This is a genomic window from Oryzibacillus soli (assembly GCF_051594765.1).
GTDB lineage: Bacteria > Bacillota > Bacilli > Paenibacillales > NBRC-103111 > Paenibacillus_AR.
The window spans coordinates 286,467-344,137 of the sequence record NZ_JBPPGJ010000004.1 but is presented as its reverse complement, the minus strand read 5'-3'; the positions used below and the strand labels follow the sequence as shown (position 1 = coordinate 344,137).

General features: G+C 56.4%; 42 protein-coding genes (2 of these 42 cut by a window edge). 28 read left to right on the top strand and 14 right to left on the bottom strand.

The window, feature by feature from the left end; translation table 11 throughout:
* The 3 genes from ACSEXW_RS07460 to ACSEXW_RS07450 form a co-directional block, all read right to left on the bottom strand.
* Positions 1–1,343, bottom strand: the 5' portion of a protein-coding gene (locus ACSEXW_RS07460; RefSeq protein ID WP_438445478.1) for a family 43 glycosylhydrolase. The gene continues 70 nt to the left of window position 1, outside the view; 1,343 of the gene's 1,413 nt are visible here — the first part of the coding sequence; the start codon lies at positions 1,341–1,343; its stop codon lies beyond the left edge, outside the window.
* Positions 1,344–1,438: 95 nt separating this feature from the next.
* A complete protein-coding gene (locus ACSEXW_RS07455) occupies positions 1,439–3,067 on the bottom strand; it encodes a response regulator (RefSeq protein WP_438445477.1) in 1,629 nt (542 codons plus the stop codon).
* Positions 3,064–4,863, bottom strand: a complete 1,800-nt coding sequence (locus ACSEXW_RS07450) for a cache domain-containing sensor histidine kinase (RefSeq protein WP_438445476.1) — start codon at positions 4,861–4,863, stop codon at positions 3,064–3,066. Before ACSEXW_RS07450 ends, ACSEXW_RS07455 begins: the two co-directional genes overlap by 4 nt.
* A gap of 117 nt (positions 4,864–4,980) precedes the next feature.
* On the opposite strand from ACSEXW_RS07450, the gene ACSEXW_RS07445 reads away from it, so the two are divergent.
* From ACSEXW_RS07445 to ACSEXW_RS07430, 4 genes are all read left to right on the top strand, one after another.
* On the top strand, positions 4,981–5,859 hold the full coding sequence (locus tag ACSEXW_RS07445; RefSeq protein WP_438445475.1) for a carbohydrate ABC transporter permease: 879 nt from the start codon (positions 4,981–4,983) through the stop codon (positions 5,857–5,859).
* Positions 5,859–6,695 (top strand): carbohydrate ABC transporter permease, encoded by an 837-nt coding sequence (locus ACSEXW_RS07440; protein WP_438445474.1) that lies wholly within the window; start codon positions 5,859–5,861, stop codon positions 6,693–6,695. The genes ACSEXW_RS07445 and ACSEXW_RS07440 overlap by 1 nt, the downstream gene beginning before the upstream one ends.
* A 107-nt stretch (positions 6,696–6,802) precedes the next feature.
* Positions 6,803–8,149 carry an ABC transporter substrate-binding protein gene (locus ACSEXW_RS07435; protein ID WP_438445473.1) on the top strand — a complete coding sequence of 449 codons (1,347 nt, stop codon included), beginning with the start codon at positions 6,803–6,805 and terminating at the stop codon, positions 8,147–8,149.
* A 154-nt stretch (positions 8,150–8,303) separates the two neighbouring features.
* The gene (locus ACSEXW_RS07430) at positions 8,304–9,740 is read left to right on the top strand and encodes a S41 family peptidase (protein WP_438445472.1); all 1,437 of its coding nucleotides are present in this window, start codon (positions 8,304–8,306) and stop codon (positions 9,738–9,740) included.
* Between the two features lie 7 nt (positions 9,741–9,747).
* Here the strand turns inward: ACSEXW_RS07430 and vanX are convergent, their stop codons facing one another.
* The 6 genes from vanX to vanR all read right to left on the bottom strand — a co-directional run bounded on the left by vanX (position 9,748) and on the right by vanR (position 15,148).
* Entirely contained in the window at positions 9,748–10,356 is a 609-nt protein-coding gene (gene vanX, locus ACSEXW_RS07425) for a D-Ala-D-Ala dipeptidase VanX (protein WP_438445471.1), read from the bottom strand.
* 5 nt (positions 10,357–10,361) lie between these two features.
* The gene (vanA, locus tag ACSEXW_RS07420; RefSeq protein ID WP_438445470.1) at positions 10,362–11,393 is read right to left on the bottom strand and encodes a D-alanine--(R)-lactate ligase; all 1,032 of its coding nucleotides are present in this window, start codon (positions 11,391–11,393) and stop codon (positions 10,362–10,364) included.
* Complete coding sequence (gene vanH / locus ACSEXW_RS07415; protein WP_438445520.1) at positions 11,386–12,357, bottom strand: D-lactate dehydrogenase VanH; 972 nt, start codon at positions 12,355–12,357, stop codon at positions 11,386–11,388. Before vanH ends, vanA begins: the two co-directional genes overlap by 8 nt.
* Positions 12,358–12,359: 2 nt before the next feature.
* Positions 12,360–13,190 (bottom strand): glycopeptide resistance accessory protein VanW, encoded by an 831-nt coding sequence (vanW, locus tag ACSEXW_RS07410; RefSeq protein WP_438445469.1) that lies wholly within the window; start codon positions 13,188–13,190, stop codon positions 12,360–12,362.
* A gap of 148 nt (positions 13,191–13,338) precedes the next feature.
* Complete coding sequence (gene vanS, locus ACSEXW_RS07405; RefSeq protein ID WP_438445519.1) at positions 13,339–14,469, bottom strand: vancomycin resistance histidine kinase VanS; 1,131 nt, start codon at positions 14,467–14,469, stop codon at positions 13,339–13,341.
* Positions 14,453–15,148, bottom strand: a complete 696-nt coding sequence (vanR, locus tag ACSEXW_RS07400; RefSeq protein WP_438445468.1) for a VanR-ABDEGLN family response regulator transcription factor — start codon at positions 15,146–15,148, stop codon at positions 14,453–14,455. The genes vanS and vanR overlap by 17 nt, the downstream gene beginning before the upstream one ends.
* 250 nt (positions 15,149–15,398) lie before the next feature.
* Here vanR and ACSEXW_RS07395 point away from each other — a divergent pair, with 250 nt between their 5' ends.
* The gene (locus ACSEXW_RS07395) at positions 15,399–15,833 is read left to right on the top strand and encodes a hypothetical protein (RefSeq protein WP_438445467.1); all 435 of its coding nucleotides are present in this window, start codon (positions 15,399–15,401) and stop codon (positions 15,831–15,833) included.
* A gap of 78 nt (positions 15,834–15,911) precedes the next feature.
* Here the strand turns inward: ACSEXW_RS07395 and ACSEXW_RS07390 are convergent, their stop codons facing one another.
* Positions 15,912–16,580, bottom strand: a complete 669-nt coding sequence (locus ACSEXW_RS07390) for a deoxynucleoside kinase (protein WP_438445466.1) — start codon at positions 16,578–16,580, stop codon at positions 15,912–15,914.
* 234 nt (positions 16,581–16,814) lie between these two features.
* Here ACSEXW_RS07390 and ACSEXW_RS07385 point away from each other — a divergent pair, with 234 nt between their 5' ends.
* Complete coding sequence (locus ACSEXW_RS07385; protein ID WP_438445465.1) at positions 16,815–17,303, top strand: hypothetical protein; 489 nt, start codon at positions 16,815–16,817, stop codon at positions 17,301–17,303.
* Positions 17,304–17,337: 34 nt separating this feature from the next.
* On the opposite strand, the gene ACSEXW_RS07380 is transcribed toward ACSEXW_RS07385, so the two are convergent.
* Together ACSEXW_RS07380 and ACSEXW_RS07375 are read right to left on the bottom strand one after the other, a co-directional pair.
* Positions 17,338–19,086: an ABC transporter ATP-binding protein gene (locus tag ACSEXW_RS07380; protein WP_438445464.1), complete on the bottom strand. Its 1,749-nt coding sequence runs from the start codon at positions 19,084–19,086 to the stop codon at positions 17,338–17,340.
* Positions 19,083–20,828 (bottom strand): ABC transporter ATP-binding protein, encoded by a 1,746-nt coding sequence (locus tag ACSEXW_RS07375; RefSeq protein ID WP_438445463.1) that lies wholly within the window; start codon positions 20,826–20,828, stop codon positions 19,083–19,085. Before ACSEXW_RS07375 ends, ACSEXW_RS07380 begins: the two co-directional genes overlap by 4 nt.
* 147 nt (positions 20,829–20,975) lie before the next feature.
* Between ACSEXW_RS07375 and ACSEXW_RS07370 the strand changes: the two genes are divergently transcribed.
* From ACSEXW_RS07370 to ACSEXW_RS07330, 9 genes are all read left to right on the top strand, one after another.
* Positions 20,976–21,845 (top strand): LysR family transcriptional regulator, encoded by an 870-nt coding sequence (locus ACSEXW_RS07370; protein WP_438445462.1) that lies wholly within the window; start codon positions 20,976–20,978, stop codon positions 21,843–21,845.
* Between the two features lie 113 nt (positions 21,846–21,958).
* Entirely contained in the window at positions 21,959–22,462 is a 504-nt protein-coding gene (locus tag ACSEXW_RS07365; protein ID WP_438445461.1) for a hypothetical protein, read from the top strand.
* Between the two features lie 194 nt (positions 22,463–22,656).
* Entirely contained in the window at positions 22,657–24,426 is a 1,770-nt protein-coding gene (locus ACSEXW_RS07360) for a sensor histidine kinase (protein ID WP_438445518.1), read from the top strand.
* A complete protein-coding gene (locus tag ACSEXW_RS07355; protein WP_438445460.1) occupies positions 24,410–26,065 on the top strand; it encodes a response regulator in 1,656 nt (551 codons plus the stop codon). The genes ACSEXW_RS07360 and ACSEXW_RS07355 overlap by 17 nt, the downstream gene beginning before the upstream one ends.
* Positions 26,066–26,180: 115 nt before the next feature.
* A complete protein-coding gene (locus ACSEXW_RS07350) occupies positions 26,181–27,605 on the top strand; it encodes an ABC transporter substrate-binding protein (protein ID WP_438445459.1) in 1,425 nt (474 codons plus the stop codon).
* 90 nt (positions 27,606–27,695) lie between these two features.
* On the top strand, positions 27,696–28,598 hold the full coding sequence (locus ACSEXW_RS07345) for a carbohydrate ABC transporter permease (protein ID WP_438445458.1): 903 nt from the start codon (positions 27,696–27,698) through the stop codon (positions 28,596–28,598).
* Between the two features lie 45 nt (positions 28,599–28,643).
* Entirely contained in the window at positions 28,644–29,510 is an 867-nt protein-coding gene (locus ACSEXW_RS07340) for a carbohydrate ABC transporter permease (protein WP_438445517.1), read from the top strand.
* Between the two features lie 24 nt (positions 29,511–29,534).
* The gene (locus tag ACSEXW_RS07335; protein ID WP_438445457.1) at positions 29,535–31,463 is read left to right on the top strand and encodes an alginate lyase family protein; all 1,929 of its coding nucleotides are present in this window, start codon (positions 29,535–29,537) and stop codon (positions 31,461–31,463) included.
* A 66-nt stretch (positions 31,464–31,529) separates the two neighbouring features.
* Positions 31,530–35,192 (top strand): 3-keto-alpha-glucoside-1,2-lyase-like domain-containing protein, encoded by a 3,663-nt coding sequence (locus tag ACSEXW_RS07330; protein ID WP_438445456.1) that lies wholly within the window; start codon positions 31,530–31,532, stop codon positions 35,190–35,192.
* A gap of 73 nt (positions 35,193–35,265) precedes the next feature.
* Here ACSEXW_RS07330 and ACSEXW_RS07325 read toward each other — a convergent pair whose 3' ends face one another.
* Positions 35,266–37,065, bottom strand: coding sequence for a cache domain-containing sensor histidine kinase (locus ACSEXW_RS07325; RefSeq protein ID WP_438445455.1), 1,800 nt, complete (start codon positions 37,063–37,065; stop codon positions 35,266–35,268).
* Between the two features lie 46 nt (positions 37,066–37,111).
* The gene (locus ACSEXW_RS07320; RefSeq protein WP_438445454.1) at positions 37,112–37,876 is read right to left on the bottom strand and encodes a response regulator transcription factor; all 765 of its coding nucleotides are present in this window, start codon (positions 37,874–37,876) and stop codon (positions 37,112–37,114) included.
* 252 nt (positions 37,877–38,128) lie between these two features.
* On the opposite strand from ACSEXW_RS07320, the gene ACSEXW_RS07315 reads away from it, so the two are divergent.
* The 13 genes from ACSEXW_RS07315 to ACSEXW_RS07255 form a co-directional block, all read left to right on the top strand.
* Positions 38,129–39,058 carry an ABC transporter permease gene (locus ACSEXW_RS07315; RefSeq protein WP_438445453.1) on the top strand — a complete coding sequence of 310 codons (930 nt, stop codon included), beginning with the start codon at positions 38,129–38,131 and terminating at the stop codon, positions 39,056–39,058.
* Between the two features lie 20 nt (positions 39,059–39,078).
* Positions 39,079–39,960 (top strand): carbohydrate ABC transporter permease, encoded by an 882-nt coding sequence (locus ACSEXW_RS07310; protein ID WP_438445452.1) that lies wholly within the window; start codon positions 39,079–39,081, stop codon positions 39,958–39,960.
* 78 nt (positions 39,961–40,038) lie between these two features.
* On the top strand, positions 40,039–41,598 hold the full coding sequence (locus tag ACSEXW_RS07305) for a DUF3502 domain-containing protein (protein ID WP_438445451.1): 1,560 nt from the start codon (positions 40,039–40,041) through the stop codon (positions 41,596–41,598).
* 72 nt (positions 41,599–41,670) lie between these two features.
* Positions 41,671–44,673 carry a glycosyl hydrolase gene (locus tag ACSEXW_RS07300; protein WP_438445450.1) on the top strand — a complete coding sequence of 1,001 codons (3,003 nt, stop codon included), beginning with the start codon at positions 41,671–41,673 and terminating at the stop codon, positions 44,671–44,673.
* A gap of 12 nt (positions 44,674–44,685) precedes the next feature.
* The gene (locus ACSEXW_RS07295) at positions 44,686–49,260 is read left to right on the top strand and encodes a discoidin domain-containing protein (RefSeq protein WP_438445449.1); all 4,575 of its coding nucleotides are present in this window, start codon (positions 44,686–44,688) and stop codon (positions 49,258–49,260) included.
* Positions 49,261–49,374: 114 nt separating this feature from the next.
* Positions 49,375–49,770: a GNAT family N-acetyltransferase gene (locus ACSEXW_RS07290; RefSeq protein WP_438445448.1), complete on the top strand. Its 396-nt coding sequence runs from the start codon at positions 49,375–49,377 to the stop codon at positions 49,768–49,770.
* 190 nt (positions 49,771–49,960) lie between these two features.
* Positions 49,961–50,767 (top strand): class I SAM-dependent methyltransferase, encoded by an 807-nt coding sequence (locus tag ACSEXW_RS07285; RefSeq protein ID WP_438445447.1) that lies wholly within the window; start codon positions 49,961–49,963, stop codon positions 50,765–50,767.
* 16 nt (positions 50,768–50,783) lie between these two features.
* Positions 50,784–51,419: a DNA-3-methyladenine glycosylase I gene (locus ACSEXW_RS07280; RefSeq protein WP_438445446.1), complete on the top strand. Its 636-nt coding sequence runs from the start codon at positions 50,784–50,786 to the stop codon at positions 51,417–51,419.
* A 268-nt stretch (positions 51,420–51,687) separates the two neighbouring features.
* The gene (locus tag ACSEXW_RS07275) at positions 51,688–52,848 is read left to right on the top strand and encodes an LLM class flavin-dependent oxidoreductase (RefSeq protein WP_438445445.1); all 1,161 of its coding nucleotides are present in this window, start codon (positions 51,688–51,690) and stop codon (positions 52,846–52,848) included.
* A gap of 14 nt (positions 52,849–52,862) precedes the next feature.
* Positions 52,863–54,182: an ABC transporter substrate-binding protein gene (locus ACSEXW_RS07270; RefSeq protein WP_438445444.1), complete on the top strand. Its 1,320-nt coding sequence runs from the start codon at positions 52,863–52,865 to the stop codon at positions 54,180–54,182.
* Between the two features lie 3 nt (positions 54,183–54,185).
* The gene (locus ACSEXW_RS07265; RefSeq protein WP_438445443.1) at positions 54,186–55,058 is read left to right on the top strand and encodes a carbohydrate ABC transporter permease; all 873 of its coding nucleotides are present in this window, start codon (positions 54,186–54,188) and stop codon (positions 55,056–55,058) included.
* A 16-nt stretch (positions 55,059–55,074) separates the two neighbouring features.
* Entirely contained in the window at positions 55,075–55,890 is an 816-nt protein-coding gene (locus tag ACSEXW_RS07260) for a carbohydrate ABC transporter permease (protein WP_438445442.1), read from the top strand.
* Between the two features lie 42 nt (positions 55,891–55,932).
* On the top strand, positions 55,933–57,671 hold the 5' portion of the coding sequence (locus ACSEXW_RS07255; protein ID WP_438445441.1) for an aminoglycoside phosphotransferase family protein. It continues 49 nt past the right edge of the window; only the first 1,739 of its 1,788 coding nucleotides appear in the window; its start codon is at positions 55,933–55,935; the stop codon falls past the right edge of the window.

Below are 57,671 nucleotides of genomic sequence, written 5' to 3'. Positions count from 1 at the left end.
CCCTTGTTCAGGTGAACGGCCGTCGCATACATTCCCCAATGATTTCTGCCGGAGAAGTTCACGAATACATCGTTCTCCTGCTTATCGTTCACGCTCAGGCTCAGTGAGGCGGGCGCCAGGCTCGACGTTCCGTTGCATACGCGGAAGGACAAGACATAATCCCCGGCTTCCGAAGCATTCACCGTCCACTGGAGGCTTCCTTTCCCATCCTCGAATCTCACCTTCGCTCCTCCCGAAGCGGTGTCCTCTTGCTCTGCAACGGCCCCTTCGGAGAGCTTCGCTTCCTCCGCTTCATATCTTGTCCGTTTCGGTTCTCCCGAGGGCAGAGGAATGGGGGAATCGGGGGGGACGGGTGCCCCAAAATTCGGCGTATCATCCGAATTCCAGGTGAATTTCTGCGCGCGAACGTTGCGGGTCCAGCCGGCTCCCTGCCACCGAGCCGTATGGTAGACGATCCAGTCCTCGCGGCCATCCGGGGACTGGGTCAAGCTGTGGTGCCCGGGGCCGTAGATCCCGCCGCTGCTGGCGAAGAGAGGTTCGCTCCTCTTGGTCCACGAAGCGGGGTCCAGCAGATTGGCGGTGACCGGAGCCGTGACGAGTGCAAGGCAGTAGCCGTCAGTCCAGCTTCCGCTGGCGGAATAGACCAGATTGATGGTACCGTTGCGTATGGTCAATTCCGGCCCCTCGTTCACCTGGGGGGAGGTGTTCGTCTCCCAATCGTACCGGGGAGTGGAGATCATGGTACGGGCAGAGCTGATGGTCCATGGATTGCTCATCTTCGCAATGTACAGATTCTGCTTGTCATTTACTGTCTCTTCCCATCCGGACCAGACGAAATACCGGTCCTTCCCAACCGTCAGCACGGTGCCGTCAATGGCCCAACTGTCGGTGGCGTCGGCTATTTTTCCCTTGAAGGTCCACTCTCCGGTCATAGGGCTGCTGCTTGGGTTCTCCAGCACATACATCCGGTGGTTCTCGTTCGTGCCGTCATCCGCGGCAAAATAGATGTACCACTTCCCGTCCAGATGGTGCAGCTCCGGAGCCCAGAGGTTGGAGCTGTACATCGTTCCGGGGGGAGGCGTCCATATGGTCTTGGACTCGCCCGCACCGATGCCGGTCAAGGTCCTTGCACGCCAGAGCTTCACATTTCCCCCCGTGGTTTGGGTGTAATAATAGTACCCGTCCGTGTGCTTCACCATCCACGGATCCGCTCCGTCCTGCATCACGACATTATAGAAATCCGCAGCCTTATGGCCGTTTGTATCCGCGCCGCTCCTAAGCTGTACCACCGTCATCACCGACCCAACCGCCAGAATGGCCATACCGATAATGAAATACAACATTCTCCTTGTTCTTCGCATTATGAATGTCTCGACTCCTCTCACATTCGCCGGATGCTGCGCAGGCCTGTTCACGCACCAACCGGGAATGCCCTGGTTCAGGACATTCCCATCGACATTTTGTGTTGTCGGAATTGATTCGGAGAAAGGCCGACGTGCTTTTTAAATACCTTGTAGAAGTACTTCTCATCCTCGAAGCCGACCCTCTGTGCGATCTCGGAGATTCGCAGGTCAGGATTGTGCAGCATGACCTTCGCTTTCTCCATTCTCATCCGGGTCAGGTAATCGGGAATGGTCTCCCCGTATTCCAGCTTAAACAGCCGGGAGATATAGCCTTTACTAAGGAAAAATTTGGCAGAAATAACCTGCAGGGAGATGTTCTCCTCACAGTTGTTTTGGAGGTATGCAGCAATCTGATGGGCCACGCCCCGGTGCTCCATATTCATCTGTTTGGCGGAACGAATGATGCGGATCAAGTCGTGGGCCAGCTGTTCGGACCACTCGGTCAAGGCAAAATCGCCGTTGCTGTGATGCGGCAGCGACATACGCATGACCAGAATGGAGTCCGGGATCTCCATATATTTCTCCAGCAGCCATCGTTTCAGCAGAAGCTTGAATTCGAGTATCCAATCCTCCAGCATCCGGTACGAGAGATAGCCGGAGGCATGCAGATGCTCCACCCATTGATGGAACACCTGCCGGATCTGTCCTTCATTCTCGGAATCGACAGCGGCTCTCATGCCCGCCTCGAAGGCGAAAAAGTAAAGCGGTCTGTGTCCGGCACCGCCCGCCATATCTTCCAAAGGATCATCTGCCCGAATCCATGCAGGGGAGGGCGAGAGAAGATTACGTTCTCGAAGCAGGTTCTTGACTTGGGATTTCAGAAGATGGATGCCGGACGGGAATGGGCCGCGATGGCTTACCGCAATCAGGCAGGAGGCGCCCAATACAAGCTCCATCCCTTCCCGGACGGAGCGCAACATCGCTTCCTCTGCGCTGTCGGAGTCGCGAAACACGATGATGTAGATGGAGGAGGGCTCTTGAACGGATTGGAACACATACCCTTGGCCGTCAGGAAGAACCTCCGCACAGATATTCATGACCGTAAACGGCAGGAGGTCGGGATTGGCGGCGTACTTGATGCGGATCGTCTCGTTGAAGGTTCCGGTATCGAGCAGGATAAGTCTGCATGCCGTCTCCGGTTCAGATAAGCCGAACTCTTGCTTGATCTCACGGACGAGGGCGGGGGTGGGCTGGGAATCTAGAATGGAGGACAGCAGATTGGTTCGGTAGATGGAGTTGAAGGTGCTGAGCTTCAGATTCCGCTGATTGGCTTCCAGCTCCATAGCCCGGTCTCCTTGAATGGACTTGACGGCCCTGCGGATGGTGTCCTCCATCTGGGAAGCGACGATGGGCTTCAGGATATAGTCGATCCCTCCATACTTCATCGTCTCCCGGACCAACTGCATGTTGCTGTACCCGCTGATGACGATGACCCGAATTCCAGGATGGTGGTCGGCAATCCAGGTCATCAGGCCGATTCCGTCCTTCATCGGCATCATCATGTCCGTAATGACCAGGTTCGGCTTATCCGACCGGATGAGCTCGATCGCCTCATCCCCGTTGGAGGCCTCCCGGATGGAATGGAACCCGAAGGCTTCCCAGTCCATCAACAGCCGAACGGCCCGTCTTACTTTGCGCTCGTCATCTACAATCAAGAGTTTCATGCGATATTCTCCTTCCCGGATACGGGGATCATCAGGGTGACTTCCAGGCCGGATGGAATATGGTGCTCCAGACGGACGGTTACTTCGTTACCGAAGAACAACCGCAGCCTGCTGCAGACATTCATCAGACCGATATTCTGCTTCATCCCGATCTGCGGGGTGGTCTCTTGTCCCAGCAGGTGCTGCAGCTCCAGACGCTTGATTTCGGAGAGCCCCTTGCCGGAATCGATGACCGACAGCACCAACCCATGGTTCATCAGACGGCAGACAATCCGGATGGTACCCGGGATACCGTCGCCCAAGTATCCGTGCTTGAAGCAGTTCTCGACCAAGGGCTGCAGGATCATCTTCGGAACCCGAATATCAAGGGCAGCCTCGTCCAGCTCGTACTCGACCTGCAGCTTGTCTTCAAACCGGTGCTCTTGTAGCAGCAGATAATTGGCGATATGCTCGATCTCTTTGCGGAGTGGTACGTCGTTTTCCTCCAGATCCATATGGTACTGCATCATCTGCCCCAGCTTGGAGATGAGGTCATACACCGGTTTGGCGTCGTGATCCAAGGCGGTGGTGCCGATGGTCTGAAGGGCATTGTTGATGAAGTGGGGATGGATCTGCGCATGCAGCGCTTTCAATTGGTTCGATGTATTGGCTAGCTTCAGGTGGTATTCCTTCAGGATCAGGTCCTGAATCCGGTCCATCATCTGTTTGAAGTGATGGGCCAGCAAGCTCAGCTCGTCATTCGGCTTCACGGGAGAGTCGATGGGTGTCAAGACATCGCCGGACTTTACGGAACGGATCACTTGGATGAGCCGCGCAATGGGCTTGGTGAAGTGCCGGTTGGACAGATACAGGGTCGCGGTAATAATGACCAGATGCAGGATGAAGCTGATCCATCCGACCAGCTCTGCGGTATGCCGAGCGTCCTTGTAGAGAGCTTGGTAAGACACCATCTTCACCAGGGTCCAATCCAGGAAATCCTTCCGGTTCCGTTCATAGAACAGCAGCCCGGAAAAGTGAGAGTCCTTCCACTCCATATAGCCACGGCTATCCTTCCGCGAGCCCAACATGGACAGCCATTCGTCCTTCACCCGGTCTCCGGCTTGCAGCTCCCGTTCCGAGTCATAGTACAGGGTGCCTTTCTGGTCGAAGATCGACACGCGGTTCTGTTCCCCTGACAAAAGAGGGTCGGCAATGGATCGGATGCCGTCCAAGCTGACATCAACGGAAAAGTAACCCAGCATCCTTGTGTTGGGCAAGTTGTAGATCGGCATATGCACCGAGAAGACGAGGGGCTTGTCCACCTCCGTCGTTAACAGGTTCAACCCGTAGTCGTGAGCCAGATGGGGTGGTTCCACCTCCGTATAGAAGTCCGGCCGATGGAAGACAGGCACTTGAAAGGCCGTTTCCTGCACGGTTTGGGTCAGTCTGTTCACGACATAGGCGTACTGATCCGCCTCCCGGTACAGATACATCTGGTAGATCTGGGGCGTGTTGATCCGGGTTCCCTGCAGGGCCGCCAGGATGCTGGTGTAGGCCTCGTAACCGGTTTTCTCCTGAATGACGTACTGCTGCAAGGTGGGCAGGGCATAGACGGACATGGTGGACTGATAGATCTCCCGCATGTGGTGGGACATGTTCATGCTGCCTTGCGCCAGCAGGTTGCTGTTCTCCGTAATGGCCTTCTTGACCAAGGTATCCTTCGTCAAAGAATAGGTGGCGAAGACGGAGAAGATGGAGGGTATCAAGGTCAGCAGAAGGATCAGAATGAGCTTGGTGCGCAAATTCAATCTGAACATGTTCAGTTATTCCACCTTTTAGGATGAGATTGTAGGTAGGTCCCGGATGTCCGATTCTTTATCATTACGGGTAAGAGGAGCCGTTGATAGCATCATCTTAAACAGGAGGAATGAAACGTGTCAACGAAAAAAAAGAGGGCGGAGCTGTTCCACCAGTCCCTGTTCCTAGGGCCTGCGATGGTGTTCTTCTTGATCATCGTCATCATCCCGTTCATCTTGGGGGTCTACTATTCCATGACGAATTGGAATGGCGTTTCCAGCGAATCGAGCTGGGTAGGCTTGGACAATTACGTCTATTTGTTCACGGATGATGAGGAATTTCTGAAGTCATTCAACTTTACCTTCCGGTTCACCTTGGTCTCAGGAATCATTAACAATGTGCTGGGACTAGGGTTTGCCCTGCTGCTGACCCAATCCATCAAGCTGAAGAATCTGTTCCGACCGATTCTCCTTCTGCCTAACGTCATCGGGGGGGTCATTCTGGGCTTTATCTGGAACTTTATCTTCGTTGCGGGCTTCGGCGGGATTGCAGAGGCAACCGGGTGGTCCTTCTTCTCAGGCTGGCTGGGGGACAGCATGACCGGCTTCTGGGGAATCGTCATCGTATCGGCCTGGCAGGGGTCGGGGTATCTGATGATCATCTATATCGCGGCATTGATAGGGGTTGAGAGGGATCTGGTGGAGTCGGCCCGGATCGACGGGGCCAGCGGCTTCAAGCTGTTCCGGCATATCCATCTGCCCTTGATCATGCCTGCGGTCACGATATGCGTATTCATGGTGCTGACGGGAGGTCTCCGGATCTTCGACGTGGTCTTCTCCCTGACCTCCGGGGGTCCCTTCGGTTCCACGAAGTCGGTCGCCTACGACATCTGGGATGACTTCTCCGGAGTCTATTACGGCTTAGGCACGGCCAAGTCGGTGGTATTGTTCCTGGCGGTGGCCATCGTGAGCGTCGTTCAGGTCCTGCTGATGAAGAAAAAGGAGGTGGCTTCCTAATGCAAGAATCCAATCGCTACACCTGGAGGCTGTTCCTGGTTGAGGCGGCCTCGACGCTTATTGTCCTGCTGTTCCTGGTGCCGTTCTATTACATTCTGGTGAACTCCTTCAAGAGCTATAAGGATATTCTTCTGGACCCTTCCGCTCTGCCGAAAGAGCTTGTGATGGAGAATTACCGGACCGCATGGGACCGGATGCATTACATCCAATCGTTCGGCAACTCCCTATTCATCACGGTGCTCAGTATCGCAGGCATCCTCCTGATCAGCTCCATGGGGGCCTACCGCATCAGCCGTTACCCCACCCGGTTGAACCGCTTCATCTTCACGCTGGCCATCGCCTCCATGATCATTCCATTCCAGGTGCTCATGATTCCGCTGGTGAAGATGCTTCAGAACCTGAAGCTGATCGGTACGCCGATCGGGGTGATCATATCCTACTTCGGCTTCTTCTTCGCCTTCTCTGCCTTCCTGCTGCACGGGTTCCTGCAGTCTGTTCCCCGGGAGGTGGAGGAAGCCGGTATTGTGGATGGCTGCAGCCAGACGGGGGTATTCTTCCGCATCGTCGTTCCGCTGCTGCGGCCGATTTTTGCCACGTTGATCATCCTTCATACCTTGGCGATCTGGAACGACTTCCTGCTGCCCTATATCGTTCTGACGGACCGGACCTACTGGACGATCCCGCTGCACATCTATCAGTTCTTCGGCGAGTACACGAAGGAATGGAACTACGCCTTGCCTGTGCTGGTATTGGGAATTACCCCTATGGTGGTCTTTTTCATCTTTTTGCAAAAGCACATTGTCCGGGGCATCGCCTCCGGTGCGGTGAAAGGTTGAGATTGTAGAGGGAACAGGTTCAGTTCATCTGTAGTTCTTCAGAATTAAGGCTCACTATAATAAAAGGCGTAAGGACGTTCGATAAGAATATAGGGAGGGTATTAGAAATGAATGCATCGTTCAGCAAAACCGGCAAGCTGGGGGCGCTGCTCCTTGTATCGGCACTGATGGGCTCCACATTGGCCGGGTGCGGCGGGGACAGCAAGGAAACGTCGGCGAGTGCTTCCGCGCCTGCGGCTTCTACGGAAGCGGGGAAGAAAGAGGAGAAGAAGGAAGAGAAGAAGCCTGTTACCCTTACGATCTATCACTTCAAGACGAATATCCAAGATAAGCTGGAGAAAGCGGCCAAGGCGTTCCACGAGGAATATCCGTACATTACGGTGAAGATGGAGACCGGTGCGGAGTATTGGACCACCCTGCAGACGAAGCTTGCGACGAACGCGCTGCCGGACATTTTCCAGAACGACGGTTATACGTCGGCCGTACAATGGAAGGACCAGCTGGAGGACCTGTCCAACGAGCCGTGGGTGAAGCGGGTGTTTGACTTCGCCAAGGAACCGATGACCGTCGACGGCAAGCTGCTCGGCATGCCGATGAATATCGAGGGATATGGGTTTGTCTATCATAAGGATATGCTGGCCAAGGCGGGAGTCGCCAAGCCGAAGACCTTGTCCGAGATTAAGGACTTCGGCGAGAAGCTGAAGGCGCAGGGGATTCCGGCCTTCTCCAATGGCTATAAGGAAGGTTGGGTTCTGGGTGTGCATAATTTCAACATTCCGGTTGCTTACCATCCGAATCCGAACCAGCTGCTGGAAGATCTGAAATCCGGCAAGACCAAGTTTGCGGATGAGAAGGTGTTCCAGGATTGGGCCAATCTGTTCGAGACGACGCTGAAGTACGGGGCCAAGGACCCGATCCTGACAGATTATGCCGCACAGGTGCGCAACTTCGCCTCGAAGAAAACCGCTACCATGCAGCAGGGCAACTGGGCGCAGGCGGACATCACCAAGGTGGACCCCAACGCAGAGATTGGCGTCATCCCGATGGCGATCAACGACGATGCGGCTGTCATGGACAAACTGGCGGTAGGGGTGCCGACAAACTGGGTCATCAGCAAGAAATCCAAGGTGAAGGAGGAGGCCAAGCTGTTCCTGGATTGGCTGGTATCCTCGGAGAAGGGCCAGCAGTTCCTGACCAACGAGTTCTTGTTCATCCCCGCCTTGGATGGCATTAAGTACGATACCAAGGTATTGGGTGGTATTGCGACGGACTTGATCGAATACAGCAAAGCCGGCAAAACCATCGGCTGGCACTTCTCCAAATGGCCGTCCGGGTTTGACGCTTCCATCGCAATGCAGAAGTTTATCGGAGGCAAAACCGATAAGGCCGGGATGCTGAGTGAGATCCAGAAAGCACTGGATGACGCCGTGAAGAAAGAAAAGTCACAAAAATAAGCAGGATTAAAAAGATTAAAAAACCGGAGGGTTTCCCTCCGGTTTTTTTGTCCAATCTCTATTGATGGTTTGAATAGGTTTGGGAAAAATTGTGATGAAGTAAAGGGGAATTGACAGGATTTATAGAATCAACTAATTTTAGGTTGTGTTCTTTTTGGAGAAAATTGAAGAAATGTTAAAAGGTGATTTGATGAACAGAACGATTTCACTGGGGATTAAGGTAATAATGTGTGTGTGCGTTATTGTTGGATGTTATTGCGGATTAGGGGGCAGGACTGTTGAGCGGCCTAGTAAAGCTACAATATCTATCGGCCAATTTCTGGAGCCTAGAGACATGAAAGAGGATTTTGACTTCCTGCTCAAAACCATTTGTGAAGTTCATCCGTCTACTAATACGTTGGGGCAGAACAAAGATTTAGTAGCAGATGTGTATGAACAAATCAAAAACCCGATGTCCATCGCAGACTTTTATTTTCAGATAAGCAAGATATTTTCACTATTCCACGATGGACATACGCGTATCAATGCAACTATGTTTCATGGAGAAAGAATACTCAATGTACCTATATATTGGACGAATGATTACATGATGATTACAGAAAATACTACACAATTTAACAAAGGTGACATCATTCATCGAATCGCCGGCTTTGACAAAGATGCGATACTGCAGTACTTACGTGACATTGTTCCTTCTGAGAATGATAATTGGGTAAAGGCGGTAGGGACAAAGATAATATTAAGAGAATCGGTGCTTAAACATTTAACAGGACAAGATGCACAAGATGTTGATTTTGAAATCGAACGTAACGGTAAATTAGCTCTCGTTAAGGTACCTTATACTCCAATGGATCAGGCGGATTTAAGGTTGCTCAACTACTCCTCACCATACAAACAAATCATTGACTCTTATCAAATTGATAAGGACTACTCATACGGTATCTATAAATTGGATGAATTTATTCTAAATGAAGATTTCGAAAGACGAACTAGAGATTTTTTTATGAACGTAATCGATCAGGGTGTATCCAATATTATCTTGGATGTTCGAGATAACGTCGGCGGAGACTCCAGATGTATAGATGAAATATTGAAATATACGAATATAAATGGCTACAACAATTTTGGTTCAATCACTCGTAATTCAGAACAACTACATGAACAAAGAGGTATAGCATCTGCAGAACCTTATACCTATCATAACTCAATCTTCCAAAAGAATTACAACCATAAATTCAATAAGTTGTTTGATGGTAAAATAATCGTTTTTGTTTCAAAATTAACGTTTAGTTCAGCGAACTGGTTAGGTACGATCATACAAGATAATAAACTTGGTACAATTATTGGAGAACCTACCGGGAATAGCCCCACAAGCTACGGTGATCCATTGTATTTTACACTTCCTGTATCAAAAATGAGGTTTCAGGTTTCACATAAAAAGTGGTTAAGACCCGTTACGATTAACGAGCAAATGGATGCACTTTACCCCGATATTATCTTGTATCCGTCCATGTCAGATATAGTAAATCATAGAGATGTACATTTAGATTACGTAAAGAGTACTATAAGCCGTTTGTCCGATTCGCCGTAACAATTTCCTATAGCACGGGAAAGTCAAAATAACAATCGGGGAACGGTTCGTTTCTCAATACATAGTGCCACCATTCGAGGCGATAGGACTCAAAGCCGCAGCTTTCCATGATGGAGCGCAGCACTCTGCGGTTTTGCGCTTCCATTCTCGTTATCCCTTGAGCCTCATGGTGCGATTGCTCATCCATATAATCGAAGCCGCCTCCCATGGAAACGAGCGCGCCCGTATCGAGGCGGTATAGTGTAAGATCAATCGCGCTACCGCGGCTGTGGCTGGATTGTGCCGCAATGTAACCTTGTGCAACCATCTCGGTCCGCTCGACATTGGGATAAAACCTATCCTTGGTCAGGCCGTCTTCCGGTCGTTCGGACCAACGAAGGAAGCATTCGACCGCGCGTCTGGGCCGATATCCGTCCCATAGAAGCAACCCGTATCCGAGAACCGCCGCTGACTTCTGCACCTCCAGCAGCGCAAGGGCTAAGGCGTGTGTTCCCACGATGCGATTGACCTCATAACCGTCTACCGGTTTACCCGTAAAATTATCCCATGTGGCATATTTGGCATCCCAGCGGACTCCTTGCAGGATGTCATCGATATAAACAAATCCCTTCTCCATGCTTATCAACCCCTTAATGCGAATAGGATCAGGCGGTCAATCAGTTCGGGAAGCGCGATACCTGCAGCAGCCATCATCCGGGGATAACGGCTGTAGGACGTGAACCCGGGCAGGGTATTGACTTCATTCAGCACAATACGGCCATTATCTTGCAGGAACATATCCACACGCGAAAGTCCTCTGCAGCCGAGAGCCTGATAGATTTGTTTGGCGGTGTCCTGTATCCGGCCTCGCTCCTCTGCCGTCAGGTCTGCGGGAACCGTAATGACGGCATTCTCTGAGCCTTGTTCCGGCGCGGCTTCCTGATGGATGCGGAAGAACCCGTGCCGCAGCCTGATTTGGTCCACCTCGCCGACAATCAGCTCGGAACCGGAACCCAATACGGAGCAGCCGACCTCGCATCCTACAACCGCCTGCTCAATTAAGATTTTGCTGTCGTATTGCCTTGCCGATTCGATGGCGGCCTCCAATTCGTCCGCGCTACTTACTTTATGCACGCCATAGGATGAGCCTGAACGCGCCGGCTTAACAAAGACCGGATAGGAAAACGCCTCTGCCTCCGGTGTATCGTCTCGGTTGATCACCCAAAAGTCGGGAGTAGCAAGGCCGGCATTTCTCGCTACGATATAGGCCAGCGATTTATCCATACAGATAACCGAGCTTTGAATATCGCATCCAACATAAGGGATGCCGGATAATTCAAACAGCCCTTGAATGGCTCCATCCTCCCCCGATTTGCCATGAATGACCGAAAAGGCTACATCCACGTGAAGGATCTCACAGTGATGGTTATTTATAACAAGCATTCCCTGCATGCTCTTATCCGGCGAGAGCACGGCTGAATCCCCATTGCCGTTCTCCCAATCCACGCACGGTTTCTCGCATTTTTTCCATGCACCGGACTTCGTAATGCCGATGTAGAGGGGCTCGTATTTGTCGTGGTCCATGTTAGCAGCGATCTCGATCGCGGACTTAACCGACACATCATGCTCCTCCGAGCAGCCGCCGAACAGTATGGCAACTTTCAACCTATCCATGTGCCAGGCTCCTTTCATAATCCAAACAATTTTTGATGATTTGTTCAACGGTATCGCGCAAGGCTTGATCGGTATAGTAAGCGGTATGCGGCGTGATGATCACATTCGGCATTCTTTGAAGCTTCAGTAGAAACGGATGACCGATTGGCTTATGGCTGAAATCCTTGTAGAACCATCCTTCCTCGCCCTCCAATACGTCCAATGCGGCGCCGCCCAGTTTGCCGTTGTCCAATGCCATAACCAGCGCTTCGGTATCGATTAGCGAACCCCGTCCCGTGTTGATCAGAACCGAGCCCTGCTTCATTCTGCTCAATTGTTCGTAGCCGATGATATGTCGAGTATTCGTTTGGAGCGGCACATGAAGGGTGACGATATCGCTAGTTTGCAGCAGCGTATCCAAGGGGACGTAGGGAGCCGCAACTTTAGGGGTGCGATCGTAAGCCAGCACCTGACACCCGAATCCCCGCAGCCGCTCGATGACCGCTTGGCCGATATGGCCGGTTCCCAGAACACCAACCGTCATGTCCCGCAATACCTTGCTACGAACGCTGTCCAGCCTGTAATCCTGTTTTTCTACAGAGTGCAGAGTAGACTTCGCGTGGCGCACAGTCATAAGCATCAGCATCAAGGTATAATCGGCCACGCTATCCGGCGAATACGCCACATTGCCGATGGTGATGCCCATTCTCTTAGCGGCAGTCATATCGATATGGTTGAAGCCAATGCTTCGAGTCGAGATATATTTCACGCCGGCTCTCTTCAGCGCAAGAAGAATAGAGGCGGAGACCTCGGATTTGTGACCCACACTGATACATGGATTGTTCGGGGCTGATCCGGCGTTGGCTTCCGACACAGGGTCGTGCAAGATCGTGGGCATAACGCCAAAGCGCGGCGAAAGGGCGCGGAAAGCATCCGCTTCATCCGGCTCGCATCCATACACGGTAATGCCGATGTTGTTCGTCATGATCATCCTGATGTCGCGTCCTGGATTTCCACATGCTCCGGCAGGGGGTAGCAGATCTTGCACCGGTTGGTATACAGCAGCTTCCGCCCCGTCACCTGACCGCTATCCGCGTCCAGGTCCGATCTCTCCACCTGCACATACTCATAGATCCCGCCGCTTTCGCGGATATATTCTATACCGCCGTTTGCAACCCGATACAGCACTTGCGGCCGTTTGTCCACGAACATCGTCCCCCTGATCGTCTCATCATCGAACGTCACTGAAATTTGATAGGTGCAATCGGTATCGTTTCGCGCCTGTAAGTCAATCCACCCCTCGTAGACGGTGGCATCCACCCCTTTGATCTCGTCGCTGTTCGGCTCGGGAAACTCCTTAACCTCGTGGCCGCTCCGTTTGGTGACCGTCAGCGGTGTGTGCAGAAGCATCCAAAACAGCAAATTGCTCATTTGACACAAGCCTCCGCCCGGAGCGGTGGTCAGGCTGCCATTAGTCACCGTAAGACCGTCCTTATAAGGAATCTCTCTGTTCGCATGACGGACAAGGCGCCAAAAGGAAAAGGTTTCGCCCGGCTTGATCACAAGGCCATTCAGGGTTTGGGCTGCCAGCTTCAGGTTAAATACCTTATTGTGCTGGTAGGTCATGTCAAAACCGGTATTGCGGTTGTATAATGCGCAGCTCGTTTCAAAGAGCGTATAAGGAAGCGGCTTCCCGTCTATGGCTTCCGCGTAACGGCGGCCATCCAACCGCATCCTGGCATAAAACCACATCTTCCGCTGCATGACCCTGAGCGGCAACAGGAAAGGGAATAACTGCGTCAATCTTTTTCTTCCCATAGGAGCACCTGCCTTATATTGGTCATAAAAAAAGCCCGTCTTTACGGTTACATTCTACCGCAGAAGAACGAGCCATTTTATAAGATGAAAAGGTTTATTTCCTAAGAAAAAGTAGAGATGACCTTGAGATTATCCTAAGAATCGGCGTTTATTTCGAGGCCGGAAGCTCCACCGTGAACGTCGTGTAGGTATCGCTGCTCTCTGCGTAGATCTGCCCGCCATGCTGAGCGATGATCTCCTTCGCAATCGCCAATCCAAGTCCCGCGCCGCCCGTGCCGGAAGAACGGGCATCGTCCAGCCGGTAGAACTTCTCGAATATGGTAGCGAGCTTATCCTTGGGGATGCTTCCCGCGTTCTTGAATACGATGGACACCCGATCCCCGGAGAGGCCCGCCGTAATGTCAATGACGCTATTGTCCTCGCTGTACGCAGCGGCGTTCTTCAAAATGTTGTTAAATACCCTTGCCAGCTTGTCGGGGTCGCCAGTGACGGTCAAATCCTCGGATGCATGGATGACGGCTTTTTTTCCATTAGAGGCAAGCAGGGGAAAGAACTCATCGGTCATCTGCACCAGCATATAGTACAGGTCGATGTGCACTTTCGTGAGCGCGATTGTCTGGAGGTTATACCGCGTAATCTCAAAAAACTCGTCAATGAGCTGTTCGAGACGGTAGGCCTTGTCCAATGTAATGTGCACATACTTTGCCTTCTGCTCGATTGGCATGTCCGGCGCTTCGTCAAGCAGGCTCAGATAACCGATAACGGAAGTAAGGGGCGTCTTAATGTCGTGAGCCAGGTACATGATCACGTCATTCTTCCGTTGTTCGGCCAGCTTGGCATCCTGCTCCCGCTTTTCTAGAGTCTGCTGCAATTGGTTAAGCTTCTTTTCCATAAACTCCATTTCTGCCGAAAGCTCGATGGGTTTATCATCGTTCCGAATCAGGATATCAATGCCGGTATTGATCTCGTCAAAGTACTTCACAAATTTAGAAAGCATGACGCGGCATAGAATAAGAATACTGATCACAATCGCCACGGAAATAAAAAAATCCATATTATCCCGAATGATCCGATGATAGAGGGCCATCGCGAGCCAATGATCAAAGTGAAACCGGTCTTCCAGAAGACCAACGATCCAATCCCCAACTGCGGCTTGCCGCTGGGTGATGACTCGTAACACATATACGAATACAACGGCTGCCATAACATTCACAAGGATATACAGATAGAGTTTTCGGATTAGCTTGGAATAATCGCTCTTTTTATTTCTCAATTTTATAGCCGACCCCCCATACCGTTTTGATATATTTCGGATTATCGAGGGTGTCGTTCATTTTTTGGCGCAGATGCCGGATATGCACGGTGATGGTGTTGTTGCTCTTGCTGAAATATTCGTCGCCCCAAATCGCATGAAATAGCTGCTCGGAGCTCACCACATTCCCCTTGTTCTCACAGAGGATGCGCAGTATGGAGAATTCAGTAGGTGTAAGGGATAGGGGCTTCTCGTTCAAAAAACACTCATGCGTATGAATATTCATGACGAGGCCGGAGTGGACAAGAATCGGGTCACTCTGCACCGCCGTTCCACTGAATTTCTTGTAGCGGCGCAATTGTGCCTTAACCCGGGCAACCAGCTCCAGCGGGCGGAAGGGCTTCGTGATATAATCGTCCGCGCCGATCGTCAACCCTGTGATTTTATCGATCTCCGTATCTTTTGCGGTCAGCATGATAATGGGGTAGGTGTGCTTGTCCCGTATCTTCTGGCAGATCGTAAGGCCGCTTGACCCGGGAAGCATGATATCCAGTAGGGCAAGATCGAACTCGTTCTTGTCGATACATTCCAACGCTTCTTGGGCCGTATAGGTCTTAAAAACCGTATAGTTCTCATTCCTCAAGTATAGCTCCACCAAATCGGCAATTTCGCGTTCATCGTCCACAATAAGGATCTTATCGCTCATCGTTATCAACCATCCTGTTTTGTACGGAGTCCGATCTCCACCCGCGACACGCGGAGGCAACACCTTTACAATAACGAAAGCCGATACAGACCGCAAGTCGGTAAAGAAGCGGCGTATGAAGAAACGAAGGGAATGTATGGGGAAATGAAAGAAAAGGTAGGAGGGGTTCAGAACGGCGGGAGTCCAAGCAGGTACTCCGATTCAAGCATATTCTATTGGGGAATATGGAGATGAAGGGGCGTGGGTACGCATGACCAAGCAGATCATTGATATGAGAACGTCCAGCCACAGTCCGGATGATGCTTTTACAACCCCGATTCCAGCGGCTCCTGGCGTGTTGTTCGGAGATATCGGATTGCAGATGACCGGCATCCTGCCGGAGAATCTGGGGAATGTCCGCGTGCTGCTGACCGGCTATGCCCAGATATCCGGATTGGGTGGGGAGGACAGCGTAACGATCCGGGTGTTTCGGGAGGGAACTGCGCCTGTCTTTGTCAGCAGCTATCCTTCTGGGGGTTCATCCTCTTTGACGTTCGGCTTCTCGGCTGTGGATTTCCCTCCGGAGCTGGTGGTGGCCCAGGGCCAGGTCCGGTACACGGCGACCATTGAGAACCCGGCAGGCACGGCTATATTGGGGGCGGCGAATTTCAGCGGCATCGCTGCAGCGGGGACGACGACATCCTAATGGAACTTCTCCAGCGAGGCTCTTCGTCATTGGTTATGACGGGGAACAAACGATGTCGTCCCCCGTTTCAACTATCGGTTATACGCCGGTGCTGACGGCGCTTTGTTGGGCCAGCCTGTCCCGGATGGAGGCTAACAGCATCTCCGCATCCTCCGGCCGGTTCACGACGTCGGTGACGTCCATGTCCACGATCAGCACGTCGGATGCGCCGTAGTGGCGGCTGACCCACTCGTCGTAACCGCTCCACAGGACCCGGTAATAGTCCACCAGAGCAGGGTCCTGCTCAAAGCTCCGTCCACGAAGCCCGATCCGGTGCATAACCGTATCGAAGGAGCCCTTCAGGTACACCATGAGGTCCGGCGCTTTCTTGGGCAGCTCCTCCAGCTCCTCCATCATGTTGGCGGCCAAATTCTCATAGACCTGGAACTCCAGGTCGCTCATACGTCCGAGAGTCTTGTTCACCTTGGCAAAATACCAATCCTCGTAAATGCTGCGGTCCAGAACATTGTGGCGGTTGCGGAGCGCCTGCTTGATGGCCTTGAACCTCGTATCGAGAAAATACAGCTGCAGCAGGAACGGATACCGATTCCTCTCAATTTCTTCCGGCGTTGCCGTATAGAATAAAGGGAGAATCGGATTCTCCTCCACGCTTTCATAAAAGACTTCGGACCCCAAGTGTTGGCCGATCAAGGCGGCTACCGAGGTTTTGCCGAGTCCAATCATTCCCCCGACTACGATCACGGACATATTCCCCTTTTCTCCTCATCTAGACCGGACGGATCCGGAAGTTGCTTATCTACGTTGATACAGCCCTCCTATTATACCAAGGAGATGGCCGGATGGCACTAGGGAAAGAATGTCTAAAATTTCCAATTCACGTAACTCCGTCCAGTCCATAGTACAAGTGCCGTATTGTGATGGTCCAACAAAACTTGGTAAAGTGAAAGAATCACCTGTTTTTGTTGCCGGAGGTTATTGCATATGGAAAACGAAGACTATGGAAAATTAATGCATATCATCCCTATGGTGCTGCGTGCTTACGAGGAAGAACGCGACATATTCCCGGACGGAGAAATTCCGTGGATTCCGCTAATTGATGCGGAGACGGATATTTCCCGGCTGCTGAATGCAGATGAGGTTGTCCTTCCCTATCCAGAGGTCACCGTTTTTATCGATTATCCGTTGAGCAGCCCCGTCTCCTTTGAGTTATGCTCGGAGGAGGGTTTTACCCGCGTCAGCTTGGTTCGGACCATCTCAGAATTGTACCAGCGGATATATCGGGAGGAAGAAGACTCGGCACAGACCAAAACGATCCCCCTGCAGGATCGGTCGAAGGTGCTGAATCGGAATGTGACGGATGGGAAGTACGGGATCGGCTATCATGACTTGGACGACTTGGACTTAAGTTTTATTGAAGTGGTGAAGACGGAGAAGGGGGACATTCATCTGCATCTGGGGATCGAATCGTAAAGGGGACCGCCTCTTCTGCAATGGGGTCCATTCTCTACGCCCCGGCTTGATTCTCGTATTGACTCGCATACAGCGCGGCATAATGACCGCCTGTACGCAGGAGCTCCGAATGGCTTCCCATCTCCACAATATCACCGTGATGCATATACAGGATCAAGTCCGATTCTCGGATTGTGGAGAGCCGATGGGCGATGACAAAGCTGGTGCGCCCGGCGGTCATTCGCTGGAAGGCCCGCTGGATTCTGGCTTCCGTCCGGGTATCGATGCTGCTCGTCGCTTCATCCAGGATCAGCATAGGCGGATCCGCCAGCATGACCCGGGCGATGGTGAGCAGCTGCATCTGGCCTTGGGACAGACTCCCGCCGGAGGCCGACACGACCGTGTCATACCCTTCCGGCAGCTGCTGAATGAAGCCATGGGCATCCGCCGCCTTCGCCGCCGCCACGATTTCCTCATGGGAGGCATCAGGCTTGCCGTAAGCGATATTGTCACGGATTCTTCCGTGGAACAGCCAGGTATCCTGAAGAACCATGCCGAACTGGAGGCGCAACCGGTCCCGGGGCATACGATCAATCGGAATCCCGTCCATCCGGATGCTTCCTTGGTCCGTATCATAGAACCGCATCAGAAGATTCACCAGGGTAGTCTTGCCCGCCCCGGTGCTGCCGACGATGGCGATCTTCATCCCGGGCCGAACGCTCAAGCTGAAATTCCGGATCAGCGGCCGGTCCTGCCGGTAGGCGAAGCTGATCCGATCGAAGACGATCTCTCCTGCCGGCTGGCCGAAGGTCCGGTCTTCATCGGGATCCGGCGTCTCTGCAGGCAGGTCCAGAATCTCGAAGATCCGGCGCATGGAGACGACGGCGGCCTGGATTTGGGATAACACGCCTGTAATCTCGTTCACCGGCTTGGAGAACTGGTTGGCGTAGATGATGAAGCCGGTGAGTGCCCCGATCGTAATCTCATGCCGTAGAATAGCCAGACAGCAGAAGATGCTCAAGATGCAGAAGGTCACGTTGGACACCAGCCTGGAGCTGGGATTCGCCAACGACCCGTAGAACTGAGCCTTCATCCCCGCGCGATAAAGCTCATCATTCTTCTCCTTGAAGGCTGCGTAAGCACGGTCTTCAAGCCTTAAGGCTTGAACCGTCTTCTGCCCGCCGATCATCTCCTCAATATATCCGTTCAGGGTGCCGGTCACCTTGGCTTGCTCGCGGAACAGCCGCTGGCTTCTTAACGTCAGGAACCGGACGAAGAAGAAGGAGGCGACAGCCAGCAGCAGAACGATGCCGGTCAGCTTCACACTGGTCCATAGCATGAACCCTAAGGTCCCCAGCAGGGTCAGCGTACTGGTGAAGGTAGCGGAGAGCCCCTGCTGCAGACCGTCGGATACGGTATCCGCATCGTTCACGAACCGGCTGATCAGGTCGCCATGCGGGTGGGAATCCAGCGTATGGAGCGGAAGCTCGTTCAGCTTGCGGAACAGATTCGTCCGGACCGCATGCACGAACCCGTACGCCATCCGTTGAAGCAGCACCGTCAAGGCCCAGCCGAACAGGCTTCCCAGAGCGAAGGTCAAGCCCAGCAAGCCAAGCAGGACCCACAACCGGCCAGCCGCCAATCGTCCCTCGCCCGTCATCAAATCCACGATTCGACCGATCAACAGGGGGCCAATTAAGGTGGCGCCCGTACCGATCAAGGCGCACAGCACCGCCCCGATCATCGGAAGGCGGTCGTGTGCCGTCAACCTCCCCATTCGTTTCCATCCCGATTGTCCGCTCATGACAGAGCCACCTCCGCTTCTTGTTGAGAGGAGCAAATCTCCCGGTAAAGCTGGTTCGTCCGGAGCAATTCCTCATGTGTGCCGATGCCGGTTACCGACCCTTGATCCAGCACGATGATCTTGTCGGCATGGCGGATGGTGCTCACGCGCTGGGAGATCATCAGGACGGTCATGCCGTGTTCTTCCATCATGGCTCTGCGAAGCTGGGACTCCGTCTTGTAATCAAGCGCGCTGAAGGCATCGTCCAGGATCAGAATGTCGGGGCGGCCGACTATGGCCCGAGCGATGGCGAGCCGCTGTTTTTGCCCGCCGGACAGGTTCTTGCCTCCTTGGTCCAGCAGGGTCGAGTACCCTTCCGGCCATTCCCGGATGAAGGCGTCCGCTTGAGCGATCCTTGCCGCTTCAAGGATCTCATCCTCGCCGGCCGATTCATGGCCGTAACGGATATTATCCATGATCGACCCGCGGAACAGAAGCGTCTTCTGCTGCACGTAGCCGATTTTGCGTCGTAACGCATGGAGCGGATACTCCTCCACGGAGAGCCCGTCAATCTCCAGAACGCCATGGGAGATGTCATAGAATCGGGGGATCAGTGCGGCCAAGGTGGACTTGCCGGAGCCGGTTCCTCCGATGATCCCCACCTTCTCCCCGGGCATGATCGTGAAGTCGATGCCGGTTAACGCGTTCTTCGGGGCCGATGCATAGGCGTAATCCACCGCATGGAACCGGATGGCCGGGATGCCGGTCTCCGGCCGGCCAGTGGTGTGCATGAGCGGCTCCGCAGCTGTCTCAGGGGCGAACGGTGCGGTCTCCAGCACTTCCCTGACACGCGACGCACAGGCGGATGCCTTCGTAAACAGCACGATCAGATTGGATACGACGATCAGCGCCAATAGCATCTGGGTAATATATTGGATGAAGGCGATCAGCTTCCCCTGGGTCAGGCCGCCTGTGCCGATCCGGAAACCTCCGTACCATAAGGCCAGGACGATGCCTGCGTTCAGGACCAGCATGGTCAACGGACTGAGCAGAGCAGAGATCTTCCCGACCCGAAGAACAGTTCGGGTCCAATCCTCCGAGGCTTCGGCGAAGCGCTGCTCCTCCCGGCTGCGTCCGGCGAAGGCTCGGATCACGCGAACCCCGCTGAGATTCTCGCCTACAATGCGGGTGATCCGGTCCAGCTTAGACTGGCAGGCATGGTACAGAGGCGAAGCTGCGGCACTGATCCGCCAGATGATGAGGGCCAGTACCAGCGTGGCCCCGATCAGGATGACCGACAGGCGGAAGTCCAGCAGCATGGACATGATGATGGCTCCGATGCAGATGAACGGAGCGCGGATGACCAGCCGGATCAGCATGGCCATCGCCACCTGCAGCTGATTGACGTCACTGATCAGCCGGTTCATCAGAGAGGGCGTGCCGAACCGGTCCAAGTCCGCATAGGACAGGGACGAGATGTGCCGGAACAAGGCATTGCGCAGCAAGGTTCCGAAGCCTTGAGAAGCCCGTGCGGCATAATATTGACAGATTAAGGAGCAGCCGTAGCCCAACATAGACATGATCAGCATCAGGGTGCCGAGCCATAAGATGACGGAGCGGTTCCCTTCGGCTACTCCGTGCTGAATCATATAGGCCAGGAGAGTCGGAAGGAGAAGCTCCAAGATCGCTTCGATCAGCTTGAAGAAGGGGCCCCATAGGAGTTCCTTGCGAAAAGGCATAAAATAGGCGGAAAGCTTAAACATGAGGGATCATCACCTTGCAGCATGGGGTATTGACTTCGCGTCGTCGTCGTTTAAGATTATGGCATAAGATCATCCATATGAATAATATGGGATTCGTATATTTTCAATATGTTTTTCATATGTCATTAACATTGTGCGGGGGAATCCATGGATATCCGGCAGTTAAAATATTTCCTGACCATAGCAGAGGAAGGGCAGATCACATCTGCAGCCAAGAAGCTGCGCATGGCCCAGCCGCCGCTTAGCCAGCAGCTGAAGCAGCTGGAGGACGAATTGGGGGTCAAGCTGATGGAACGAGGGCCCCGGCATATCCGGCTGACGGATGCCGGGGAGATGCTGCTCCGGCGGGCAAGACAGATCATCGAATTGACCGAATCCACAGCAAGGGAGATTGCCGATTCCGTGAAGGGCTGGACCGGCACCCTGACCATCGGCACGGTGTCTTCATCAGGCGCAACCTTGCTCCGGCACCGCTTGACGGATTTCCATCAGAGCCATCCCGGCGTCAAATATGAGATTCATGAAGGAAATACCTTCCAGGTCATGGAGATGGTGACCTCGGGAATCGTCGAGATCGGGATCGTCCGGACGCCGTTCTCACTTCCCGGCAATATGGGGTGTAGAATCACGGAGAAGGAGCCGATGGCGGCCGTCATGACGAGAGAGCACGGCTGGAAGGGAGAGGAGGCCGTGACCGAACTCGCGGAGCTTCGGGACAAGCCGCTGATCATCTATCGCCGGTTTGAAGAGCTAATCCGGACAAGCTGCCAGGACCATGGCTTCGATCCGGTCTTCATCTGCATGAATGACGATGCCCGCACGACGCTGATGTGGGCCGGGACCGGGCTTGGGATCGGAATTGTTCCCCGGTCCGCCGTGTTCGCAGCGAACAGCTCCGGTCTGATGGTGAAGGAGATCGTTCAAGAATCCATGCAGACCAGTGTGGCCGCCATCTGGATGAAGGACAAGTATATCTCCAAGCTGGCCCAGCAGTTTCTCGAACGGTTCGGAACATAGGCGGATATCGGTCTCCAGACGGAGATGATTCTCTTCCTGGGACGGGGGACACCTGGCAGGAACTGTGATATTCTGGAACCATTCCAAACAAGTGAATGGAGAGATCCCCTACTATGAACCGCAACGCCTTTCTCGGATTGATCTTGGTAGCCCTCGGACTCGGCATGTTCTTCCTGGGGAAGATCGACGTCCATACCGGTACGATCTTCACCTACTTCTGGCCCTCCATGTTCGTGATTCCGCTTGGATTGTTCTTCCACTGGCTGTACTTCAGCGTGCTTCAACGCAGAGGCGTCGGCGTGCTCGTCCCCGGAGGGATCCTCCTGGTAACCGGGATCGTCTGCCAAATCTCCATGCTGTTCAACAGCTGGGACATCCTGTGGCCCGGATTCATTCTGGCTGTGGCAGCCGGGTTGTTCGAGCTCTACTGGTTCGGAGGCCGGAACAAATGGCTGCTCATCCCCATCAACATCCTGACCGTTCTGTCCGTCCTGTTCTTCAGCATCTTCTCCGTGGCCTCCATTCTCGGCAAGCTCTCGAGCGGAGAGCCCATCATTGCCCTCCTGCTGATTGGGGCCGGGGTACTGCTGATGTTCAAGCGCAGACCGGCGTTATGATCAGACTGGAAGCAGGAAGCAAGCTGGCACCGACCTCCATCGGTGTCAGCTTCTTTTTTTAAGCTTCACCGTCGTTTTTTCCCTCAAGAAAGTGGAAAATCCCCCCCAGCCCCGACCTGTCCGGCCTGGAGTCCCGATGCTAGAATAGAGGGAGAGCCCGATTCAAGGGAAAGGAAGAAACCCCCGTGAAAACCATGCTGTACCGCATCTCTCTGAAGAGCCGACTCTGGCTCTCCTTTGTGCTTCTGGTCGCCGCCTCCGTGGCCGCGACAGGGGCCTTGTCCTTCCGGATCAGTGCCGGCGTGATGGAGAAGAATGCCTCCCGGCTTAGCCAGCAGAACCTGGACACCTCGGCGAAGGCTCTGGACGAGCAGGCCAAGCGGCTGGTGGTGGCCGTGCTCAACATGACCATCAGCGAGCCCTTCACGGAGTTGATGAAGGATGTGCGCAAAGACAACCAATACGGCTATTACATCAATTCCACCTCCATGGACACCCTGTTCGCCCAAGCCAAGCTGACGGAGCCCTTGATCGACTCCATCTACGTGGGGACACCCATCGGGGAATTCTACTCCTCCAGCTTCTACCGCAACTACGGCTATTCCTTCTATGAGTCCCCGCTGTTCGTCGGGTTGCAGGAGAACCGCAAGCCACGCTGGATCGAAGGCCATACGGACCGCCTGTTCCGGGGGGAGGAGCATGTGGTGTCTCTAGTCATGGGGCTGCCGGACCCGGAGGCGCCGAAGGTCTATTTCGTACTCAATGTGAAGGAGAAAAACCTGCGGAGCCTCGTTACCGATTCCCTGTCCAACCGGGGCAATCCGGAGGTGCTCCTGATCAACCGGAAGGGGGACAGCGTGTTCAGTCTGCAGGAAAGCCAGCCCGTCTCGATGGACCCGGAGTTCCTCCAAGCGAACATGGGCAAGGAGGCGCGAGGGCACTTCGAGGGGAAGCTGGACGGGAAGCCGTATCTGTTCGACTTCGCCCGGCTCCAGGTCGCCGCGGACTGGGTGCTGGTCAGCGTCCAGGCTCGATCCGAGCTCTTGGGCGAGCTGGCGTGGATCAAGTGGGCCACTGCACTGATCACCCTGCTGTGCATCGCCATGGCGCTGATCCTGTCCAACTGGCTGACCGGATTCCTCCTTAAGCCGCTGAGACACCTTCAATCGCTCATGAAGCGCGCCGGGGGCAGCGACCTGTCGGTGCGGTTCGCCAGCCCGTACCGGGACGAGGTGTCCCATGTGGGCATGAAGTTCAACAGTATGCTGGAGGAGATCGGCGTCCTGATCGAGGAAGTGAAGCTGGCCGAGAAGGAGAAGCGGCGGTCGGAGGCCAAGGCCTTGCAGGCCCAGATCTCCCCCCACTTTCTGTACAATACGCTCAATACCATCGTCTGGAAGCTGGAGACCCGGGAGGTCGAGGAGTCCAAGGAGATGGTCGTGGCTCTGTCTCACCTGTTCCAGCTGGGGCTGAACGGCGGACAGGAGCTGACCACCCTCGACAAGGAGCTCCGGCATGTCGGGTACTACCTGACGATCCAGCAGAAGTGTTATGAGGAATTGTTCGACTATGAGATCCGCGTGGAGGAGGAGCGCCTGCTGGCCCTTCCCATGGTGAAAATATTGCTGCAGCCTCTGGTGGAGAACACCCTGCTGCACGGCTTCCGGAACCGGGAGAGCGGCGGCTTCATCCGGATTCACATCCGGGAAGCGGACGGGCAGCTGGAGATTGCCGTGGAGGACAACGGCTCGGGGATGGACGCCCCCCGCCTTCAGGAGTCGCTGAAGGAGCCCGCAGCCGGCCGCAAGGGCTACGCCCTGCGCAACGTCTACCACCGGCTGAAGCTGTACTTCGGAGACGAGGCCTCCATGGAGCTGCACAGTGTCCCGGACGAGCGGACAGCCGTCATCCTGCGTATTCCCATGAGAGCGGAAGGAGAGAGAACTAGTGAGCTTCAAGCCTGATTCTAACCTGAATTCGGCGGAGAGGGACATCACCTTGGTGGTGATCGACGACATCCGCAGCGTCACCCGGGGAATCCGGGAGGTCATCACGCCGGAGGTGCATGGAGTCCGCGTGGCCGGTACGGCGGGCAACGGTCTGGAGGGACTCCGGCTGGTGCTGGAGCTGCGTCCGGACATCGTTCTGACCGATATCCGGATGCCGCATATGGACGGCCTGGAGATGACCCGGTCCATCTTGGAGGAGCATCCCGGCTGCAAGATCCTGCTCCTGAGCGGCTATACCGACTTCGAGTATGCCCAGGAGGCCATACGGTTGGGCGCTGTGGATTTTTTGACCAAGCCTTTCCTGAAGGACACGCTCGTTCAAGCGGTCCTGAAGGCCAAGAAGCTGGTCGAGGACGAGCGCCACCGCAGGGAGGAGCACCTGGAGACGGAGCGCCGCATGAAGGAAAGCCTGCCTCTTCTGCGGCAGGAGTACCTGCACCTGCTCCTCCGTTATGGCTCGGATGCCGAGAAGCAGGCGGAGCGCTGGGAATATCTGAATCTGACCCTGGAACGGGAACGCTTCGGGGTGTTCCAGGTGTCCATCGATTCGTTCGCCGAGCTGACGGAGGGCCGCACCATCCGGGAGGCGGAGCTGGCGCGCTTCGCCGTGCAGAACATTCTGGAGGAGACCCTATCGGAGGTGACCCGGGCGGTGGTATTCCGCGAGCAGTGGGACGGGTTCGTCTGTCTCTTGAACCTCCCGGAGCCCAGCCGGACCGAAGGGCTGGAGGAGCTGGCGGACCGCTGCAGGGAGAACGTCGGGCGCTATTCCCGATACACCGTGTCCATCGGGGTAGGCCATATGGCCGAGCGCATGACGGACCTGCCCGCTGCTTACAGCCAGGCGGCCGAAGCACTGTCCCATACGTTCTTCACAGGCGGCAACAGCGTCTATCTGTTCCGTAGCGACCCAAGCCCACGGCCCCGTGCGGCGGCTCCCCGCTACTCGCCGGAGCAGGAGAAGGAGCTGTTCTTGTATCTCCGTACGGGACACTGCGCCAAGGCCACGGCTCTGCTCCACGAAATGACGGACGTGTATGCGGGGGGCCGAGCCCGGCCGGACGAGCTTCGGCGCATGGGCTATGAGCTGGGGCTCCTGCTGTACCGGGAGTTTACGGGAATCCTGACGGACCCGGCCCAGACGGACCGCCTGTCCGAAGCGGTGGAGTCGCTTCGCAAAGGCGCTTACGCGGGCTTCCAAGGCCTAACCGGCCTCTTGGAGGGAATGGTCGTGACGGGCTGCGGCATGATCCTGGAGCAGCGGGAGCGGGAGGCGGATTCGGCGGTGGACCGCGCCGTCCGTTATATGGCGGAGCACCTCGACCGCAATCTGTCGGTTCAGGATCTGGCCGCCCACGTTTTCTTAAGCAGCAGCTATTTCTCCAACCTGTTCAAGAAGGTGAAGGGCATGACCTCCATGCAGTACTTCACGGCCATGCGGATGGACCGGGCCAAGGCGATGCTTCTGGAGGGTCGCCAGGTCCAGGACGTGGCCCTGTCCGTCGGCTATGAGGACCGTCCGTACTTCTCCGACGTGTTCAAGAAGCACTTCGGCATGACTCCGACGGAGTTCAGGCAGAGCTACGAACCGTGATTTTTTCCTCCCGAATAGTGATTTCTCCCTCCTTACGGATCGAAGCTCCAGGTGTAGGATAAGGATGTAAGCGATAACAACAGATCCATAGAGAAGATAAGGGAGGCAACTCAGTATGAAAAAAAAACCGGTGTACATGGCTCTGTCCGGAGCCCTCTTGCTCACCATGACGGCCTGCGGCTCGGAGAGCGGCAGCGGGTCCGGCAGCTCGGCCGCTCCGTCGAAGAGCTCCGCAGGAAGCGCTCCGGCGGCCGCTGCCACCAGCGCCGCTTCCGGCCCCAAGACCAAGCTGACGTACTGGACCGGCGACCGGGGGGCCGCCGACCACGTGAAGGCGGAGGTGGCCAAGTACAACGCCGAGAACAAGGATAACATCGAAGTGGAAGTCACCATCATGGCGGACAACTACGATCAGTCCGTTGACGTGGCCTTCGCCAGCAACCAGGCGCCGGACATCATTAAGATGTCTAACAGCAACTTCCCCTCCTTCACCAAGAAGGGTTATCTGGAGCCGCTCGATTCCTATATGACCCCCGACTTCAAGAAGCGGTTCGAGAAGCAGCTCCTGGAGGGCGGCAACCAGATCGACGGCAAAACCTACTCTCTGCCCAACTACGGTATTACCTGGCGCCTGATCTACAACGTCGATCTGTTCGAGAAGGCCGGCATCAAGGAGCCGCCGAAGACGCTGAAGGAGCTGGTGGAGACCGCCAAGAAGCTGACCGAGGCAGGCAAGGCGACCGGAGCGTACGGCTTCGCAGGCAACTTCAAGAACAACGGGGGCTACGCCCGTTCGGCCAACCCGATCGTGGCCATGAGCGGCGGCACCTTGGACGGCTTCGACTTCAAGACCGGCAAGTTCGACTTCACGAGCCACAAGCCGATGCTGGAGGCTCTCCGCCAGATGCGCAAGGACGGCAGCATGCTGCCCGGCGTGGAGCAGCTCGACATCGACCCGCTGCGGGCCCAATTCGCCGAAGGCAAGATCGGCATGTACATCAACCACGCCAGTGAGCCGGGCGTCTACAAGAACCAGTTCCCCGCCAAGATCAAGTGGTCGGCGGCCCAGCTTCCGACATTCGACGGAACGGTCAAGGGAGCGGCTCCTTTCTCCAATGCGACCGTCTGGCTCGGCATCAGCTCCAGCTCCAAGCAGAAGGATAAGGCCTGGAAGTTCCTCCAATACATGTACAGCCCGGAAGTGCTGAAGTCCTACCAGGAGGACAGCGTCGGCATCTCGGCGGTGCCGGACGTGCTGGCCGTGGCCAAGAAGCCGAACATCCCCGGCATGGAGCTGTTCGTACCCACCAAGTATGATGCGATGTATCCGGTCGTTCCGTCTGTCACGCCGGAGGGCAAGAACCTGGGAGACGAAGCGTTCAAGTACATCCTGGACGGCGGCGATCTCGACAAAGTGATCAACGATCTCAACACCCGTTACAATGCCGCTCTGGACAAGGCGAAGCAGGCTGGCACCGTGAAGAACCAGCCGGATCCGAATTTCGACCCTGCCAAGCTTCAGGGCACCCTTGTGAAATAACCATGCCCCGGCAACACCCAGGCATGAACCTGACGGCCCCCGGCACCGGGGGCCGTTCCACTCCCTAACACCGGAAGGAGCGGCACTAATATGAGAAAAACAGGAGAGAAGCTGTCGCCGTACGTCATGACGTTTCCCAGCTTGTTCCTGACTCTGGCCTTGGGCATCTACCCGATCTTATGGGCCATGCGCTACATGTTCTACAGCTATCCGGGCTACGGAGCCAAGAAGTTCATCGGCTTCGACAACTTCACCCGGCTCTTCCACGATGCGGAGTACGGCAGGTCGGTGGTGAACACCCTCGTCTACGCCGGCGGCAAGATCGTCATCACCCTGCCGGTAGCCCTGCTGCTTGCCGTCATCCTGAACAGGGCTTTCCGGGGACGGAACCTGTTGAAGGCCATCTACTTCCTGCCCACGGTCATCAGTACGGCGGTTATGTCCGTCGTCTTCTACGTCATCTTCAACTCGTACAACGGGATTCTGAACCAGTATCTGATGCGCTACGGTATCGTGAACACGAACGTGGACTGGCTCGGCGTCAAGCTCTCCATGCTGACCATGATCATCATCGCCATCTGGGGGGCCATCGGGAACTACATGCTCCTGTTCCTGGCCGGCCTACAGAACATTCCCTCCGATATTTACGAGAGCGCTTCGATTGACGGGGCCAACCCTTGGCAGACGTTCTCCCGGATCACCGTCCCTCTCCTGGGGCCCGTGCTGCAGATGATCATTCTCCTGGCTATTACGGCGGCCTTGAAGGGCTATGAGAGCATCATGGTATTGACCGAAGGCGGTCCGGTGGGCAAGACCGAGGTGATGTACCTCTACGTCTACAAATTGTTCTTCCCCATCTCCTCGGCCGGGGCGGCGGTGGAGCAGCAGATCGGGTACGGCAGCGCCGTCGGCTTCGTGTCGGCCCTGATCGTTGGCGCGGTGACGGTGGGCTACTTCGCCCTGTCCAAGCGGTTGAACCAGGTCTATGAATAGGAGGCGCACCCCATGAATTCAACCCATACGATTCCGAACCGTCCGATGGCCGTCCGCAAGGCGGCGCGACTCCTGTCCTCTCCGGGCAGGCTGGCCGCCTGGCTCCTGCTCTGGAGTTTCCTGTTGGCAGTCGCGGCCGTAACGCTGTTCCCGGTGGTCATGACGTTCCTCGGCTCCTTCAAGTCCAACGCGGAGGTAACCGGTGGCGGCACCTTCTGGCCCTCGGTCTGGCGGTTCTCCAACTATACGGAGGCTTGGAAGGGCGCCAATTTCGCCAAGTTCACCTTCAACAGCCTGCTGGTCGCTGCCGTAACGACGGCGGGCGCCCTGCTGGTCGCTTCCATCGCAGCCTACGCGGTGGACCGCAAGGAGTTCGTCGGCAAGAAGCTGTTCGTCGCCCTCCAGGCCTCCACCATGTTCATCTCCATCGGAGCCGTGGTGCTCCGGCCCCAATTCGAGATGATGGTGCACCTGAACCTGCATAAGTCGCTCTTAGGCGTCATCATCATCCTGATCAGCGGACACGCCGCTACGTTCTTCACCCTGCTGGGGTTCTTCAAGGGCATACCGAAGGACCTGGACGAGGCCGCGCGGATCGACGGCTGCAACGTATATTCCGTATATTGGCGGATCATCCTGCCCCTGTTGGCGCCGGGTCTTGGCGTGGCCGGCCTGTTCGTCTTCCGGAATGCCTGGAACGAATACATCCTGCCCTTGGTCTTCACGATGACGAAGCCTTCACTCCAGACGCTGACCGTCGGCTTGGCCGGGCTCCGGTACGGAACCTCGGCCGCCGCGCAGACCCATCTCATGATGGCGGGGGCCGTCATGTCCATTCTGCCGATCCTGATCGTCTACGTGCTGGCGAACAAGACCTTCATGAACGTCACCAGCGGCTCGGTCAAGGGGTAAACGATACGAAGGAGGAGCACATTCATGTCCGACAAAAGATGGTACGCCACCCGGGAGGAGCTCGGGGACATGGCGCGGGACTATGCCCGGCGGAATCCCGAGGCGGCGACCCGGACGCTGGAAACGGCGGAGATGGCCCGCAAGGGAAGGTTCCGGGTGGAATTCTCCATGCTGGCGGACCGCTGGGTGGACCTGGGAGAGCCGGTGGATTGGCTGGCCAATCCGTCTGAGGATCCTGAGTTCACCTGGATTCTGAACCGGCACTGGCATATGCGGGAGATGGGCCGGGCCTATCTCCTGAGCGGAGAAGAGGGATTGGCGGAGGCCTGCAAGGAACAGCTCGCCTCCTGGATCCGGCGGATTCCGGCTCCGGCCGGTCCGGACTACCGGGAGGCGGTTTTCTTCCAGAAGCGAGGACCTTGGAGGCTCCTGGAGACGGGCTTGCGTCCCCAGTCCTGGATCTTCGCCGCCGTCTGTATGGAGGAGGTGTGGGAGCGGGATCCCGGCTTCATGACGCTCTTCCGGAGCGCATTGGCGGAGCATGCGGACTACTTGTCCGCTTATCTGGGGGATCCGGATATCAACCACGCCACCATGCATATGCAGGGGCTCTTCACCATCGGCGTGTACTTGGAGGAGCATCCCCGGTCCCCTTATTGGCGGCAGCTGGCGAAGGAGCGGCTGGAGCTGTGCCTCTCCCGTCAATTCGGGGCGGACGGCGTGCAGAATGAGCTGGCGCCCCATTACCACAATGTGTCCATCGAGTGCTTCGCGCTGCCGTACCGGCTGGCGGAGCTGGCCGGAGATCCGTTCCCGGCGGCTTACGGCGAAGCTCTGGCCCGGATGGCCCGGTTCACGGCCTGCACCATCCGGCCCGACGGCCGGACCAGCGCCTTCTCCGATTCGGACTCCACCGTGTGGGGGCCGGAGAAGCTGGCGCTGCTGGGCGAGGTGCTGGGGCGGCCGGACTACCGGGCGGCGGGCTGCATGAGCGCGGAGCTGTCGTGGCTGTTCCCGGGGAGCGGCGGAGACGCGGCCGGCGGGAATGGTGCGGAACGGGGGAGCGGCGTTGTGCTGGAGGCGCGGGAAGAAGGGGCGCTGCATGCTTTTCCCGAGGCGGGGTATTACATCCTGCGGGGGCCGGAGCACTACCTGATGTTCGACGCGGCTCCCTTAGGAGGTGCCCACGGCCATGCAGATGCGCTCCACTTCGAGTGGTTCTGCAAAGGAAGGGCGGTGTTCCTGGATAACGGACGGTACACCTATGAGGAAGGAGAGGCCCGGCGGTCCTTCAAGGGGACGCTGGCCCACAACACGGTAACCGTTGACGGCCTGGATCAGACGGAATATGTGTCGAGCCAGGCTTGGTCCGCGAGGGAGGCTAAGGTGCGGCTGCACAAGGCATTTCGGGAGGGGAACCGGACGTTCCTCGACGCCTCCCATGACGGATATGCCCGGTTGGACACTCCGCTGGAGCACCGGCGCTTCCTCGTCCTGGACGAGATGCAGGGGAGGCTGGTTGTCGTGGATTGGCTGCTGGGCCAAGGTACGCACCGGCTGGTGCAGAGCTTCCATCTGCACCGGGATACGCGGATTCGGGGCGGCTCGCACAGTCAAGAGCGGTCGCTGGAGCTGGACCTGGAAGGCAGCGGGGAGCGGCTGGGACTCCGGTGGTTCAGCGGGGGCGGCTGCGGGGAGCTTCGCATGGACGAGGCAACTGGGGAACGGTCCGACCGGTATGGCTTCAAGGAGACGGTCCCGGTGCTGCGGGCGTCTGCCCGGATGGAGGGGAGCACCGGACTCGTATGCTGTATTGCGCCGGACGGCTGGAGCTGCGCCGGTGCCGTGGCGGACCCGGAGACATTGACCGTGAGACTGACTTGGCGGCACCCGGAGCTTGGGACGGAATTCTGGACGCTGGATACCGCCGGAGTCCGATTGGAGAGGAGGTGAGAGGTCCATAGGCCGGCTTGGGCTGAAGTGCAAGTTCACTCGATCGATTGAATAGGAGGAGAATGAATGGTATCTACTCAAGTTCGTCTTGCCGCTCGGCGCATGCTCTTGTTGCTGCTCGCCCTGCTGCTCCTGCTTCCGGCCGTTGGCGTCCGCCCGGAGAAGGCGCTGGCCGCGGGGGGACGCGAATCCGTCTCCCTGAACGGCATCTGGGATTTCTACCCGGACGGCGGCACCACCCGCTATGACATCACGGTTCCGTCCTACTGGGACTCTCCCGATGACTACGGCTATCCCTCCTCCTGGTCGACGCTGGGCTACGGCGTCTACAAGAAGAATTTCACCGTCCCGTCCTCGATGGCCGGACAGGAGATCTTCCTGACGTTCGACCAGATCGCCCCCTTGGCGAAGGTGTTCGTCAACGGAATCCAGCTGCAGACCGAGACGGACGGCTACCTCATGACCCGTCTGAAGTACAAGCTGGACATCACGTCCGCCGCCGTGACGGGCGGGGTCAACTCTCTGGAAGTCCGGGTGTGGGCCTCCTCGGCTCTGCCTGCGGATGCCAGAGACAGCAGCGGCTTGGCGCTCTATCCCATCGGAACGGACCACTATGCCTTCGGGCAGGGCCGGGGCATCGTGGATGATGTCCGCTTGGAGTCCACGCCAAAGGTCTATGTGTCCGATGCGGTGATCGTGACGAACCTGCAGAACAACACCGATCCGGCGGATGACACGGCGCAGGTTTCTGTAACCGTTACCAATATGACGGGCACCGCCCAGACGGTGACGGTCAAGAACAGCGCGGCCTTGGTCGGCGGCGCCGTGGAGAAGAGCTTCGCGGATCAGACGGTGACTGTGCCGGCCGGCGGAAGCCAGACCGCAGTCCTGAGTGCGGTGCCGTGGACCAATGCCAAGTATTGGTGGACCCACGACCCTAAGCTGTATGATCTGAACACGTCGTTGGTTCAAGGCTCGGTTACCCTGGATTCCAAGGCGACCCGGTTCGGCTTCCGGCAGTTCATGGTGACGAACAATTACTTCCAGCTGAACGGGATCAAGACCAACCTGTTCGGGGATGCGCTTCAGTTCAACTGGCACATCCGGAGCCTACACGGCACGGATCCCAGTCCGTACCAGGGGCTGAAGGATTCGAACATCGCCCATGTCAAGAAGGTGATGGACGAGTGGAAGGGCACCTACAACATGGGCCGTACCCATATCGGCGGAGCCATCTCCGAATTGTACGACTATGCCGACCAGATCGGGCTGCTCCTGATCGATGAGAATCCGTTCTGGCAGTATCAGAACAGCGGCAGCCAGACCGCCGACGGCTTCGACCATGTCACCAAGTGGGTCAAGCAATGGGTGAAGGAGAACCGGAACCATCCGAGCATCGTCATCTGGAGCGGTGGCAACGAGAACTGGACCGCCCCTAACCTGGTTCCCGTGGTCCGCGACGCCGTTCTGGCGGTGGACGCCACCCGGCCCATCATCCAGGACGCCATGACGACGGAATCGGAGGAGAACGTCCACTATTGGGGGGGCTATCCGATCGGCGGGTTGAACACAACCAACCTGTACGGTTTGTACAAGAACAATGCGACGAAGCCCAAGGGGGAGGGCGAATCCTACACCCCGTCCCAAGGATGGCCCACCTTGAATGCGGATGGAACCTACAACAGCACGCTGAGCAAGGATTATCTGAACGACAATATCGTCTCCCAGGCGGTGTGGCACCGGGCCACGGACCGGATGGTGCGCGGGATGCGCTACACCGGCCTGGCGGATATCCGCTATTATTCCGATTGGATCTATTCCTACGAGCCGATCGAAGCCACCTTGTATCCGGTATGGACCGATCTATCCGCACCCGGGGTGAAGCCGGTCAAGATCGACCGCCCCGTGATCAACGTCTTCTCGCCGGCGTACCCCGCGTTTATCCCTTCGGACTCCTACACGTATACGAAGAACACGTTCTCGCCGGTGGCTGCCTTCGACAAGGCAGCGGACCAGAACAACCGCATCGGCGTTGCCCCCGAGGTCTTCACCGGCGGCACGGCCGCCACCCGGACCGTCATCGTCTATAATGACGAGCAGCGGGACGGAACCAACATCGATGTCTTCTGGGAAGCGGGCTTCCGGAATCCGGCGGATAACAGCTACACGGCCTTCCAGACCGGGCAATTCGCGGCCGCTGTGCCCTATGGCGGCAAGACGGAGCAGTCGCTCTCCTTCAACGTTCCGGCCAGTGTGTCCGCCCGTTGGCTGGAGCTGAAGCTGACGACCAAGAAAGGCGGCGTCACCAAGTTTCAGGAGTCGACGCAGCTCGGAGCGGTCGGCAGCGTACCGCCTGCCAAGATCAGCGTGCCCTCCGTCATCCTGTTGGGCGTGAAGAACGTCTCCAACGCCGGTCAACTGCACAAGATCAAGCTGGTGAACAAAGGAGGGGGCCTCTCCACCGCATGGAGCGTCACCGGGCAGGGGGAATACCTGACTCTGTCCCAGACCTCAGGCAATCTTCGCGGGGAGCGGGAAATCTACTTCCAGATCAACCCTCAGGGGCTCACCCCCAATACTTCGTACAGCAAGACCTTAACCTTCACGGAAGCCGGAGGCAGCAGTGCCACGCTTACCGTGCAATTCCAGACCGACGCCAACCCGGGCGGCGGAACGGAGGCCCTCTTCGATGACTTCGAGGACGGGAATGCCGACGGTTGGACGACGAACGGCGGGGTGTGGAGCGTGGGGACGGATGGTGCCACCAAGGTATACCGGCAGTCGGACACGGCCGCCGTCAACCTCCATGCCGCAGGCGGCCTCTCCACCCTGACGGATTACGAGGTATCGGCCAAGCTGAAGTCAGCCTCCCTGGGCAGTCCGGCCGGAGTCGGACTGGATGCCCGCTACCAGAATGCGGACAACACCTACAATTTCCAATATTACAATAACGGCAATCTGATCAAGATTCAGAAGTGCGTCGCCGGTGTCTGGACCACCCTGGCGTCCAAGGCCTACACGCTGAACACGGGAGTCTGGTACACCTTCAAGGCCGTTGCCAAGGGGAATACGCTGGAGTTCTGGGTGAACGGCACGAAGGAGCTGACCGCCACGGACACGAGCTTCACCGGCGGCAAGGCCGGATTGAACGCCCACCGCGCGGACGTCAGCTTCGATGACGTATCCGTTGTGCCGATCCTGCTCGAGGACAACTTCGACGACGGCAATGCGGCGGGGTGGACGACGACCGGGGGCACCTGGAGCGTGGCGACGGACGGCACACCGGCCTACGTGCAGACGGACGCCCAAGCGGCCGGTGTCAATTCGATCACCGGCAACGCGACTTGGACGGATACAGCGGTCAGCGCCAAGCTGAAGGCCAACGCCTTGACCGGAACGTATTCCGGCATCGGACTGAACCTCCGGTACAAGGATACGAGCAATCTCTACAGCTTCTCCTATTATTCCGGTGGTGCCGGCTCGAGTGTCCTGAAGATCTCGAAGTGTGTGAACGGAACATGGACCGACCTGGCCACCATGCCGTATAGCTTGACGCTCGGCGCCTGGTACAACTTCCAAGCCGTCGCCGACGGCAGCACGCTGGAGCTGTGGGTCAACGGCACGAAGCTACTGACGGCCACCGACCCGAGCCTCACCTCGGGCAAGGCAGGCCTGTTCTCGCACCGCGCTTCCTCCGTCTTCGACGACGTCCGGATCACCGGACGGTAGCCCCAGTACAACAGAACGTCCGGCCTGCATCGAAGAGATGCAGGGCCGGACGTTTGTTTTGGTGCGAATGGCTTCAGACCCCTTCGTCCTTGGCCAGCCGAATCGTGACGCTGGTTCCTTCGCCGTACACGCTGGAGTACGACAGCCCGAAGTCCGCTCCGTAGACCAATTGGATCCGTTCATGGATGTTGCGGACTCCGAAACCGCCGGTCCGCTTGCTGGAGGCAGCGGTCAGCAGATTCCGGAGCTGGTCCTCCGGAATTCCGATGCCGTCATCCACTACGGTCAGAACCAGATCCCCGCCATACTCCGCTGCGGTGATGCGGATGGTTCCCGTTTCCGCCTCCCGCCCGAGGATGCCGTGCAGGATCGAATTTTCGATGATCGGCTGCAGGGTCAGCTTCAGCATACGGCTGTTCATCAGCTCCTCGGGAACGTCGATCTGAAGCCGGATCCCGTCGTCGAATCGCATATTCTGGATATGGACATAATGCGTAATATGCTCCAGCTCATGGGATAAGGTCACCCATTCCTGCCCGTTGCTCAGGCTAAGGTGGTAAAATTTGGACAATGATTGAACCAGCTCCCCGATCTGCGGAGCCTGAACATCCGCTGCCATCCAGTGGATCAGATCCAGCGTGTTGTACAGAAAATGGGGGTTAATCTGGGCCTGCAAGGACTTGAGCTCCAGGTTCTTGACCTGCTGGCCGAAGGCGTATTTCTCCTCCAGCAGCGTGGAGATATTGGTGATCAGAACGTTATAGTTCTGGATCAGCTCCCCGATCTCGTCCTTATGATAGGACGGAATGGGCGTATAATAGCTGCCCTGGACCGTTTTGCGTATATGAAAAATAAGCTTGCGGATCTGCTTGGTGCTCCGGACCGAAAAGAAGTAGGAAAGCAAAAACGACAGAGGGACAATCAGCAGCACGATGAGAATCATATTGTTCTTCGTGTGGGTGTACGGCTCCATCATATCCGCCCAGGGGATGGCCGTGGCGATCTTCCAGTCGGAGTAGGGAATGCTCTGGATCCCGACCAGATATTCCTTGTCGCGGAAGATCACGTTGTCCTTCCATTGAAGCGCCGGGTAAGTGACGTTGGGGAAGGACTCGCGCAGAAGCCCGATATTCTCGGGATGCTCCCAGAAGGTATCCCCGGCGCTGGTGCTGATGACCTCCCCGTAGCTGTTGATCAGGAGGGAGGAAGAACCGGCCGTGTACTTGACCTTGTCCAGCATATCCGAGAAGACGGTCTCGGGGACATCCAGCCTTAGGACGCCCAGGGTCTTGTCGTAGCTCATCAAGCTGGGGATCTTCCGGACCAGGGAGAGGGAGGGAGCGCTGCGGCTCTTCTCGGAGGCTTGAACCGGCAGCCATACGCTCTTGCGTGTGCCGCTGATTCGGGAGAACCAGCCGGCGTTGGTCGCCTGGGACAATTCGAAGAAGGTTTCGTTCTCCTTGGACAGGCCGATTTCGTCGGGAATGTACATCCGGACCCCCTGGACCGGGAAGGACTTGGAGGAGCCGAACAGATTGGTGAGCGCCATGGAATCCTTGACCTGCTGAAGCTTATCTCCGGTGAACTGCGTGGTATCCCGGTTGAAGGTGGCCTGCACCTGCTCGTCAAATACAAGCTGCTCCATCGTATGCTCGATGGAGCTCAGGATGAACGTCATATATTCCAGCGTCTGGGCAACGGTCTGTCCGGCAGAATAGATGGAGCTGTCCCGAGCGTTTCGGGAGGTCTGATAGAAGCTGATCGTCAGAAACATCAGGAAGGTGAACATCACGATCACCAGGTGGGAAATAAAGATCTTATGATGGAAGCTTACGCCGGTTTTCTTGCGGAACTCCGGGAACACGATTCTCATGGCCTGCCTTCCCTCCTGCGCGCATAGTGGCGGCGTGAAACGGCGATCAATTGGAAGCCCCGCTGCGATATTGGGTAGGGGTGCAGCCTGCGTATTTCTTGAAGATGGTGGCGAAATAAGTGGAATCGGTAAAGCCGGTCAATTCGGCGACCTTATACAGCTTGTCCGGACTGCTCCGGAGCAGCTGCTTGGCTCGTTCGATCCGGGTTTCATTGATGAAGTCATTCAGCGTCTGCCCCGTCTCCTTCTTGAAGAAGGTGGACAAGTAGCTGGCGTTCATATCCGCATACCCGGCAATACTCTGAATGGATAAGGACGGATCATGGTACTGGTCGTTGATATAGCGGATGATCTGAATGACCTTCAGGTTGGTGATTTCCTTGTCAGCCGGCTTGTGAAGCTCCCCGTCAACCACTTCATGCCGGCTTGACTCCTCGCGGTGAAGCAGGGTGACGGCTTCGGTGATGGCGCTGCACACCTCTTCCATATCCACGGGCTTCTCGATGTAGCGAAGTGCCCGCAGCTGGATGGCGGATTTCAGATACTCTTTGTCAGCGAAGCCGCTCAAGAAGATGAGCTTGCAGGAAGGAAGCTGGTGGCGGATCACGGTGGCCAGCTCAATCCCGTCCATCCGGGGCATCCGAACATCGCACAGCAGGATATCGGGCGGGTGGCTGCGGGCAAGCTCCAGCGCTTCGGTCCCGCTCTTGGCCAGCCGGACCTCGTCGATGCCTAATCTGCGCCAGGGGAGATGCTTCTCCAGGCCCTCCCGGGTTTTCTTCTCATCATCGACAATCATCAGTCTGATCATGCCGCACGCCTCCCGGAAGTAAGCTCGGAATCTCGCACGGCCGTTTGTGAACGCTTACCGGTGCAAGATCACCAACATTATAAACCGGATGGATGGATTACTCAATCCTCTACATAATCCGATAAATTCAAAGGGAATCTAACGTTTGTCGGGGTTCGAACAACGGGGCCGTTTGCTACAATTAGGACATACAAAGAAACGGAGGGACTGGAAATGCGAAGTCATACTGAAGCAGTGTCACCCGGGAGTCTATTGAAAGCGCAAACAGAGATCGCTTGGCTCAAGGAGCTGAAGAAGAACAAAATCTTGTTCATCATGCTGGTGCCGGCCGTCGTGTACATCATCATCTTCTCTTATATTCCTCTCAGCGGATTGGTGATGGCATTCAAGAAATATAATTACTCCGACGGATTCTTCATGAGTCCCTGGAACGGCATCGAGAACTTCCGGTTCTTCTTCCTCTCGGGCAAAGCCTGGCTGGTTACACGCAATACCATGGTCTATAATCTGGTCTTCATTATCTCCGGAACCGTCATGGAAGTGATCTGCGCCATACTAATCGCAGAGATGCGGGGAAAATATTATAAGAAGACCACTCAGTCTCTAATGTTCCTGCCCTTCTTCGTATCATGGGTTATTGTTGCCACATTCATCTACAATATATTCAATTATGAATACGGTATCATGAATTCCGTTCTGAACGCCTTCGGCTGGAGCTCCGTCGATGTGTACAGCATGCCGATGGCTTGGATGCTCATCCTGCCCTTGTGCGCCATCTGGAAGGGAGTGGGGTACGGCTCCATCGTCTATCTGGCTGCCATCATGGGCATCAGCAAGGAAATGTATGAGGCGGCCGAAATCGACGGAGCCAACAAGTTCAAGCGAATCTGGCACATTACGATTCCGCAGCTGACGCCGACCATCGTGATCATGGTGCTGCTGGCGGTGGGACGGATCATGCGGGGCAACTTCGAAATGTTCTACCAGCTGATCGGGACGTCGGCCAATCTGTATGATACCACCGACATCATTGATACGTTCGTATTCCGGTCCATGACGACGGGTTCGGACTTCGGCATGATCTCCGCCGCATCCTTCTATCAGTCCATCTTCTGCCTCGTATTCATCGTGGCCGTCAACCAAATTGTGAAAGCCGTGCAAAAAGACTATGCTTTATTCTAACGGGAGGGAAGGACCTTCACATGCGAAAATCTTATGATGAAATCATATTCAATCTAATCGCCAAAGGGTTTATCGGCATCATGGCCCTATTCTGCGCAGTTCCGTTCGTCATGCTCATCTCCGGCTCCTTCTCGTCGGAGGAATCGATCATGAAGCATGGCTACAGCCTGTTTCCGAGGGGCTTCTCTACGGATGCATACAAGTTTATCGCCGACAGTCCGCAGAAAGTGCTGAACGCATACGGCATCACCATCTTGGTTACCTTCGTATCCTGCGCATTGGCCTTATGGCTGATCAGCATGACCGCTTATGTGCTGTTCCGCGAGGATTTTAAGTGGAGAAACGGGTTTGCCTTCTTCTTCTATCTGACGACGATCTTCAACGGAGGGCTGCTGCCCGCCTACATCCTGATGGTTCGTTACCTCCATCTGAAGAACAGCCTGCTGGCACTGATTCTGCCGGGGATCTTCAGCGTGTTCTTCCTCCTGATCATGCGGAACTTCATGAAGGGCACCATTCCGGTGGAGCTGATGGAGTCCTCCAAGATTGACGGAGCAGGTGATTTCTACATCTACTGGCGCATCGTCCTGCCCTTGATGAAGCCGGCACTGGCCACCATCGGCTTGTTCGAGGTCATCGGGTATTGGAACAACTGGTACAACGCCATGCTCTACATCAACAAGGAAAGCCTGTTCCCCCTTCAGTACCTGCTGTACCGGATTCTGACCGCGTCCCAAGGCATATCCGAAGCCGCCATGAACTCCGTTAACGTTCAGACCGTACCGAAGGAAACCTTCAAGCTGGCCATGACCGTGGTTGCCATCGGCCCGATTATTCTGGCGTATCCGTTCGTTCAGCGTTTCTTCGTGCAAGGGATTACCATCGGCGCCGTCAAAGGCTGATCAAGTGGATTTGCACAGCGGAGTCCGTTTCTTCGCTTGTAAATATAGGACTTCATACTACAGGAGGGTGTTGTTCTCATGATGAACAAGAGAAAATGGGCAAGTGCGGTGCTGGCATCCATGCTGACCGCTTCCATGGCAGTGGCAGGCTGCAGCAGCGACAAGGGAACGGAGCCTGCTGCGAGCACGGGCGCTGCGGCAACCCAAAGACCGGATCTGAAGGAGGTCAAGCTGAAGGTATACGCGATGACCTGGGGGCAGCAGAAGGCCGACAACAAGCTGGTCATGGACGAGGTCAACAAGCTGTTGAAGCAGAAGATCAATGCAACCATCGAATATACGATTGACATGGCCAACGATTCGGACAAGAAGGTTCCCCTTATGATCGCGTCGGGGGAGGATTATGACGGCGTCCAGATGCAGGCCCCCATCTTCCAATCGGAGGTGGCGAAGGGCGGATTAAGAGAGATCGGGGACCTGCTGAACAAGTATATGCCGCAGCGAATGAAGGGCACCTCGGCTTATGATCTGAAGGATGTCACCTATGACGGCAAGCTGTACGGCATCCCGGGAGGTGCTCCCTCCTTCGTGCCGCAGGGCTGGATTATTCGTGGCGATCTTAGGGAAAAGTATAACATTCCGGAAGTGAAGGACTTGGCCAGCTTGAAGAATTACTTGGCCGTCTTGAAAGAGAAGGAGCCTTCCGTCATCCCGTACAATACCTCCGCCGGCGATGTCATTTCCTTGAATCAGGCTCTGATTCAGAAGAAGGGCTACGTGTCTGTACCGGGCATGCCGGCTAATGCGGGAACGCTGTATTATCAGTTCAATGCGGACAAAGTAACCGCCGTCTATGATTATGAGCTCCCGGAATTTAAGGATTATCTGGCGCTGACGAAGGATTTCACGGATAAGGGCTACTGGTCCAAAAATGCATACGCGTCCAAGAACACGTCGCTGGAGGCTTACAAATCCGGCACCTCCTTCTTGGGAACCGGGCACTCCGTGGCGGCCAACGATACCTCGATCATCCTGAAGTCGACGAAGCCGGACTGGAAGGTGGAGTTCGTCCGCATCGACAATAACTTCCGGGACCGCCCCAGCAGAGGTATGGCCTTCGCCATCCCCAAGTCGGCCAAGAACCCGGAGCGTCTCATGATGGCGCTGGAGCTGATCCAGAACGATCCTGAGATCAACGCGCTGATGGAATACGGGATTAAGGACGTGCACTACACGCTTACGGCGGACGGATCGGTGAAGCCCACCAAGCAAGGAACGGACAGCTTCCCGCCCGACCAATTCCCTCTGATCTGGACCAGCCGGAACGCGGATCTGATCAAGAAGGTGGATGGAAGCATTCAGAACCTGATGGATTTCCAGAAGAAGGACAATATTGAGAAGTTCTCCGTCGTGAACAAGCTGGGCGGCTTTGTGATCAAGAAGGATGCGATTACAGCCGAGTTCGCCGCTGTGACGGAGGTTGCCAATACGTATAAGCCCCTGGTTAACTTCGGAGGGTTCGATCAAGTGGATGCGTTCCTGAAGGAATACACCGACAAGATGAAGTCCGCCGGCGCGGAGAAGGTGAAGGCAGAGGTTCAAAAGCAAATCGATGCCTTCATGGCTGCAGCGAAATAAGGATCCCTAACAAGCCCCGGCTGATGAATCGGCTGGGGCTTGCACAAGAATATATAGAAAGCAGGAGAAGACATGGAGAGAGAAGCCTACTTGAATCCCCCCAAGGAATACCGCCCGACCGCCTTCTGGTCCTGGAATGACCGTCTTGAGCCGGAGGAGCTGAAGCGGCAGATTAGCCAGATGGAACAGTCGGGCTGGGGCGGTTTTTTTATGCATGCCCGGGCAGGGCTGCAGACCGAGTATATGTCCGAGGATTGGATGACATCCATCAAGCTGGCGGTGAATGAGGCCAAGGAAAAGGGGATGTACGCCTGGCTGTACGATGAGGACGGCTGGCCCAGCGGCTCCTGCGGCTGTACGGTGCCGAGAATGGATGAGTCCTACCGGGAAACCCATCTCTACATGGCCGTCAACGACATCCCCCATAACCGGGAGGACATTCAGGTGCTGCGGGTGTACCGCGCCAAGAAGTCGTTCGGCAGTTGGGCCCGTTCCTACCGGGACCACAGCATCGATTATACGCTGGAGGCTTTCGAGTCCATCAATCCTGGGGAAGCCGGAGCCACAACCGGCGACGATACGGTCGTTCTCTATTTCTACCGCTGGATTGCGCCGCTCTGCAATGCCCGCTTCCGGGGCGCAAGCTACGTGGACTTGATGAACCCGGATGCCACGCGGGCTTTTATCCGGTCCACCCATGAGCGGTACCGCAGGGACAATGCGCCGGAATTCGGAGGCACGATACCGGGGATCTTCACGGATGATGTGACCGTGCTCTGGGATGTATTCGGGAACAAGAAGAATGCGCTGCCTTGGACCGGACAGCTGCCGGAATGGTTTAGCCGGGAATATGGCTATTCCCTGCTGGACTGCCTTCCCCATCTCTACTTTCCTCTGGAGGGGCACGAGAGAGTTCGGCATCACTATTACAGGCTGATCAGCAAGCTGTTCGCCGAACATTACACGAAGGTGATCTATGATTGGTGCGGGGAGAACGGGCTGCAAAGCACCGGCCATCTGATGGCGGATGACTACATCAACTTGGACGTTATGCTGCATTACACCTATATGCATACGCCGGCAACCGACCACCTTGGCCTGAAGTGCCGGAATCTGATGGTGAACAGGCGGATGCAGAGCGTCGCCAGCCAGTTAGGCCGAGAGCGGACCATCTGCGAGGTGTTCGGGGGAGCGGGACAGAATCTGACCTTCGAGCAGCAAAAGGCGGTGACGGATTGGCTGGCCATCAATGGAGTGAACAGCCTGACCATGCATCTGTCCCTCTATTCCATGAGGGGGCTAAGGAAGCGGGATCATCCCCCGGTCTTATCCTGGCAGCAGCCTTGGTGGGAATACAACAAGACCATGGCGGATTATCAAGCGCGACTCTGTTATGCCTTAAGCCAAGGCCATAGGGTGGTGGACGTGGTGGTCATCGACCCGGTGGAAAGCAGAAGCGCCTGCTATTCTCCTCTGGATCGTTCCTTGAGCGACAAGATTACCCACGTCGTGCAGCAGTGTCAGGAGACCCTGCTCCGGAACCACTATGATTACGAGCTGGCCAGCGAGGCGGTGATGGCGCAATACGGCAGGGCCGGTGACGGCCGGCTTCATATCGGCAGGTCAAGCTACAAGCTTGTCATCGTTCCCAAGGTCATCACCTTGCGGGAAACGACCTTGCACCTGCTCCAGGAATTCATCGCATCCGGCGGCCGGCTTCTCCTATTGGATGCTCTGCCGAAGCTGGTGGAGGGAAGCTCATCTCCGCAGCAATTACGGGAAGCGCTTACAGGTGCGAAGGTGGTCCCGTCCTACCGGTTGGCTGAATCGATGCGGGATTCGGGGCTTACGCCACGGGTCAGCATGACCCTGGAGAATGGGGAGCCGGCCCGGTCGATGCTGTATCATCTACGGGAGGACGGTGACCGGCAGATTATCTTCTTGACCAATCAGGATGAAGCCAACGGCTGTAAGGTCCGGTTGACTCTGGATGGCATCTGGGAGATCCGGAACCTGATCTTGAATAACGGCCGGGAGGAGCGCATCCCCAGTCAAGTACGGGAGAAGGCTACATCCTTCACCTATGACTTCGCGCCGGGAGAATCCATGCTGCTGCAGCTCGTGGGCAGAACGGCGCCGGATAGCGGTTTGGAAGAACTAGGAGAGGAGGTGGGAGGAAGAATTACCCGATGCATTCCCGTCAGCAGCACCTGGAAGCTGGAGCTGTTGGAGGCCAACGCTCTGACTCTGGATTATTGCTCCTATTCGACCGGCGGGGGCTTGTCTGCTCCGGCTGAATACGTCCTGAAGGTCAAGCAGCGTCTGCAATCTGCCGGGGAAGCGTACGCTCTTGCTTACTCCTTTACGGCGGATGGCTGGAACGGCAACGGCGGCTATGTGGTGATGGAGGATCCGGAGCACTACACGGTCCGACTCAATGGCAAAGTGATCAAAGCCACAGAAGGGGAATGGTGGAAGGACCCGGCATTCCGCAAATTGCCCATAGACGGTCTGGTGCAGGACGGAGTAAATGTGCTTCAGCTGGAGAGCAGCTGGCTGGGGGAAAATGTGGCGGAGGCCGTTTATGTGATCGGCGACTTCCAGGTCCATTCGGAGGAGGATCGGTATTTTACCATTCGCCCCCGTAGGAAGGAAGAATGTACGGGTAACTTGTCGAATAGCGGCTGCCTGTTCTACGCCGGCAATGCGGTACTCCACAACCGGTTCACCGTAAGCCTCCGAGAGGGAAGACGATACGTTCTTCAGCTGGAGCGATTGGACGCGGTCCTTGCAGAGGTCCGGATCAACGGACGGACAGCCGGCGAGATCTGGCATAAGCCTTATAAGCTGGATATAACCTCTTATCTGGTCGAAGGAGAGAATCATGTTGCCCTGAAGCTGGCGGGAACCCTGCACAATCTGCTTGGCCCCCATCATATGGACAGCGTCCCCGACAATCCGTTTATTTCCCCGTTCAGCTTCGAGGATTACCGGAACTGGCAGGAAGGCTATTATGGGGCTCCATTCGGGGTTCAAGGCGCGGTTGTGAACGAAGAAGACATGAATCCATTATAAGAAGGAGGTTTCATGATGAAGAAGAAGGCTTTGAATTGGGTGGTGCTGTTTTTGCTCCTCATCCAGGCGGCAGGCTTGCAACCATTTCAAGGAGTGGCCCATGCGGAAGAAGGGTTTACACCGGTGTCCATCGGCTTCGAGCCGGCGGAGACCGGGACTTGGTACAGTACGGTGCTGGGGGGCTATACCTGGGAAGCGGACTCTGCCGTTGCCCATTCCGGCGAACGGGCATTGAAGCTGGCGAATGCGGGAGGGGATACGGTTACAACGAATAAAGTGGATGTGGACAATACCAAGACGACGGCACCGGTTGCGGCGCCGAATATCGGGATTGTGGCCGGCAAGCGGTACACGCTGGAGTTCTGGTACAAGACGAACAACTACCAGAAGCTTGTCTCCTCCGGCGGAGCAAGCATCATCTTGCAGCCCTACTCCAATACGACCTCCTCGAAAAAGGTGATCTACGTCAGCATTCCGGTGCCTGCGGAGGCAAGCAGCGGCTGGATCAAAAAGACCGCAACCATCGACCTGACCGGCACCATCCAGGATTACTCGGGCAATACCCTCGTGCCGAACCGCCTGCGCATGCTGTTCCGGCTTGCCGGCTCTTCGGGCGAGATCCTCTTCGACGATGTCCAGATTTATGAAGAGGGCCAGTCTCCGTCCCCCAGTCCTACCGTGATACCCTCAACTACTCCCACGGTGACGGCAAGCGCAACGCCTGCCCCATCCGTAAGCCCGACCGGGACTCCGACGCCATCGGTCAGCCCGTCGGCCAGTCCGACCGCAACGCCGAACCCGGAGGGATTGGTGTTCCAAGCCGGATTCGAAACCGGTGATGCGGTGAGCTGGACGGAGAAGGAAGCGGGCATGCAATCCGATTACGACTCCACCGTCAAGCGTTCCGGTGACCGCTCCTTGAAGCTCACCAACGTTAGCGGGACGACGGACACGACCGCTAAGGTCGATGTCGACAATCTGGTCAACCGGGTTCCTAACATTCCCATAACCGGTGGCAAAACCTACGAGTTCGAGCTCTGGTATTTGACTCAAGGCTACGACAAGGTCGTCTCCTCCGCCGGGGCGGTCGTTACCCTGCTGCCGTACTCCGGGACCAAGCAGCTCTCGGGTACCGCCAGCATCACCGTCCCTGAGACGGCCAGCACCGAATGGACCAGAATGTCCGTCCGGTACGCCTTGCCCGCGACGATCACGAGCAGCGGCCAAGAGTATGCGCCCGATTCCTTGCGGGTTCTGATCCGCTTCAGCGGGACGCAGGGCACCGTCTGGCTGGATGATTTCTCGATGAAGGCCCTGTATCCCCACGACGGCCTCGGCCTCGGCGAAACGGTGATCCAGGCGGGTTTTGAATCGGGGGAACCGACGGCATGGAGCAAGAGTGCGGTTGGGAATGACGGGTATCTGGATTCCACCATGACCTTCTCCGGCGAACGGTCGCTGAAGCTGTTCAATCCGACGGGAGCGAAGGACACCAGCTATAAGCTGGTCTACGAGAATGTGGTGAACGGCACTCCGGCGACGCCGATTGAAGAGGCGCGTTCCTATACCTTATCCTTCCGCTACTTCACGAGAGATTATCAGAAGTTTACGTCTGACGGCGGGGCCACCATAACCGTCTACCCATATTCGGGAAGCAGCATGCTGAAGGAGTACCAGAAGAGCTTTACCATCTCCGACGATCTCATGTCCGGATGGGCAAGCAAAGCCATCGCCTTCGATCTGCCCGCCACGATTAAGGATTATCTTAACGTGGAGCGTGTCCCGGACCGAATCCGGATCTACATCAAGCTTGCGAATGCAAGAGGAACCGTATGGATCGACGATCTGAGCATCAAAAAAGGCGTGCTGAACCTGGCGAGTCAGACCAGCCCCGTGGTAAGTGACACGCAAACGGCGGTGATCGAGACGAGGCTTCAAGGAGCGTGGGCGTTCCTGGCCGGAAGCTCCGCCGTTTACGCGGAACAGAAGAAGATCAGACTGGACGACAATGATGCGGATGCTCAGCCGATTTTTCAGAACGGCAATCTGTATATTCCAGCCCGGTTCGCAGTAGACAGATTGGGCGAGGGGATCGTGTGGAAGGAAGCCGGCCAGACGCTCACTTATCAAGGGCAGCCTGTAGCTCTGGAGGCGCCTCCGCTTACAGCTGGAGGGATAACCTATATTCCGCTTCATGCACTAGCAGATGCCATGGGCAAGGTGGTGTTCCAGGACACCCGAGGACTACTGATCCTAAGCGACAGCATTGTGGCCATTCCTGGAGAAGACGACACGCTGATCCTGGATATGATGCGCTACCTGAATTCAACAGCCGGGGTGATGGCGAAGCCGGTGCTCGTTCCCAACGAGAACCTGCCGGAGCCGGCGTATCTTCCCGCGCCCGAATATAGGGGAGAGGGGATGCCGTTTGCCGTTCCTTCGATTGTCCTGACAGCGAATACGAGGGCTGCGGTGGATGCGGCATTGGCCAACTTCACCTTCAAGCATGACAGCATGCTGAATACGGTGGATGAGCTTCTGTTCATCAAGGGCCAGATTGAAGCGGGCGAGGAGCCCTGGGCCAGCAGCTTCGAGAAGATGAAGCAATCCAAGTATGCATCCAAGACCTATACCCCCAGTCCCGTTGCGATTCCATCGGCAGGCATCAACGGGGCCAACGATCAAGGCGCCAACGCCGAATCCATGGACTCGGCCGCAGCCTACACGCAGGCGCTCATGTGGATTCTAACGGGAGAGGAGGTCTACGCGAAGAACGCGGTCAAAATTCTGAACGGCTGGGCCAATGTGATGCAATCCCACGGCGGAGCCAACTGGTACCTGCAGGCCTCTTGGGCGGGCTCCAAGTTCCCCGCCGCCGCCGAGCTGATCCGGGCGACGTACCCCGGCTGGTCGCAGGAAGAGATCGATGCGTTCAAGGGGATGCTGAACCGGGCGTTCCTGCCGCTGCTTAACCAAAGAATGGCTTATGGCAACCGCCTGCTCTCCGTATCCAACGCCTTGGTCGCCATCGGGGTGTTCAACGAGGACAAAGCGGCGCTCCATCAGGGTCTGTTCCAATACTTGAGCTATCTTCCGCATTACGTCTATCTCTCCACAGACGGCGACAAGCCGAAGGCAACGGATTATTGGCTGCAGCGTCCGACCAACGAAGAATACTACCAGATGCACAGCAATCAGTATTCCCGGGAAGCATCGTGGGTGCTGGCTCCCAACAACCCGAAGCCCGGCGTGTATGGCGACGATACCACCATGTTGACGCAGAGCAGTCTGGAAGAACAGTGGTATTATCCGGGCGTCTATATCGACGGACTCGTATCGGAGACCGCCCGGGATCTGGGCCATGTCGAACTGAGCATTGGAGCCGTTTCCAATATATCGGAGATTGCATGGAATCAGGGAATCGACGTGTATACCCTCTTCAAAGAGAGGCTGGGCGCCTTCCTGGAAACGAATGCCGCCCTGCGCCTTGGGTATGTCATCCCGGATACCTTGAACGGCGGCTTCCTCGATCCGCAGGGCATCAGCCCCACCTATGAGATCCTGTACAATCATCTGCATAACAGACTGGGCATGGAGCTTCCGGTCACGTACGATTTCATCAATCCTTACATCCGAGCTGCGCAAGCCTATGGAACGGTTCCTTCCCCGAATCTGTTCGCGACCAATGTGGCGGCTCAGACCAACCTGCACATGCTTTGGGAAACGCTTACACACGCCCAGCTTAATAACAAGGCATCGGCTCCTCCGGTACCGCCTTCTGATCCTTCCGTCATCTTGGGAGTCCTCGGCGGCAGCTTCACCCAGGGTGCTCTCCACCTTGGGATTCCGGCCCAAGCCTTCGGCGGAGCCATCGCCGTCAGCGTCACGGAGTCCACCTACGAGCAGCCCGTCGACCAGGGAGCTGCCATCAGCAAGATGTTCCGCGTTCATAAGGATAAGAGCGGGAGCTTTTACAAGCCTGTCACAGTCTCGATTCAGGTATACGGAAGGACCTTCGATACGGAGCAATACGATTACGGGATCTATGAGTACGTGGAAGGAAGGAATACATGGATTATTCTGAATGATAGCCAATTGGATGTGTCAACCGGAACCTTAAGCGGAACGGTCAGCCACTTCGGTTCGTTCGCCGTGTTCGAGATGGAGAAGCAGGTTCCTCCAGAGATCGAGCCAGGGGGCATAATTCCGGTCGCGTCGGCCATAGCAAGCGATCATGACGGGAACCTGCCGGGATTCGCCATCGACGGCGACTTGAGCACGCGCTGGTCGGCCCTCGGTGAGCAGTGGCTGGAGCTGGATCTGGGCAAGATCTATAGCATAGACAGCGTAGGCATCGCCTTCCAGAGCGGGGATGCGCGCGCATCCAAATTTGATCTTGAAGGTTCGGCGGACCGGGAAAACTGGACTCCGGTCTACAACGGTCAATCGTCCGGCACTTCGGCTGACATCGAGAAATTCGCCTTAGGGAAGATGGACGTCCGATACGTCCGTTACAACGGCCATGGCAACACCTCCAACGGCTGGAACAGCATCAAGGAATTTGAAGTTTACAAGAGTATGAACTAACGACCTCTGGAGCGTTCGCCGAAGCTTCAAGTATGACTATATTTAATTTTTCCTTTGCAGGTATCCTCATCCAGGAGTAAGATAGTTCAATCTGTATGATGAGGAGAATCGAACATGCTGATCACTAGAAATGACTCCCTTCATGTGAAGGAACTGAATGAGCTGTTGAAACAACAAAATTGGGGAATCGAATCCCTTGATAAGCTGCAGAGAGCGCTGGATCTCTCGTGGGGATGGATCTGTGTTAGGAATGACCGCAACGACCTGATTGGGTTCGTGCAGGTACTCTCAGATGGGATCAAGCATGCCTATATTGTGCGGCTTCTGATCCATCCTGAATACAGAGGCTTAGGCTACGGCAAATCGCTGATGAAGGAACTGCTTAACTGGCTTGAAGAAGAGAAGCTGAATCCGGTCTTGATTACAAAACCCAACGAAGAATCGTTCTACAATTCATTCGGTCTGACCAGGGAAAACGGCGGCTTTATTTCACTATTCCAATGGAGATAGCAATGGGGTTATGACACGGACGGAGGATTATGGGCCTGGGAGGTAAACGGCGAATAGCGGTTTATTTCTCAGGCTTTTTGACATTATCAGCAGTTGAATGGGCTGGGCATATATGGTAGTATAAAGTTGATACAGGGAACATTTGTTCCCTGTGCTCATTTTGATAGAACTCCTTGGAGAGGGTGTCTATATGGACAATCATTCTGTCTATCGAACGAACGTAATAGGTGCTGGCGAGGCTGGAGTTGCCGTCTCGGTCGACATGGAAAAGAATGTTGTACACCAAACGAACAGCTTATTCTGGAATACAATTGGAAATGATGTGTTGGGGGCAACCTCACTTCCTCTATATGGAGCGTTTGTCTCCGAAGAGAAGTGCCAGCTATTCGGCGACGTATCCGGAAAGAGGATCCTGGAGATCGGCTGTGGAAGCGGCCAATCGCTGCAATATGTAGGAGAACGCCATGCATCTGAACTATGGGGGATGGATATATCGGAGAACCAAATCGAAAAGACCAGGCAGCATCTGTCCGCGCATGGTCTCTCCGCCCAATTAATCTGTTCTCCGATGGAAGATACATGCGGCCTGCCAGAGGATTACTTTGATATCGTATATTCGATTTATGCCATAGGCTGGACCACCGACCTTGAAGGAACTTTCAGCAGAATCGCATCTTACCTGAAGAAAGACGCCCTATTTATCTTCAGTTGGTCTCACCCGATACACAAATGTGTTGTTGCGGATAAGAACGGGCTTACTTTCAAAAAGAACTATTTCGATGAATCTTGGTACTCGGTCTCTCTTGGTGAAGGAACGTTAACGTTATCGGATCGAAAACTATCCACTTATGTGAATGCGTTGGCTCAAGCGGGATTCGTCATTGAGCAGCTGGTTGAGCAATCCGATGAGGAGATGCTGCAATCGCGCAACAACGACTTTGCCAATAAAGCAAGGATGCTTCCTGTCACTTTTGTACTCAAAGCAAGGAAGCGATAAGAATCGGGAGGGGCCAATGAACGCAACGATAGTGGGACCTGATGGGAGATTACGATGCCGCTGGTGCGGAGCTGTGCCGGAATTTCTTCCTTATCACGATACCGAATGGGGATTCCCGGTCAGCGACGATCGGCGGCTGTTCGAGAAGTTATGTCTGGAGAGCTTCCAATCCGGACTGAGCTGGCGTACGATCCTTGCGAAGCGGGAGAGCTTCCGTGCCGCGTTCCATCATTTCGACTTCAATCAGATCGCTCGCTATACGGAGCATGACCTCGACCGCCTGCTCGGGGATCAAGGCATCGTCCGGCATCGCGGCAAGATCGAGGCGGTCATGAACAATGCGAAGCGGGTACAGGAGCTCATCCAACGAGAAGGCTCGCTGGCCGCCTTCATCTGGCGGTATGAGCCGGATCCAAGCCAGCTTGCCAAGCCGCAGACCGCATCGACATCAGCCCAATCCATCGCATTGTCCAAGGAGCTCAAAAAGCAGGGCTGGAAATTCGTCGGACCAACTACGGTCTATGCCTTCATGCAAGCAATGGGGTTGATCAATGATCACGCCAAGGATTGCGCCATCCGGGCAGAGGTGGATGCCGCCCGCCGGCATTTCCAGCGCCCTGGAGCAGCCGCATCCAATTCTAATCCAATCTGAAACAACCTTAACGGAGCCTCGCGGTATGCGGGCTCCGTTTTTTTGGCATAGACAGGTCACCCGCATGGTGGAGATCATCAGCTCCTCCCATACACCCCACAAATTGACAAACGGACCTCCACTCGATTTGACATTGACCCCTAGGCAGTCCCTTGGTATGATTCTAAATAACAACAAAACCCATTGGATTTGTTGGAAATAAAACAATCCATGTGACTTACCCTTCGATGGATGGTCCGAGAGATCAAGACGAAGGAGGAACCTATACATGAGCCAAGAACAGCAGGTGGAATTCGGTTGGTTTCTTCCGACGACGGGGGACAGCCGCCACATTGGGGTTCCCGCAGAACGAGAAGCCACGGCATCGTATTTGATTCAGGTTGCCCAAGCAGCCGAGAAGGCGGGATACGCCTTCGCCCTCATCCCCGCCGGGGGCGATTGCCTGGATGGGTGGACCGTCGGCTCATGGATCGCTGCCCATACAAATACCTTGAAGCCGCTGATCGCCCTGAGACCGGGGTATGTCGCACCGGTGCCGGCGGCACGAACAGCCGCCGCCTTCGACCGGCTGTCGCAGGGCAGGCTCCGTCTGAATGTCGTGACCGGGCATTATGAGGCAGACTTGAAGGCATCGGGTGACCCACTTTATGACAACCATGACGCTCGATACGAACGGACCCGGGAGTTCCTGGACATCTTCCAAGGTGTATGGGATAGCGGGCCGGAATCTTCCCCAGAGGGCTACCACTACCAAGGCCGCCATTACTCGGTGGAAGGCGCCGTTTGCAGACCGAGACCGGTTCAGACCCAGCCCCCCCTGTACTTCGGAGGAAGCTCTGAAGTGGGGAAACGGGTGGCTGCTAGGCATGCCGACGTCTATCTGATGTGGGCGGAGCCTCTGGACTGGATCCGCGGGCAGATCGAAGAGATGGAGCGATACCTGGATGAAGCGGCGGCGGATCACGGCACCCGGCGAACGCTGCGCTACGGCCTTCGGGCCCAGCTCGTCGTCCGGGAAACCGAGGAGGAAGCCTGGGAAGCCGCCCGCGAGATCCTCCGTCTGGCCCCGGAGGAGCTGAAGCTGTCGGCGGCGGAATATCAGCGCAAGAGCGGCGCCGTGAACCAGCGGCGGCAGATGGAGCTGTACGAAGGCTCCGCCGGACAGGATTATGTCATCGGCCCCAATCTGTGGGCCGGCTTGACGGCGGTCCGGGGAGGTGGAGCCGTGGCGCTTGTCGGAACGCCTGAACAGGTAGCCGACCGGATTCTTGAATTCGTCGAGGCCGGCATTTCGTCCTTTATCTTATCCGGCTACCCGCATCTGGAGGAAGCCGAGATCTCCGGCAGGCTGCTGCTGCCGTTAGTTCAGGAGCGTCTCTTGGCGCGCCGGAACCCATCCCATGAAACGCCGCCTGCAGCGCGGCTCTAGGAGGTAAGTCCATTATGAAGCGAACACATCGGGGAGGTACTGCCCTGCCCCTGATCTTATTGTCCGGACTCATCCTGTCCGCCTGCAGCTCCACCGGAGGGAGCGGCAATATGGCTGCTCCTTCCACAGCGCCGTCCGGAGCCTCCGCCGCTGCTGCATCCTCCCCTAAATCCGCCGAACCGGTCAAGCTCAGCTTCATCCACTGGCGCGGGGAGGATATCAAGTCTTTTGATGCCATCATCAAGAAATTCCAAGCGGAGCATCCGCAGATTACCGTCGAGATGCAGACCTTCCCGTCGGACCAATATCAGTCTACCGCCCAAGCCAAGCTCTTGGACGGCTCTGTCGGCGATGTATTCACCTCCTTCCCGGGGGCGCAATTCGAAGCGATCGCGAAGGCCGGCCTATTCACCGACCTGTCAGGCGCATCCTTCCTCTCCCGATTCACCGGTCCGCTGATTGAGGCCGGGCAGAAGGACACGAAGCAGCTGGCTGTGCCGTACCAGCTGGTCTACAACATCCCGATCTATAACGTAGACCTGTTCGAGAAGTATGGAATTACCCCGCCCAAGGATTGGAACGGCTTCCTCGAAGCGGCGGAGAAGCTGAAGAAGGAAGGCATCACCCCCATCGCCTTCGCCGGTGCGGGCATTGGGCCCGGTCAATTCATGAACCCCATGGTCATGAACAATGCGCCGGATCCGCAGATATTCACCAAAGTGGAAGCGGGGACCGCCAAGCTCACGGATGCCTGGTGGGTGAAGACGCTGGCTCAATTCAAGGAGTTGAACGACAAAGGCTACTTCCAGAAGGATGCCGTTGGCACGAAGGATGAAGGAGCCAACGCACTCTTCGTCCAAGGGAAGGCCGCCATTCTGGCGTCGGGCTCGTATCAGCTCGCACCGAATAAGAAGATGAACCCCGCCTTAAAGCAGAAGCTGCTCGCCCCCATTACGGTACCGGCGGACCAAGCGGTATTCGAGGGAATCCACACCACTACGTTCATGCTGGCCGTGAACAGCAAGTCCAAGCATCCGGAGGAGGCCAAGGCCTTCATCGAGTTCTTGAGCCGCAAGGAAATCGCAGGCCAATACGCGAATGAAACCGGCCAGAACGTAACGGTGAAGGATGTGCAATATGAGAGTGAGGAGCTGAAGACCACGGCGGAGTGGGCCGGCCGGAAGACCCGGTTCCAACCCCGCTTCAGCATCACGAATGGGGAGATTCAGAAGGCGGTGGTCAGCTCCATCCAAGCGGTGCTCTCCGGCAAGACGCCGGAGCAGGCAGCCCAGGAAGCCCAGGCCATCGTCAACCAGCAGATCGGTGCCAAGTAGACGATGAAGCGCACGAGGTCTCTGCTGCCCTTTCTGTTGCCGGGCCTTCTCCTGTATGCCGTTTTGTTCGTCTACCCCTCGCTTACCGGTCTGTATTATTCCTTGACCGACTGGGACGGGATATCCCCGTCCAACCGGTTCGTCGGGTTGGAGCAATACGGCAAACTCATGGATCACATCGTCTTCCGCAAGTCCCTGGGGAATAACCTGAAGTTCATGCTGGCCGTGGTGCTGCTGCAATCCTCCGTCTCGTTGGTGCTGGCCCTCCAGCTATGGAGGAAATCGAGGTTCCATACGGCGCTTCGCTCCTTATACTTCGTCCCGACAATTCTCTCCTCCGTGGCGGTCGGCTTCATCTGGACGTTCCTCTATGACCCGACTCTCGGCCTGTTGAACACCTCTTTGGAACGGGGGGGATTGTCCGGTTGGACCCAGAATTGGCTCGGGAATCCGAAGCTCGCTCTCTATTCGCTGGCCTTCGTCCAGGCATGGGCGCATATCGGTCAGATGGTCATCCTGTTCGTGGCGGGACTCCAGTCCATTCCGTCTGAGCTTCTGGAGGCGGCGCGGATGGACGGAGGCAGTCGAAGGCAAGTGTTCTTCCGGATTACATGGCCGCTCTTGGCCCCAGCCGCCACCATCGTCGTGGCTTATACCACGATCCAATCCTTCAAGGCCTTCGACCTGATCTTCACCATGACGAGCGGGGGACCCAACTATTCGACTGAGATTCTGTCCACCTTCATCTATAGTACGGCGTTCACCAACTATTCCTTCGGGCTGGCTTCCGCTGCGTCGGTGCTGTTCCTTGTCTTGATCGCCGCCATCACCTTCATCCAATTCCGCCTGCTGCGTGCAGACCGGATCACTTATTGAAAGGAGGGCTAAGGGAATGCTGCTTCGATTCACTCGGGCGGCCCTGTTGACGGGCTTCGGGGCGGCGGTTCTCCTGCCGCTTCTCCTCGTCGGCGGCGCATCGCTCAAGTCCGCCCCAGACTTCTATGCGGATCCGCTGGGCTTGCCCAAGCAACTGTTCTTCGGCAATTATTCAGCGCTCTTCGAGAACCAGCCCATGTGGTCCTACTTCCGCAACAGCGCTGCGGTTACCCTGGGGACGGTAGGTCTTGCGCTTCTCCTATCCGGCATGCTCGCGTACGGTATCGTTCGCTCCCGGAGCCGGTGGACCCAGGCTGTCTACGCCGTATTCGTCCTTGGCCTGGCTGTTCCTTCCCAAGTGAACATGCTGCCGATCTACAGCTTCGTCCGCCGGCTGGGTCTGACGAACAGCCATGCCGGACTCATCCTGGTGTCGGTCTCCGTGCTCCTGCCGTTATCCGTCTTCATGCTGGCCGGGTTCATGAGGTCGCTGCCCCACGAGATCCTGGAGGCGGGCTCCATTGACGGTGCAGGAGAATGGAGGCTCTTCGCAACGGTGGCCGTTCCCTTGTCAGCACCTTACTTCGCGGCGACTGCCGCGTTCTTGTTCGTCATCGTGTGGAACGATCTGCTGTTTCCCATGATGCTTTTGAACGGCCGGGAGAAGCTGACGCTGCCCTTGGCCATGCTGCAATTCCGGGGAGAATATGTCTCCAACTACACCATGCTGATGACCGGAGTCGTCATTACGGCGCTCCCCATGATCCTGATCTATGTGTTCCTGCAAAAATATTTCATCACCGGCATGCTGGCCGGCTCCTTGAAGGGCTAGCCCAGACAATCCAAGCCTAAGGGGAAAGAGGGAGGGAAAACCATGCGTATGGTGCAGGTGGTGGAGCATAGGCAGGAATTCCTGGAAGGATTCTATTTCAACCCTACGGTCTTGGAAAAATCAGGGCCCGGCTGGATCATCCGCGCCGGCCTCTCCCAAGCCAAGCCCCACTACCACATGGGCCCGAAGATTTCGCACTACCATTACCTGATCTTCGTGGTGGAGGGGGAAGGGCGGCTCCTTCAGAATGGCCAGAGCTACCCGCTGGGTCCGGGTGACGTCTTCTGCTTGTTCCCGAACACGCCACACGAATATTTTACGCTGAAGCATGCTCCGATGCTGACCATCTGGGTCGCCTTCGACGGACGGCAGATGCAGGAGCTGCTGGGCCGGGCGGGCTTGACCCCCCAACTGCCCGTGGCCCGCCGGGCGTTGAGTCCGGAGCTCACCGGCCGGTTCGAGAGCTTCTTCGAACAATGCCGTTCCCCCGGGAAGGCAGATCCGGATTTGTTCCGGCTGGGCTTCTTCTACGGATTGTTCGAGAGCCTCTCCGCAGCGCACGAGCGTCCCGGCCACCGGGACTGCCCTGCGGAATCCTGGCTCCAGCGCGGGGCGGAGTACATTCAGATGCATTATGCCCAAGGCATTACCATCGATAACGTCTCCTCCTACGTCTCCATCGACCGCACTCACTTTACCAAGAAGTTCAGCGAACGATTCGGCATCTCCCCGGGCAAGTACCTGCAGCAGCTGAAGCTGAATGAGGCCAAGCGTCTCTTGACGGAGACCGACTACAAGCTGGCGGAGGTGGCGCGTCTGGTGGGCTTTCCCGATCTGTTCACCTTCTCCAAGAGCTTCAAGAGGGCATACGGGGCTCCACCCAGCGATTACCGGCCGGGAGGAGAGAGCAGCCGTTCCATCCCGGAGGGATTCCTCCGCCGCATAACAGCCGTTCACGGCAAGCCGGGTGAGCAGTGGTATCATGATCTGCCCCGGCTCTTGACCTATTGCAGGATCAAATGGAACATGCGGGTGCTTCCGCCGTTTCCGTCGGACGGCAGCAGCTACGTCGCTCCCGTCGTCTTCCAGAACGGGATGGAGGCCGTGCTGAAGCTGGGCTACCCTTGCAGGGCCCAACGGTATGAGATCGAGGCGCTGAAGGCATTCGATGGCCATGGGACCGTCAAGCTGCTGGATGCAGAGGCCGACAGAGGCGTCCTGCTATTGGAGAAGGCCGTGCCGGCAGTGCCGGGTTTATCCCTGGCGGGAATCGGCAGCGAGGAAGAGATCATCCGGATCGCCGCCCGGCATATCCGGGTCTTGGGTGCCACCGAGTGGAAGCCTCTTGACCACCCCCTCTTCCCGAGTACGTCGGACTGGGCCACCGAGCTGGAGGAGATCCGGGCCGCCGGACCGGCCACCGGCATCCCCGGCGAGCTGGCCGTTCTGGCAGAACGCGCTTTCCACCGCCTCCATGCCGGAGCGCTCCAGCTTCGTCTTCTGCATGGCAATCTGAAGCCGGAGCATCTCTTAGCCGCCAAGTCGGGCTGGACGTCCATCCACCCGAAGGGCTTGCTGGGGGAATGGGTCTACGAGGCCATCCCTTTCGCCGTCCGGCGGCTGCCGGAGCAGGCGGAAGAAGCGAGGATTCTCTTGAGGCGGCGGCTTCACCTCTTTGCCGAGGAGCTGGGCTGTGAGGTTCAGCGGCTCCTGGCATGGGGACTGTGCCATACGGTGTCCGCAGCCTGGCACCGATTGCAATTTCGAGGGGAGGGAGGGTC

Coding starts and splice junctions, on each gene's coding strand:
- ACSEXW_RS07455 (WP_438445477.1), bottom strand. CDS start 3,067: ATGAAACTCTTGATTGTAGATGACGAGCGCAAAGTAAGACGGGCCGTT.
- ACSEXW_RS07450 (WP_438445476.1), bottom strand. CDS start 4,863: ATGTTCAGATTGAATTTGCGCACCAAGCTCATTCTGATCCTTCTGCTG.
- ACSEXW_RS07440 (WP_438445474.1), top strand. CDS start 5,859: ATGCAAGAATCCAATCGCTACACCTGGAGGCTGTTCCTGGTTGAGGCG.
- ACSEXW_RS07435 (WP_438445473.1), top strand. CDS start 6,803: ATGAATGCATCGTTCAGCAAAACCGGCAAGCTGGGGGCGCTGCTCCTT.
- vanX (WP_438445471.1), bottom strand. CDS start 10,356: ATGGAGAAGGGATTTGTTTATATCGATGACATCCTGCAAGGAGTCCGC.
- vanA (WP_438445470.1), bottom strand. CDS start 11,393: ATGGATAGGTTGAAAGTTGCCATACTGTTCGGCGGCTGCTCGGAGGAG.
- vanH (WP_438445520.1), bottom strand. CDS start 12,357: ATGACGAACAACATCGGCATTACCGTGTATGGATGCGAGCCGGATGAA.
- vanW (WP_438445469.1), bottom strand. CDS start 13,190: ATGGGAAGAAAAAGATTGACGCAGTTATTCCCTTTCCTGTTGCCGCTC.
- vanR (WP_438445468.1), bottom strand. CDS start 15,148: ATGAGCGATAAGATCCTTATTGTGGACGATGAACGCGAAATTGCCGAT.
- ACSEXW_RS07395 (WP_438445467.1), top strand. CDS start 15,399: ATGACCAAGCAGATCATTGATATGAGAACGTCCAGCCACAGTCCGGAT.
- ACSEXW_RS07390 (WP_438445466.1), bottom strand. CDS start 16,580: ATGTCCGTGATCGTAGTCGGGGGAATGATTGGACTCGGCAAAACCTCG.
- ACSEXW_RS07385 (WP_438445465.1), top strand. CDS start 16,815: ATGGAAAACGAAGACTATGGAAAATTAATGCATATCATCCCTATGGTG.
- ACSEXW_RS07380 (WP_438445464.1), bottom strand. CDS start 19,086: ATGAGCGGACAATCGGGATGGAAACGAATGGGGAGGTTGACGGCACAC.
- ACSEXW_RS07375 (WP_438445463.1), bottom strand. CDS start 20,828: ATGTTTAAGCTTTCCGCCTATTTTATGCCTTTTCGCAAGGAACTCCTA.
- ACSEXW_RS07370 (WP_438445462.1), top strand. CDS start 20,976: ATGGATATCCGGCAGTTAAAATATTTCCTGACCATAGCAGAGGAAGGG.
- ACSEXW_RS07365 (WP_438445461.1), top strand. CDS start 21,959: ATGAACCGCAACGCCTTTCTCGGATTGATCTTGGTAGCCCTCGGACTC.
- ACSEXW_RS07360 (WP_438445518.1), top strand. CDS start 22,657: ATGCTGTACCGCATCTCTCTGAAGAGCCGACTCTGGCTCTCCTTTGTG.
- ACSEXW_RS07350 (WP_438445459.1), top strand. CDS start 26,181: ATGAAAAAAAAACCGGTGTACATGGCTCTGTCCGGAGCCCTCTTGCTC.
- ACSEXW_RS07345 (WP_438445458.1), top strand. CDS start 27,696: ATGAGAAAAACAGGAGAGAAGCTGTCGCCGTACGTCATGACGTTTCCC.
- ACSEXW_RS07340 (WP_438445517.1), top strand. CDS start 28,644: ATGGCCGTCCGCAAGGCGGCGCGACTCCTGTCCTCTCCGGGCAGGCTG.
- ACSEXW_RS07335 (WP_438445457.1), top strand. CDS start 29,535: ATGTCCGACAAAAGATGGTACGCCACCCGGGAGGAGCTCGGGGACATG.
- ACSEXW_RS07330 (WP_438445456.1), top strand. CDS start 31,530: ATGGTATCTACTCAAGTTCGTCTTGCCGCTCGGCGCATGCTCTTGTTG.
- ACSEXW_RS07325 (WP_438445455.1), bottom strand. CDS start 37,065: ATGAGAATCGTGTTCCCGGAGTTCCGCAAGAAAACCGGCGTAAGCTTC.
- ACSEXW_RS07320 (WP_438445454.1), bottom strand. CDS start 37,876: ATGATCAGACTGATGATTGTCGATGATGAGAAGAAAACCCGGGAGGGC.
- ACSEXW_RS07310 (WP_438445452.1), top strand. CDS start 39,079: ATGCGAAAATCTTATGATGAAATCATATTCAATCTAATCGCCAAAGGG.
- ACSEXW_RS07305 (WP_438445451.1), top strand. CDS start 40,039: ATGATGAACAAGAGAAAATGGGCAAGTGCGGTGCTGGCATCCATGCTG.
- ACSEXW_RS07300 (WP_438445450.1), top strand. CDS start 41,671: ATGGAGAGAGAAGCCTACTTGAATCCCCCCAAGGAATACCGCCCGACC.
- ACSEXW_RS07295 (WP_438445449.1), top strand. CDS start 44,686: ATGATGAAGAAGAAGGCTTTGAATTGGGTGGTGCTGTTTTTGCTCCTC.
- ACSEXW_RS07290 (WP_438445448.1), top strand. CDS start 49,375: ATGCTGATCACTAGAAATGACTCCCTTCATGTGAAGGAACTGAATGAG.
- ACSEXW_RS07285 (WP_438445447.1), top strand. CDS start 49,961: ATGGACAATCATTCTGTCTATCGAACGAACGTAATAGGTGCTGGCGAG.
- ACSEXW_RS07280 (WP_438445446.1), top strand. CDS start 50,784: ATGAACGCAACGATAGTGGGACCTGATGGGAGATTACGATGCCGCTGG.
- ACSEXW_RS07275 (WP_438445445.1), top strand. CDS start 51,688: ATGAGCCAAGAACAGCAGGTGGAATTCGGTTGGTTTCTTCCGACGACG.
- ACSEXW_RS07270 (WP_438445444.1), top strand. CDS start 52,863: ATGAAGCGAACACATCGGGGAGGTACTGCCCTGCCCCTGATCTTATTG.
- ACSEXW_RS07265 (WP_438445443.1), top strand. CDS start 54,186: ATGAAGCGCACGAGGTCTCTGCTGCCCTTTCTGTTGCCGGGCCTTCTC.
- ACSEXW_RS07260 (WP_438445442.1), top strand. CDS start 55,075: ATGCTGCTTCGATTCACTCGGGCGGCCCTGTTGACGGGCTTCGGGGCG.